At 52.7% G+C, this 57671-nt stretch carries 24 protein-coding genes (2 of these 24 cut by a window edge); all 24 read left to right on the top strand.

Annotated features, from left to right (window positions below; all coding sequences use genetic code 11):
* Positions 1-104: the 3' end of an inositol-3-phosphate synthase gene (locus ACOQPM_RS23565; RefSeq protein ID WP_420630840.1), read on the top strand. The gene continues 979 nt to the left of window position 1, outside the view; the window shows 104 of its 1083 coding nt (coding positions 980-1083); the start codon falls outside the window, past its left edge; it ends in the stop codon at positions 102-104.
* Between the two features lie 200 nt (positions 105-304).
* Positions 305-1978 carry a hypothetical protein gene (locus tag ACOQPM_RS23570; RefSeq protein WP_420630841.1) on the top strand — a complete coding sequence of 558 codons (1674 nt, stop codon included), beginning with the start codon at positions 305-307 and terminating at the stop codon, positions 1976-1978.
* Between the two features lie 556 nt (positions 1979-2534).
* Positions 2535-4388 (top strand): ABC transporter ATP-binding protein, encoded by a 1854-nt coding sequence (locus ACOQPM_RS23575; RefSeq protein ID WP_420630842.1) that lies wholly within the window; start codon positions 2535-2537, stop codon positions 4386-4388.
* Between the two features lie 62 nt (positions 4389-4450).
* Positions 4451-6268, top strand: coding sequence for an ABC transporter ATP-binding protein (locus ACOQPM_RS23580; RefSeq protein ID WP_420630843.1), 1818 nt, complete (start codon positions 4451-4453; stop codon positions 6266-6268).
* A gap of 76 nt (positions 6269-6344) precedes the next feature.
* Complete coding sequence (locus ACOQPM_RS23585) at positions 6345-6704, top strand: hypothetical protein (RefSeq protein ID WP_420630844.1); 360 nt, start codon at positions 6345-6347, stop codon at positions 6702-6704.
* A 2-nt stretch (positions 6705-6706) separates the two neighbouring features.
* The gene (pyrF, locus tag ACOQPM_RS23590) at positions 6707-7516 is read left to right on the top strand and encodes an orotidine-5'-phosphate decarboxylase (RefSeq protein WP_420630845.1); all 810 of its coding nucleotides are present in this window, start codon (positions 6707-6709) and stop codon (positions 7514-7516) included.
* A gap of 489 nt (positions 7517-8005) precedes the next feature.
* Positions 8006-9535, top strand: a complete 1530-nt coding sequence (gene hutH, locus ACOQPM_RS23595; RefSeq protein WP_420630846.1) for a histidine ammonia-lyase — start codon at positions 8006-8008, stop codon at positions 9533-9535.
* A 169-nt stretch (positions 9536-9704) separates the two neighbouring features.
* A complete protein-coding gene (locus ACOQPM_RS23600; RefSeq protein WP_420630847.1) occupies positions 9705-15416 on the top strand; it encodes an amino acid adenylation domain-containing protein in 5712 nt (1903 codons plus the stop codon).
* Positions 15417-15504: 88 nt separating this feature from the next.
* The gene (locus ACOQPM_RS23605) at positions 15505-18951 is read left to right on the top strand and encodes a non-ribosomal peptide synthetase (RefSeq protein ID WP_420630848.1); all 3447 of its coding nucleotides are present in this window, start codon (positions 15505-15507) and stop codon (positions 18949-18951) included.
* Positions 18951-23072 carry a non-ribosomal peptide synthetase gene (locus ACOQPM_RS23610; protein WP_420630849.1) on the top strand — a complete coding sequence of 1374 codons (4122 nt, stop codon included), beginning with the start codon at positions 18951-18953 and terminating at the stop codon, positions 23070-23072. Before ACOQPM_RS23605 ends, ACOQPM_RS23610 begins: the two co-directional genes overlap by 1 nt.
* A complete protein-coding gene (locus tag ACOQPM_RS23615) occupies positions 23065-23814 on the top strand; it encodes a thioesterase II family protein (protein WP_420630850.1) in 750 nt (249 codons plus the stop codon). The genes ACOQPM_RS23610 and ACOQPM_RS23615 overlap by 8 nt, the downstream gene beginning before the upstream one ends.
* Before the next feature lie 76 nt (positions 23815-23890).
* Positions 23891-24832: a sulfotransferase family protein gene (locus tag ACOQPM_RS23620; protein WP_420630851.1), complete on the top strand. Its 942-nt coding sequence runs from the start codon at positions 23891-23893 to the stop codon at positions 24830-24832.
* A 463-nt stretch (positions 24833-25295) separates the two neighbouring features.
* Positions 25296-26441, top strand: a complete 1146-nt coding sequence (locus tag ACOQPM_RS23625; protein ID WP_420630852.1) for an acyl-CoA dehydrogenase family protein — start codon at positions 25296-25298, stop codon at positions 26439-26441.
* Positions 26442-26443: 2 nt separating this feature from the next.
* Positions 26444-28036 (top strand): amino acid adenylation domain-containing protein, encoded by a 1593-nt coding sequence (locus tag ACOQPM_RS23630; protein ID WP_420630853.1) that lies wholly within the window; start codon positions 26444-26446, stop codon positions 28034-28036.
* Between the two features lie 91 nt (positions 28037-28127).
* The gene (locus ACOQPM_RS23635; protein ID WP_420630854.1) at positions 28128-29396 is read left to right on the top strand and encodes an NAD(P)/FAD-dependent oxidoreductase; all 1269 of its coding nucleotides are present in this window, start codon (positions 28128-28130) and stop codon (positions 29394-29396) included.
* Between the two features lie 122 nt (positions 29397-29518).
* On the top strand, positions 29519-30850 hold the full coding sequence (locus tag ACOQPM_RS23640) for an NAD(P)/FAD-dependent oxidoreductase (RefSeq protein WP_420630855.1): 1332 nt from the start codon (positions 29519-29521) through the stop codon (positions 30848-30850).
* A 223-nt stretch (positions 30851-31073) separates the two neighbouring features.
* Entirely contained in the window at positions 31074-31313 is a 240-nt protein-coding gene (locus ACOQPM_RS23645; protein WP_420630856.1) for an acyl carrier protein, read from the top strand.
* Positions 31314-31548: 235 nt separating this feature from the next.
* Positions 31549-32718: an acyltransferase gene (locus ACOQPM_RS23650; RefSeq protein WP_420630857.1), complete on the top strand. Its 1170-nt coding sequence runs from the start codon at positions 31549-31551 to the stop codon at positions 32716-32718.
* A gap of 15 nt (positions 32719-32733) precedes the next feature.
* Entirely contained in the window at positions 32734-35268 is a 2535-nt protein-coding gene (locus ACOQPM_RS23655) for a condensation domain-containing protein (RefSeq protein ID WP_420630858.1), read from the top strand.
* Between the two features lie 99 nt (positions 35269-35367).
* Positions 35368-37857 carry an alpha/beta fold hydrolase gene (locus tag ACOQPM_RS23660; RefSeq protein ID WP_420630859.1) on the top strand — a complete coding sequence of 830 codons (2490 nt, stop codon included), beginning with the start codon at positions 35368-35370 and terminating at the stop codon, positions 37855-37857.
* Positions 37858-38581: 724 nt separating this feature from the next.
* Positions 38582-43318, top strand: coding sequence for a MupA/Atu3671 family FMN-dependent luciferase-like monooxygenase (locus tag ACOQPM_RS23665; RefSeq protein ID WP_420630860.1), 4737 nt, complete (start codon positions 38582-38584; stop codon positions 43316-43318).
* A 73-nt stretch (positions 43319-43391) separates the two neighbouring features.
* The gene (locus ACOQPM_RS23670; RefSeq protein WP_420630861.1) at positions 43392-49808 is read left to right on the top strand and encodes an SDR family NAD(P)-dependent oxidoreductase; all 6417 of its coding nucleotides are present in this window, start codon (positions 43392-43394) and stop codon (positions 49806-49808) included.
* A gap of 27 nt (positions 49809-49835) precedes the next feature.
* Entirely contained in the window at positions 49836-50036 is a 201-nt protein-coding gene (locus ACOQPM_RS23675; protein WP_420630862.1) for an MbtH family protein, read from the top strand.
* 24 nt (positions 50037-50060) lie between these two features.
* A protein-coding gene (locus tag ACOQPM_RS23680; RefSeq protein ID WP_420630863.1) for an amino acid adenylation domain-containing protein crosses the window boundary here: on the top strand, positions 50061-57671 show its 5' portion. 1428 nt of this gene lie beyond the right edge of the window; 7611 of the gene's 9039 nt are visible here — the first part of the coding sequence; its start codon is at positions 50061-50063; its stop codon lies off the right edge, out of view.

Consider the following 57671-nt stretch of genomic DNA (forward strand, 5'->3'; position numbering starts at 1 on the left):
CGCTCATCGCACCATCATCATACTTCATGAAGACCCCACCCGAACAGTTCACCGATGATCAAGCCCGCAAATTGACTGAAGATTACATCGCAGGTGAGGTTTAATTTCGGATTCTGGCGATACGATCTCTATTTGGCAGATGGTGTCATTGGGGAAATTAGCACGAACAAATCACGAACAAATAATATAGAGCGAGCCTGATTGAACAGTACGGCAACTACCTTTGGGAACGTTTTGGCTACGGAAGCTTAATACACTGGCAGATATAACTTATCAGGTGTATTTAACAGCACAAGGAGACAAAATGTATCGTAAAAGTAGAACCAAAATTGTTCCAATTAGTTTGTTTTTTTTGATGATGGTGTCGCTTTTTATCACGGCCGCTTGGAATGGTGGCCCCGGCGGATTTGCTGATCCAAGTGCCCAAAACCCACACCCAGATTTTAATGGGGATGGCTTTGCCGACCTGGCAATAGGGGTACCAAGTGAGGACCTTGAATATACAAACGTTACATATAAAGAAGCAGGCGCTGTTCACGTCGTTTACGGTACAGCCAATGGGTTAGATGCCCTGTCTGCTACTGCCCCTGTTGATGACCAACTACTTCACCGAGGCATTGCCGGGTTGGATCAGCTTGGTATTCAGGATTGGGATAGTTTTGGAAAAGCGTTGACGACTGGAAATTTTAATGGTGATAAGTATGATGATTTGGCAATCGGTGTTCCAAATTCAACAGTTAGTGGTGTAGTGGGGGCTGGTGCTGTCCATGTTGTATATGGTTCAGATAGAGGTCTTGATTTACAAACAGGTGAAGTATGGGCACAGGATATTCCTTTTATGATTAGCGGTGTTGGCGAGACATGGGATGCCTTTGGCAAGGCCTTGACGGCAGGTGATTTTAATGATGATGGCTTTGATGACTTAGTAGTAGGGTCTCCAGATGAAGACGTTAATGGTGACGAAAATGCTGGGGCTATCAATATCATTTATGGCACGGCCAATGGATTGAATCATTTTATGGATGAAATAATCCACCAAGACTCACTCGGCTTTCTGATCACGTCGGCTGAGGAAGACGATTTTTTTGGCCAAGAATTGACCGTGGCAGATTTTGACAATGATGGGATTGAGGACCTTGCTGTGGGCACACCCCGTGAAGACTTTGGTAGGGATTATGAGGACGCCGGTATCGTTTTCATCCTCTTTGGCTCTGAAGGTCACGGTTTGGTTCAGCCTGACGATAGCGTTGATATGCAACCAATACGCGCAGATACTCCCGGTGTTGACAACATAATGGAGGCTGACGATCTATTTGGTCACGCTTTGGCGGCAGCTGATTTTAATGATGACGGGTTTGTTGATCTGGCAATTGGCTCACCCGGCGAAGATCATGGCTTTGGGGAAGATAAGCTAAATGATGCGGGCGCAATCAATATTGTTTTTGGCTCACCTGCGGGCTTAGACCCGTCCAGTGGGGCACCCATTTGGCATCAAGGAAGGGCTGGTATGGAAGGTAATCCCGGCGAAGATGAGGAATTTGGGTTTCATTTAGAGGCTGGGGAGTTTAATGGGGATGGTTATGCTGATTTGGTGATTGCAGTTCCTTATGATCTTCATGAAGATATTGGTCCTGGATATGACGACTACGGCCGTCTCCATATTATGTATGGTGATGCGAATGGCCCAAGCCCAGATAACGACCAGCTCATTGAAGACCCAGCAGGACCCTATTGGCCCAGTCCTTTTGGATGGAATAGAAGTTTTGGATTGGATGTCAATGGAGACGCTATTTTAGAGCTTGCTGTAGGCGTTTCAAGTAGAAACCCAGAAAACAATAATATTACCGGAGGCGTCGTCTATGTATTTAGTAGCGACTTCAACGGCATATCTACAACCAACTATCAGACATTGTATCAGGGGCGAGGTGGATTGCGCGGGAGTCTTGAGACCGGTGATGGTTTTGGCTGGTTGCCCTAATAATCAGTATCGAACCCACATTGTCTAAATCGAGAGAAGCACTTGAGGCGATTCCCTCATAGATAACAACGGGGGCAAGACTTGTCTTGCCCCCGTTGTTATCTATTTTTGGCGTAAGCAAAACAGACTCAAAATATTTGAAGAGTACCTGGACAAAAATACAGCTTGACGCACTAAAAAAGCTATGCTATAGTGCGCGGGCTGCAAAGACAGCAAAACCTTAAAGGAGATAGGCGCAAATGAACATTTTCTATGACAGCATGAAAATCTTGGCTTCTCACGATGCCTTCGGTGGCGTTGCCACCCACTGCGCCTGTGATCGGGTTCCTCCTTTGTGATAAACTTCACAAATAAGAGTTGATGCCAACGGTCACGGCGCTTTTAAGCCCGTGACCGTTTTTTGTTTGTCGCTTTGGACGCCACGGGTACGCCCTGTGGCGTTTTTTATTGCAGAAGAGCGGTGATACCGGACAGAAGGTGTCAACTTTCGTTGATATGCTTAAGTAATAAGGGTCTGATGTTGAAGACAAACCCAAACAAAAATACGGAAATTATCATGAGTATGGAAACGTTTAATCTAAAGGAAACTGTTGTTGGCAATAAATTTGTAGGGCTGTGGCGTTTGCTGAGTGGGTATCAGCTTCTTTACGTGATTGCCATATTGTGTGTGGGCATTGCGGCTTTGGCTCAGACCGGAATTTACTACTTCCTGGGGTATTTCATAGACACAATTTTGCCTGCTGAAAATATGGCACAGCTATTGCCCTGGGTCGCTTTGGGCTTCATTGGGCTGGCTGTGTTGCAGGGTTTGTTCACCTTTGCTGGCGGTCGGTTGGCGGCTAGAACGTCTGAAAAGGCAGTGTTGAGGATTCGTGACTTTTTGTATGACCACATCCAGCGGCTGACCTTTACTTACCACGACAATATGCAAACCGGTGAGTTGCTCCAGCGTTCTACATCTGATGTAGACACGGTACGGCGGTTGTTCTCTGAGCAGACGGTAGGGATTGGCCGGATTGTGCTGCTGTTTGTGGTGAATTTCATCGCGCTGCTGACGATTGACGTGGGACTGGCGTTTTGGTCCATTGTGGTGATTCCGGTGGTGCTGCTGATCTCGCTCTTCTTTTTTGTGAAGGTGGGGAAGGCGTATGAGCATTTTCAGGAGCAGGAAGCGTCGCTCTCTAACCGTTTACAAGAGAATCTTTCTGGCGTGCGGGTGGTGAAGGCGTTTGCCCGGCAGCAGTTTGAGACGGAGATGTTTGAGGGTGAAAACCACGAAAAGTATCAGCGAGGACGCCGTTTGACGATGATGCACGCGCTGTATTGGCCTTCGACAGACATTCTTTGTGGTATGCAGATGTTACTGGGTTATTACTTGGGCGCACAGTTGGCTATTGACGGCACGATTACGGCTGGTGCTTACATTGCCTACGTTGGCTTTGTAACGCAGATTATTTGGCCGATTCGCAACCTGGGTCGGTTGATTGCTGATGTTTCGACAGGTTTGGTGAGTTACGGCCGTATCCTCCAAATCGTTAACCAAAATCGTGAACCGATTACCGAAGGAACCCATCGTCCTGCACAGCCCGTGCGGGGTGCGGTGCGCTTTGAAAACGTGAACTTTACTTATGAAGGTGAGGAAGACCAGGTGCTGCACGACATCTCTTTTGCGGTGGAACCGGGGCAGGTGGTGGCGCTGTTGGGCGGCACTGGCTCTGGCAAGACATCGCTGGTGAATTTGCTGCCCCGTTTTTATGGGTATACAGACGGCCGTATTCTGCTGGACGACGTTGAGCTGAAAGCGTACCCGCGCGACTACCTGCGGCAGCAGATTGGTATTGTGATGCAGGAACCGTTTCTGTTTTCACTGTCTATTCGGGACAACATTACCTATGGCGTGACCCGTGAGGTAACGGATGCCGAGGTGGAAGCTGCGGCGCGGGCGGCGGCGGTGCATGAGGTTATCCTCTCTTTCCCGAATGGGTACGAGACGATGGTGGGCGAACGGGGCGTGACGCTCTCTGGTGGCCAGAAGCAACGGGTGACACTGGCGCGCACCTTCTTACGCAATCCACGCTTGCTCATTCTGGATGACGCGACCTCTTCTGTGGACACGGAGACGGAGGCGGAAATTCGGGAGGCGTTGGATCGGTTGATGGAATCACGGACAACGTTTTTGATTGCCCATCGGATTCAGAGCGTGATGGATGCGGATTTGGTACTGGTGTTGGAAAACGGCCGTATCGTCCAGCGTGGCACACATGCAACATTGGTTAACGTGCCTGGCACGTACCAGCGAATCTACGAATTGCAGTCTCGCATTGAAGATGAGCTGGAAGCTGATTTGGCAACTGTGGCAATAAATGGAAACCAGAATGGCTACCATAAGCTGCCGCAGGCTGGCGACTAAAAGCAGGTAATTAGTCATTGGTAATGACCCAATGACTAATTACCCAATTACGAGAAAATCTAATGTCTGAACATTATTTTGAAGAGGAAGAATTTGATAGTCAGGTAAATGGTGAAACGATTCGCCGCATTTTGCGGGTGGGTTTGAATTATTGGCCGTATATGGTGACGTTTTTGGTGTGCATTACGGCCGTTGCCCTCATCGAATCGTACTTTACCTTTTTAACCAAGCGGATGATTGACGAGGGCATCGTGGCCCGTGATTTGGACGCATTGCGCTCGTTGGCGATTCAGTATGGCGCCTGGTTTCTAATCTTTGCCCTGTTTGTCTTTGGCTTCATCATTACCGCTGGGTATCTGGGGCATCTGGTGCAGTACGATTTGCGTAAGCAGATGTTTGCCCATTTGCAAAAGCTGCCGCTTGCATACTATGACCGCACGGCCGATGGCTGGATCATGTCTCGTGTGACGTCCGACGCAGTGCGCGTGGGTGATTTGGTCTCTTGGGGCTTTTTGGATACAGCCTGGACTATTACTAGCATTTTGACTGCCTTGGGCTTTATGTTAGTAATCAACTGGAAGCTGACGCTGCTGGTTGTGTTGATGATTCCCGCGCTGTGGAAGGTGGCTATCACCTTCAAGCAACGCATCCTAACGGAGTACCGCAAGGTGCGGAAGCTGAACTCCAAAATCACCGGAGCCTATAGTGAGAGCATCAACGGTGTGCGCGTGGTCAAATCTTTGGGGCGTGAGCAGAAGAATCTGCAACAGTTCCAGGAGATAACTGGCGACATGTACCAGGCATCTTACCGGGCGGCGTGGCTATCGGCGCTGTTTTTGCCAGCGGTGCAGTTGGTGAGTGCCAGCGGAATTGCCGCCATTGTCTGGTTTAGCGGCTTGCAGTTTGAAGCTGGGGGCATGACGATTGGTGGTTTGCAGGCGTTCATCTCTTACGTCACCTTCATGCTCTGGCCGATTCAGCAGATGGCACAGGTGTATGCCAGTATGCAGCAAGCCGTTGCTTCTGGTGAGCGCATCTTCTCGCTGCTGGACACTGAGCCAGAGATTGTGGATGCGGCCAAGGCGATTGATCCGGACGGCATTCGCGGCGATATTGTGTTTGACAATGTCTTTTTCCAATATGAGGAAGGCAAGCCAGTGCTGGAAGATTTCTCGCTGCGGATTCCGCAAGGGGAGACGGTGGCGCTAGTGGGGCCGACGGGTGCTGGTAAATCTACGTTGGTTAATCTGATTTGTCGGTTCTATGAACCTACGGCAGGCCGGATTTTGATCAACGGGCAAGATTACACGCAGCTAACCCAACATGCGATTCAGTCGCGGATTGGGATGGTGCTGCAAACGCCGCATCTGTTTTCTGGCACGGTGCTGGATAATTTGCGCTACGGCCGTCTCGATGCCACGGACGCCGAGGTTGAAGAAGCTGCCAAACTGGCCGGCGCCCACGACTTCATTATGAAGCTGGAGAAAGGCTACAAGACCGAAGTTGGCGAGGGCGGGGTTTTGCTCTCCGTTGGTCAGAAGCAGCTCATCAGCTTGGCGCGGGCCATTTTGGCGCAGCCAGACATCTTCATCATGGACGAGGCGACGAGTTCGGTAGACACGCTGACAGAGGCGTTGATCCAGCAAGGGATGGAGGCTTTGATGAACGGCCGTACCAGCTTCATCATCGCCCACCGGCTGTCTACCATCAAAAATGCAGACCGGATCATGGTCATTGAAAACGGTGGCGTCTCTGAAATGGGCACCCACGCTGAACTGATCCGGGCGCGTGGCCATTACTACAATCTGTACACCAAGCAATTCCGCGACGAGCGTGAGCAGGTGTATGGGCTGGATGGCACTTTGATCGGTAATCCGTAAATGGTAAACGGTGATCGGTTAGGTTTGACCGATTACCGTTTACTGATAACCGATTACCCAAAAAGGACGGGATACAATGAATACGCAAAAGAATGAATTACGAGCAGTTTTACAAGCGCTGGCGCTGCCAGTGACAGGACAACTGCGCCTGTATCCCAATGAAGTATGCAAAGTTAGCCGATTGATACAGGCGTTTGAACAAAGTGAGACTGTCTTTTTAACGAAATGGGAAACTTGTTTGACGGAGGCCCAAACGGCCGTGCTAGCATCGCTACGGCGCGAGTTGCAGAATTTATGTCAAGAGGCAGACCATGTTTGCACAGATGTGGCATTGCGCCAAAATGCAAGATGGCAGCGGGTACGCTTATTAGCACGTGCTGCCCTGGTTACGTTTGGGTGGTCTCTTGTGGGTATACGTAAACTGAGTAAAATTTAGGCATGACTTACCTGGAAAAACTCAAATCTATTCAAGAAAAAAATAGCTCCTGGCTCTGTATTGGGCTAGATCCATCTTTGGAGCGGCTGCGCGTTGATTTTCGCAAGTGGGACGAGCCTATCTTGCCCTACAATCGCGCCATTATTGACGCCACGGCCGATTTGGTCTGTGCCTACAAACCCAACCTGGGTTTTTACCTGCAATGGGGAGCTGCAGGCGTCATTGCTCTGGAACGCACTATCGCTTACATTCCCCAGCACATCCCGGTAATTTTAGATTGCAAAACGGGCGATATTGGTCACACGCAAGCTGCCTGGGCAACTGGCCTCTTCGATGAATGGCAGGTAGATGCGGTGACGGTGAATCCATTTGTGGGTGCAGAAGCCGTTCTGCCCATGATTGAAGACCGCCCTGACAAAGCGGTTTACATTCTGGCTCGCACCTCAAACAAAAGCGCACTTCATTTTCAAGGAGAACTGCGCCAGGAAAGCGGCCTGTCGGCGGATGTGCTGCGTCAAAGCCAAAGCTGGTCAACTGCCGGGCACAAGGGGTATGTGGTTGGTGCCACATATCCAGAAGAATTAGCCATTGCTCGCCGTCTGGCTCCGCAAGCCAACTTTCTTGTTCCGGGCATTGGGGCGCAGGGGGGCAGTTTGGTAACGGCCGTACGGCATGGGCCAGATGCAGTGGCGGGTCCCGTTATTAGCGCCAGTCGTAGCATTATTTACGCTTCTGGCGGTGAAGATTTTGCCGAAGCTGCCCGCAACGCTGCCCTGCAATTGCGCGAAAAAATTAACCAGCTACGTTCGTAGAATCAAACGGCCGTTTTGACCATCATGTAGGAGGAAAGTACGGATGGAAACGGCCGTTTCCCAGTCCCAACTCGTAAGTAAGCTGGTAAGATATCTTCATTAAACTACCCAGGACTAAAAATAGTCTGCGTCAACATCAAAAGTAAGCAAAAGGCTGGCACTTGCCACATTTTGCCGTTACGAATATCTCCCACCTGAGCCCCACTAGAATTCATCACATCACCTGGGTTTACAATGTGAGGAGCCACTACAAAGGCAAATTGTGGCTTGCAGAATCAAACAGCCCACTTTTGATTTTGTGATGAAAAATTCCTAAGCAGTACTTTTTTTTGACCTAAATATTTGTTCAATCGGCATTGATGCAGACTGCCTAGTCAATTTAATACCGATTTGCCACAAATTTTGACGTTTTATCAAACTGCCTGCGTATTTATAACAACGCTCCCTCTAGGCACACCGTTTCTATTGGCAACAATTGAGGAAGGATTGATGACCGACCAAACCAATACCCACCAAGTAACGCTCAATTACTATACACTCCAAGATTTACGTACTATTGCCGACAGTACCCCTCGCCTTGAACTCCATCCAGACGTCATTGCCAAAATTGAAGCCGGGGCACAGTTTGTGTTGGAAAAAGCGGCCGAAGATCGCTACATCTACGGCACCAATACCGGCTTCGGCTCCCTCTGCGAAACCCGCGTGGAAGATGAAGAGATGGAGCTGCTCCAATATAATCATGTGATTTCCCACGCCGTTGGCGTTGGCGAGATTGTGCCAGAAAAACTGTCTCGGCTGATGCTGTTCATCAAGCTGCTCACCTTCCGCACCGGGCATACCGGCATCTCCATTGACCCTGTTCAACGCTTAATTGATATGTGGAACAACGATATTGTTCCGGCTATTCCCAAAAAAGGCACCGTGGGGGCTAGCGGCGATTTAGCACCCTTGGCACACATGGCGCTGCCGTTGCTCGGTTTGGGCAAAGTGCATTACAAAGGCGAAGTTGTTGACTCGGCAACTGTTTTGCAAGCGATGAGCTGGGAACCGCTTAAGCTCAAGCCAAAAGAAGGGCTGGCTCTGACCAACGGCGTGCAGTACATCAATGCCCGTGGCGCACTGGCACTGATGCGGATTGAAGAAATGGTGAAAACGGCCGATCTCTTTGCCGCTATGAGTTCCCAAGCATTTAGCACTTCAGAAACGTTTTACCAGGCACCCTACCACGAGACGACATACCATCCCGAACGCAAAACCGTCGCGGCTAACTTCCGCAATGTGCTAGAAGGCAGCAATCATTACGAACTGCCCACCTGCAACAACTCAAAGCAAGACCCGTACTCCTTCCGCTGCATTCCCCAGGTACATGGGGCCATTCGCCAGGCGGTCAACTTTGCCATAGACATCATCGAAAAAGAGTGCAATGGCGTTTCCGATAACCCGCTCTTCTTCCCGGAAAGCAACCAAATTTTGTTTGGCGGCAATCTGCATGGTGAATCTACCGCGTTAGCTTTAGATTTTGTAGCGATGGCAACCAGTGAGATGGCCTACATCTCGGAGCGACGCACCTATCAGTTACTTTCCGGGATGCGTGGTTTGCCCGACTTTTTGGTAAACCAGCCGGGCCTCAACTCTGGCTTTATGATTGTGCAATATACGGCCGCTGCCCTGATGAACGAGAACAAGGTGCTATGTACTCCCGCCAGCGTAGACACAATTCCCACTTGCCAACTACAGGAAGACCATGTGAGCATGGGCGGCACCTCCTCCTACAAGTTAGAGACGATTGTGGATAACGCCGAATATATTTTGGGCATTGAACTGCTAACGGCCGCACAAGCCATAGATTTCAACAAGCCACTCCAGCTCTCCCCAGCCACGCAAAAGCTGTATGATGAATTCCGGCAGCATTTCACCTTCATGGAGCGGGATCGGGTGATGAGCGACGACATGGAACGCGCCCGCACCTACTGCGCCGAAAATCGCGCCAAATGGATCGCGCAGTTTAGCTTGGCCTAAATCTTAATGGTGATTTAAAGGAACGCTCCCGAAGATGGATAAAAATCCTTCGGGAGAGCCTTCATTATCATTCGGGCTTTTGAAGCAGCCGCATTCGACGGTTTAACTTCAAAAGTCTCGGATCTGTTTTGCAATTTAGCGAGGAACGGCCGTATCCATGACACAAACAATGAACCAACGAACCTTGCCTTTGCTGCCAGAAAATTCACTGGCGCTGTTTGTGCTGTTGCTGTATCGTTACAGTGGGGAAGAGGAAGTAAATTTCTCTCTAAATGGTGAGCCAACGACCGTTGTTGTGGATAGCGGCTCGCCATTTCCTACGCTCGCACAAGCTGTTGATGATGGTACGGCCGTTCTCTCCCTCACCGATCCGCAAAATTTGCCCACATTGGCACGGAGCCTTCACCAAAAATTACCTGCCACAGGTGAGCAGCCCATTCTCACTTTCGATGTGAACAGCGGGGTTTTGTCATACGCCGCCGCTCTTTTTGATGAGGCGACAATTGACCGCTTGGCGGGACATTGGCAAACGTTGGGGCAGGCAGTTGAAGCGCAACCAGAAACGGCCGTTTCCCAACTCCCAATCCTGACCCAACAAGAACAAAACCAACTGCTCAACGAGTGGAACGACACCAAGCAATACGAATACCCCGGCCTGCACCAGATGTTTGAACACGTCGTGGCGGAAGCCTCCGACAGCTTGGCGATCACTTTTGAAGATCGGGAAATTAGCTACGGGGAACTGAACGGCCGTGCCAACCAAATTGCCCACGCCCTCATCAAAATGGGGGTGAAACCCCAAGATCGCACCGCCATCATGCTGGAAAATGGCCCGCAGCAAGTTGAGGCTCTTTTTGGCGTGCTGAAGGCTGGCGGCGTCTTCGTCTGCCTCGATCCCCATTACCCCACCCACCGACTGCAGGCCATCCTGGACGAAGCCCAGCCCGCCCGGTTCATTCTCGAAGCAAGCTGCCTGGAACGTCATGATGCCCTGCTGGCAAGCCTGCCCAGCGGTTGCGACCTGCTGGCGATTGATAATTTCAATCCGGCGGAAACATCTTTTAGCGGCACTGTTTTTGGGTCTGATTTTATTGAATCGTGCAGCGAAACCAATCCTCATTTGGACTTGCGGCCTACCGATCCGGCCTACATCGTTTACACTTCCGGCTCGACAGGTAAGCCGAAGGGCATCTTGCAGTCCCATCTCAGTTTTTGCCAATTTGTAGATTGGCAGAGCCGCTACTTTGGCATTGTGGCGCCGCAGCGGTTTGCTCAGTGGGCTTCCATTGCCTACGATGCCTCCTACTGCGAAATTTTTGGCACGCTTTGCTTTGGTGCCACGCTGTGCATGGCCCCAGCGATGACGCGCTTTAATCCGCAGGGGCTGATTGATTGGGTGCGGGAAGCCGAGATTACGATATTGCAGATCGTCCCCAGCTTCTGCCGCCAGATGCTACAAATTTTGGAAAATGAACCGAGCCACAATGGCACTCATCCGCTGCCCACCGTACAAATGCTGCTGCTGGCGGGCGAAATTTTGCCTGTTGATTTGGCTCACGCTTGGCTCAATCGTTTTCCCAACCCGGCGAAGCTGTTCAACTTGTATGGCCCATCCGAATCTGTCCTGGCAACGTACCACGCCATTCCTAAAGTGGAACCTGACCAGCGAGCCATTTCTGTGGGACAAGCCATTGACGGCCGTCAACTCCTCATCCTCGATAAAAACCTGCAGCTTTGCCCGATTGGGGTGCGCGGCGAACTGTACATTCGCAGCCCATACCTCACCGAGGGGTACATCGAACGCCCCGACGAGATGGCCGCCAAGTTCATCCAAAACCCGCTGCACAACGACTTTCCTGACCGCGTTTATCGCACAGGCGATATGGGTCGCTGGCTGGCCGATGGCACGATTGAGTTTTACTGCCGTCTCGACAACCTCGTTAAATTGCGGGGGATGCGGGTGGAATTGGGCGACATCGAAACCGCCCTGCGCGGGCATGAAGCCGTGCAAAACTGCGCCGTCGTGGTGCGAACCGTCACCCGTGACAAGAGCCGCCTCATCGTCAAAGACCGCGAAACGCGTAGCAAAAGCACCGCCAGCGAGCAGCAAATTCTCATGGCCTACTACACGGCGGAACGGCCGCTTTCCGGTTACGAACTCCGCACATTTTTAGAAGAGCTGCTGCCGCCGCACATGATTCCGCAGCAGTTTGTGCAGCTAAACGAGCTGCCCTACAACGCCAACCACAAGCTCGATCTCCGCGCCTTGCCGAAGCCGCAAAACCTGCGCCCCGACTTGCGCCAGCCCTACCTTGCCCCGCGCAACAAGCTGGAAGAAACGATTACCGACATCTGGCAAGATGTGTTGGGCATTGATCGCGTGGGCGTGGACGATGGCTTTTTTGAGCTGGGTGGCGACTCGCTGCTGGCGATGCAGGTGCTAAACCGCACCCGCGAGGCAACCCAGGCCAAACTCTCCTTCCGCCACCTGTTTGAAAAGCAGACGGTGGCAAAGTTGGCAGAATTGGTTGGGGAAGCGCGAGAGGAAACGGCCGTTCCACCATCAATTACCCCACAAGAAATCCGCGACCATTACCCCCTTTCTGTTGCCCAGCAAGGCATATGGTTTTTGTGGAAATTAGAGCCAGACAGCCCCTACTACACCGCCCAGGGCGTGATTCATCTACGCGGCGAGGTGGACGTGGCCATTTTGCAGCGTGCCTGGCAAACCCTCATTGATCGGCACGTTATTTTACGGGCGAAATTTGGTGTGGATGAAAACGGCCGTCCCGTCCAAGCCTTCCCCCAGCGACAAGATGAGCTGCAACTGATCGATCTCACCCACCTGTCAGCCGACGAACGAGAACACTATCTCAAAGCCTTCATGTACGAAAAAGGACAGCAGCCGCTCCACCTGGAGAAGCACAATCTGCTGCAAGCCAACCTGTTCAAGCTGGCCGAAGACAGCTACGACATGCCCATCACCTTCCACGAAATCACCCTCGATTTGTGGGGCTGGTCCAACATGATCCAGGATTTGGGCGCACTGTACGATGGCTTCCGGCGCGGCGAGGACAATCCGCTGCCACCGCTGCCCCTCACCTTTGCCGATTACGTTTTGTGGGAAAGCGAAGCCATCACCAAAACCACCTTGCAAACGCAAGAAGCATACTGGCAAGAACAGTTGGCTGGTGAACTGCCCGTCCTCAGTCTACCAACCGACCGACCGCACCCCGCCCATCCCACTTTCCGGGGAGAGGCTCAAGCGGTGATGCTGGATGCGGAGCTAACCGCCCAGCTAAAAGCGTTGAGCCAGCAGCAGGGCGCGACCCTGTTCATGACCATGCTCACCGCCTTCAACATCATGCTGCGACTCTATGCGGGGCAAGATGATTTGATTGTGGGCGCACCGCTGGCCAACCGCACCCGCGACCACGCCGAAGAGCTTGTTGGCTTCTTCCTCAATATGCTGCCCTTGCGAACCAAATTTAGCGCAGACCCTAGCTTTGCCGAACTTTTGGCGCAAGTGCGCGACACGGTGACGGGCGCAATTTCCAACGCCGAATATCCCTTTAGCTGGATGCTGGAGTGGGCAAAAACCGCCCGCGACGTGAGCGTCTCCCCGGTCTTCCAGGTGATGTTTAACATGCTCAATTTGCCGCAGTCCAGCGTGGCATTAGACGATCTCTCGTTGAGCTTTAGCGAGTTGGAAACGGGCTACATCAAGTACGATCTTGTCCTGTACGCCCACGAACATGGTGACGAAATTTTCTTGCAGTTGGCCTACCTGACGGATTTATTTGACGCGACAACGATTGAGAGAATGCTGAACAATCTGGTGGTGATTTTGCGGCAGGCGGTGGTTAATTTGGAACGGCCGTTATCCACCCTCACCCTCATCACCGAAGCTGAACGCCAAACCATCCTGCACGATTGGAACCAAACCGCCCAAGATTTTGGCAACGAGTTGACCATCGCTGAACTGTTTGAGCAGCGGGCGGCTCAAACGCCAGAAGCCACTGCCCTCGTCTGCCAAAACAAGACGATGAGTTACGCCGATCTGAACCAGCAGGCGAACCAGTTGGCGCATCATCTGCGCCAGAATGGGGTGGGGCAGGGCAGCTTCGTCGCCATTTGCACCGAACGTTCGTTTGAAATGATGGTTGGGCTGCTGGGCATCTTCAAGGCAGGTGGTGCCTACGTCGCCCTTGACCCAGATTACCCGATGGCGCGGCTGCAAGACATTTTGAACGACACCCGGCCGGAGATTTTGCTGGTTCAAGAATCGGTAGACCATTTTGCCAACTTTACCGGCACAAAAATCTGTTTGGAACGGGATTGGGCAGTAATTGACCAGCAACCAACCACTAACCTGACTAGCATAACCACGCCCAGCGACCTGATCAACATCGTCTACACTTCATCCACCACAGGCAAGCCAAAGGGCGCACGGATTCCGATGAGTGCGGTGCTGAACCGACTATTTTGGATGTGGGATGAGTACCCATTTGTGGCGGGGGATACGGTCGTCCTGCAAAAATCATACGCGCTTGTGGCTGCCACCTGGGAACTGTTCGGCGCCTTGCTCAAAGGCATTCCCACCCTTATTTTGCAGCCAGAAGACGTGCGCGACGCGGATTTGCTCTGGCAGGAACTAACAACCCATAAGGTGACGCATCTGCTTTCCTCCCCGGCGCTGATCGAAAATGTGCTGCAAGCGGCCGCACGCGAGGAAACCCGCTGGGACAGCCTGCGTTTTGCCACCACCAGTGCCGAACCTATCTCCCCGGCGATGGTGCAACGCTGGAAGCGTACCTTCCCCGGCGTGCCGCTACTCAATTTGTACGGTTCCACCGAATGTTCCTCCAACGCCACCCAATTTGATGCTGCCACTTTGCCAGAAACGGCCGTGCGCGTCCCCATCGGCAAACCCTTGCCCAACATCCAAGTCTACGTCCTTGATAGCAACCTCCAGCCCGTTCCCATCGGTGCCACTGGCGAACTGTGCGTCTCTGGTGCCTGTTTGGCCGATGGCTACTTGAATTTGCCGGAACTCAGCGCAGAGAAATTCATTCCGTTATCCGTAATCGGTAAACCTTTATCGGTAAACCATAAACCGGTCACCGGTCACCAATCACCGACTACTGTTTACCGGACTGGCGATCTCGCCCGTTGGCGCAGCGACGGTCAGCTAGAGCTGGTCGGGCGGCAAGATTATCAGGTGAAGATTCGCGGCTTCCGCGTGGAGCTGAATGATATTGAGTCGGTGCTGTTGGAACATGAAGCCGTGAAGAAATGTGCTGCTGCCCTGGCGGATGTGGACAATGCCCGCAAGCGACTGGTTGCTTACGTGGAACCTGCTGCAGATGTGCAGCCAGAAGCGTTGCGTGATTACTTACGTAATCGTCTTCCTGGCTATATGGTTCCCAGCGACTTTTTCCTGCTAGATAAGCTGCCGCTGGGGCCAACGGGCAAAATTAATCGCAAAGCGTTGCCGTCGCCGGATGAATTTGAGGTGGATATTGTGGAAACGGCCGTGCGGGCCACCACACCTCTACAAATCACTCTGGCCAACATCTGGCAGCCGCTGCTGGGGCGGGAGTGGATTGACATTCACGCCAATTTCTTTGATATAGGCGGCCACTCCCTACTGGCAACGCAGGTTGTCTCCCGCATTCGGGATCAGCTAAACGTGGAGCTATCGCAGCGTCGCTTTTTTGAAATACCCACCATCGCTGAATTAGCGATTGAAATTGAGCAAATGCAGGCGGAAACGGCCGCTTCAGCCGCCGATGAAATGGCAGATTTAATGGCCGAATTGGACAACCTATCTGATGAAGAGGCCGAAGCGCTGTTGGCACAATTGATGGCCGAAGAATAAAAACAGTAGGACGTACCCTCGTGTGCGCCCTGGAGTGGGCAGACACGGAGGTCTGCCCTTACCAAGCCGATAAATTTTAGGTAGTTGCATGACAAACCAACCAACCGAGCAGAATAAGGCAAATGACCGCCTGGCGGGACTTTCCCCGGCCAAGCGGGCTTTGCTGGAAATGAAACTGAAGCAAAAACAAGCGCAGGCTGCGCCACAGGGCATCACCCGCCGCGAGGACGAGGTGGCTGCGCCACTTTCCTTTGCCCAGCAGCGGCTCTGGTTTTTGGAGCAGCTTGAGCCTGGCAGCCCTGCTTACCATATCCCGGCCATTTTTCAGCTAACGGGTGAGTTGGACGTAGCCGCACTCACCGCCAGCCTGAACGAAATTGTGCAGCGGCATGAGGCCTTGCGGACGACGTTTACGGCCGTTAACGGCCAACCCGCCCAGCAAGTCACTGAAAACGTCACCATCACCGTCCCCGTTGAAGATTTGCAGAGCTTGCCCACCGAGCAGCGCGAAGCTGAAATTGCTCGCCTGACTGCTGATGAGACGAGACGGCCGTTTGACCTCACCACCGATTCTCTGCTACGCGCCTGTTTACTTAAGCTGGCTCCCAACGAGCATCGGCTCATCCTCACCATGCACCACATCGCCTCCGATGGTTGGTCACGAGGGGTATTGCTGAACGAGCTATCGGTGCTGTATAAGGATTTTTTGGCTGGGGAACGATCATCCCTCACCCCGCTGCCCATCCAATACGCCGATTTTGCCGTTTGGCAGCGAGATTATTTGCAAGGCGAACGGCTGCAAAAGCAGCTAACCTACTGGAAAAACCTGTTAGCCGATGCGCCGCCACGTCTGGAATTGCCCACCGATTTTCCTCGTCCGGCTGTGCAAGAATATCGTGGCAATCACCTGCCATTGCAAATTAACCAGACGTTGTATGAAGAACTCAAGCGCGTTAGCCAAGAAGCAGGCGCGACACTCTTCATGACCCTGCTCACCGCCTTCAACGTTCTGCTTTACCGCTACAGTCGCCAGGAAGATATTGTCGTCGGCTCGCCCATTGCCAACCGCACCCGCGCCGAAATCGAAGGGCTGATTGGCTTTTTTGTCAACACGCTCGTCCTACGTACCGATTTGTCTGGCAATCCCACCTTTTTAGAGCTGCTGGCGCAGGTCAAAAACACGACACTGGACGCTTACGACCATCAGGATTTGCCTTTTGAGAAGCTGGTGGAAGAGCTTCAGCCAGAACGTGCCCTCAGCTACAATCCCATTTTCCAGGTGATGTTTGTCCTGCACAACGCCACAGGCGCATCCGCGCAGATGCCCGGCCTCACCGTCACGCCGCTGGAGGCCGACACGGGCACGTCCAAGTTTGATTTGGCACTGTCATTAGTGGACGAAGCGGACGGGATGACGGGTTATTTGGAATACAACGTTGATCTCTTTGCCGAGGCGACGATGCGCCGCTTTTGGCAACATTTCCAGATACTGCTCACCAGTATTGCCCAAAACCCATCCCAGCCAATTGGTAATTTGTCGCTGATGGATGCCGTTGAGCAAAAGCAGGTGGTGGTGGATTGGAATGAGACAACGGCCGTTTACCCTCAAATCCCCGTCCACGAACAGTTTGAACAACAGGCTGCCCAAATGCCAGAGGCCGTGGCGGCAGAATTTCCTAACCGACGCGTCACTTATGCCGAGCTAAACCGCCGCGCTAATCAATTAGCCCACGCCCTGCAAAAGCAAGGCGTAGCTCCCGACGTGAAGGTGGCTTTGTCGGTAGAGCGGTCGCTGGAAATGCTGGTGGGTCTGCTGGGTATCCTCAAGGCGGGCGGAACCTACGTGCCGCTCGACCCGACCTATCCGCAAGAGCGGCTGGCCTACATGCTGGCCGATTCCGAGGCAAAAGTGCTCCTGACCCAGCGTAATTTGCTGCCCAACATGCCCGATCATCAAGCCAAAATACTTTGTTTGGACGCTGATTGGGACAACATCGCCCAGGAAAGTGAAGAAAATCCAACGAGTGGCGTGACGCTCGATGACCTCATTTACATTATTTACACCTCTGGCTCAACGGGCAAGCCGAAGGGCGTAGCGTTACCCCAGCAAGCCATTGCCAATCTGCTGGCCTGGCAGCTACAAAACACAAGCTGCGGTGTGGGTGACAAAACGCTTCAATTCACCACCCTCAGCTTCGATGTAAGTTGCCAGGAGATTTTTGCCACGCTGTGCAGCGGTGGCACGCTAGTGATGATTGATGAAGAAATCCGGCGTGATCCGGAGCAGTTGGCACAATTAGTGGCTGACAGGCAAGTGAACCGCATCTTTTTGCCTTTTGTGGCCTTGCAGCAGTTGGCTGAAGCCTTTGCCACCCAGCCAAATTTGGATTTGCATCTGCGCGAACTCATCACGGCGGGCGAACAGCTGCAAACCACACCGCCCATCGTGGCTCTGTTTGAGCGGCTGCCCAACTGCACGTTGGCAAACCATTACGGCCCCTCGGAAACGCACGTCGCCACTGCCTACGACTTGCCTGCCGACCCCAGCATCTGGGATGCGCTGCCGCCCATCGGCAAACCGATTGCCAACACGCAAATTTATTTGGTTGATCCCTTTATGCAGCCCGTGCCCATCGGCGTTCCCGGCGAACTGCTCATCGGCGGCGACAATGTGGCGCGAGGGTATTTGAATCGGTCAGAGTTGACGGCGGAGCGGTTTATAAATTATGAATTAGGAATTATGAATGATGAAGAAGATGACCCATTCATAATTCATAATTCATCCCTCTTAATTTACAAAACTGGCGATTTAGCCAGGTTCCGAGCCGACGGCAACATCGAATACCTGGGTCGGATTGATCAGCAGGTGAAGATTCGTGGGTTCCGCATTGAGCCGGGGGAAATTGAGGCGGTGTTGAGTGAACATGAGGCGGTGCGGGAAACGGCCGTTCTGGCCAAATCAGACCCATCAGGCAACAAGCGGCTAATCGCCTACGTTGTCGCCCAGCCGGAGCAAACGGCCGATGCGCTGACGCTGCGATCCTTTTTGAAAGATCGTCTGCCGGAGTACATGGTTCCCTCGCTGGTGATGCTGCTAGACGAGATGCCGTTGACGCCGAGCGGTAAAATCAACCGCCGCGGCTTGCCAGAACCGGATGAGTCGGCCAGAGCCGTGGTGCAGGAATTTGTGGCTCCGCGAACGGCCGTCGAAAGCATCGTCGCCAAAGTGTGGGTGGAAATCCTCGGCGTGGAAAAAGTGGGCGTGAAGGACAACTTTTTCGACTTGGGCGGACACTCTTTGTTGGCAACCCAAGTGATTTCGCGCCTGAAATCATCTTTCAAAACCAATTTGCCACTGCGGAGCTTGTTTGAATCGCCAACCATAGGGGAGTTGGCCGCGGCGATTGTGGCATTGGAAAAACAGCCGGGGCAGGCTGAGAAAATTGCGGGCGTGCTGCAAAAATTAGGTGGCATGACCCCAGAGCAGATGAAGCAACTATTGGAAGCTAAGCGACAAGCGGGAGCAACAACTTAATGGATTTTGATGCAGTACCTGACCCGGCGGAGCTGTCTGCCGAGGAGCTGGCGCTGCTGGAGATGATGTTGGCCGAAGAAGGGGTGGACACGTCCACTGAGCCAACTATTCCGCAGCGCGGCAATTTAGAAAAATCACTTTTGTCTTTTGCCCAGCAGCGGCTCTGGTTTTTAGAGCAGCTAGAGCCGGGCAGTCCAGTGTACCATATTCCGGCGGCGTTTCGGCTGCGTGGGGTGGTGGATACGGCCGTACTCCAATCAACTCTCAATCAACTCGCCCAGCGGCACGAATCGCTGCGGACTGTTTTTGTAGCTGAAGATGGCACGCCATTCCAAAAGGTGCTGCCGGAGATTGAGCTGCCGCTCAATGTGCTAGATTTGCGAAAGATCGCCGACAACGAGCAGGTGGCTGAAAAGCAGCTATTTGCGGAAACGCAACGGCCGTTTAACCTGAAACTTGGCCCGCTCTTCCGCACCACTGTCTTTCAGCTAGCAGATGATGATGTCATCATTTTGTTCATGATGCACCACATCATCTCCGATGGCTGGTCTATGGGTGTGCTGTTTGGGGAGTTATCGGCCGTTTACAATGCCACTCTCCGCCAGAGAACTGCTAACCTGCCCGACCTGCCCATCCAATATGCCGATTTTGCTGAATGGCAACGAAATTGGCTGCAAGGCGATGTGCTAGACGAGCAAATTGAATATTGGAAAAGCCACCTGCACGGTGCACCAACCCTGTTGGAATTGCCGCTAGATAAACCCCGCCCGAACAGTAAAACATTTGTTGGGCAGCGGCAGGCGGTGACGCTGGACAAAACAGTCGCCGATGGGTTGCAAAAGCTGGCGCGGCAGGAAGGTGCTACATATTTTATGGCGGTGTTGGCAGCATTTAAGGTGCTGTTGGCACGATACAGTGGGCAGGAGAGCGTGGTGGTTGGTTCACCCGTAGCCAACCGCAACCGTGCCGAGATTGAAGGGCTGGTTGGCTTTTTTGTCAATACGCTTGCGCTGCACACGGATGTGAGCGATGCGCCCACGTTCCGCCAGCTTTTGGCGCGGGTGAAAGAAGGTGCGCTGGGTGCCTATGATCATCAGGATGTGCCGTTTGAGAAGTTGGTGGAAGAGCTTCAGCCAGAGCGTTCCCTCAATTACAACCCTGTTTTTCAGACGCTGTTTACGCTGGAAACGGCCGTACGCGCCCCCTTGCAGCTAGATGGGGTGGTGAACGGCCGTTCCCTCGAAGTAGATTTTGGGGCAGCTAAATTCGATCTTAGCCTCTCGCTGACGGCTGCGGAGGAAGGGCTGACCGGCTCATTTGTGTACAACGTGGATCTGTTTGAGCCACAAACATTGGCGCGGATGGCGGGGCATTTCCAAACGTTGGCTGCGGCAATTGTGGCTGATCCAGACATGCCGATTACCCAGCTTGAAATGCTCACGGAGGCCGAGTGGCAGCAGTTAGTGGCCTGGAACGATACGGCCGTTTCCTACAACCATCCCGTCCCTACCGTACACCAACTGTTTGAGCTGCAAGTTGAAAAAACGCCAGACAAACTGGCACTCATCTACGAATATGATGAATTTACGTATCGGCAGCTAAATGAGAGGGCGAATCAGTTAGCCCATTACCTGCAAAAGCAGGGTGTTGGCCCGGAAACATTGGTTGGCATTTCTGTCGAGCGGTCGCCGGACATGGTGATTGCTTTGCTTGCCATTTTGAAGGCGGGTGGGGCCTATTTGCCGCTCGACCCAACCTACCCGCAAGAGCGGCTGGCCTACATGTTGGCTGATTCTGGCGTGAAGACGCTGCTCACTCAAAAGCCGCTTTTGCCAGATTTGCCTGAGAGCGATGCGGCCGTATTTTTGTTAGACAATGATTGGCACAAAGTAGAAAACGAACCCATCACCAACCCAGACAGCAGCGTAAGCCCGGAAAATCTAGCCTATGTCATCTACACTTCCGGCTCGACGGGACGGCCAAAGGGGGTGCTCGTCACGCATCGCGGCATTCCCAACCTGGCCGAAGCTCAAATCGAGGCATTTGGCCTAACCCCAGAGAGCCGTTGCCTGCAATTTGCCAGCTTTAGCTTTGATGCCTCCGTCTCAGAAGTGACCACCACGCTGCTGGCCGGAGCCACGCTGGTGCTGGCACCGCAGCGCAGTATGATGCCCGGCCCCGCGCTCATCCACCTGCTGCGCGACAAGGAAATCACGGTTGTCACTCTGCCGCCCTCTGCCCTAGCCGTCATGTCGCCCGATGAGTTGAGCGGCGTAAAATCAATCATCTCGGCAGGGGAAGCCTGTTCGGCAGAGATTGCGGCCAAATGGGCACCAGGCCGCCGCTTTGTCAATGCGTATGGCCCCACCGAGGCCACTGTTTGCACCACAATGATCATTGTGGAAGATGGCGAACGCACCCCGCCGATTGGCAAGCCCATCAACAACTTCCAAACGCTGGTGCTGGATGCCAACCAGCAGCCGCTGCCGCAGGGCATTCCTGGTGAACTGTACATTGGCAGCGAACTGGCGTTGGCGCGGGGCTACCATAATCGGCCGGAACTTACCGCTGAACGGTTTGTGGAATTAAGAATTAGGAATTATGAATTAGGAAATAGTCGTAAATGGTACAAGAGTGGTGATTTGGTGAAGTGGTTGCCGGATGGGTCGCTGGAGTTCTTGGGTCGGATTGATCATCAGGTGAAAGTGCGGGGGTTCCGTATTGAGCTAGGTGAAATTGAGACGGCGTTACGGGAGCATACGGCCGTAAAAGAGGCCCTCGTTCTCGCCCGCGAAGATAATCCGGGGGACAAGCGTTTGGTCGCCTATTTGCTTTCAGCCAATGGCTCAACCCCTTCGCCCACCAACTTGCGTAGCTTTTTGCAAGAAACCTTGCCAGATTACATGGTGCCGAATTCATACGTATCGCTGAAATCGTTCCCCATTTCGCCCAATGGCAAGGTAGACCGCAAAGCGTTGCCTGCACCGTCGCAGGATGTGGCCAGCCGCGAAAGTAGCTATGTTGCGCCGAGTAGTCGCGTAGAGCAGCAGTTGGCGGCTATTTGGGAAGAGATTTTAGGCATTCCGCAAGTGGGAATCCACGACAACTTCTTCTCGCTAGGTGGCCACTCACTGTTGGCAACGCAGGTATTTGCCCAAATTGACCGAAAAATTGTGAAGGGATTGCCCATCACTTTATTGTTCCAATATCCAACGGTGGCACAGTTGGCCGAGGTGATTGAAAAGCAACGGCCGTCTGACGCCTGGTCTGCCCTTGTTCCTATCAAAGAAGGTGGTAATCGCCCGCCGTTTTACATGGTTCATGGCGGCGCGGGGCATGTGTTCAACTACCAAAAATTGGCGGATGGTTTGGCAGAGGACCAACCTTTCTATGGCGTGCAGCCGCCAGATTGGACTGGGAACCGGGTTGCACCACCCAAAGTTGAAGCGTTAGCCCAAAAATACGTTGCCGAAATTCGCCAATTCCAGCCAGAAGGGCCTTACTATTTGGGCGGCTTCTGCTTTGGCGGCATGGTTGTCTACGAGATGGCGCGATTGTTGCAGGAAGCTGGGCAAAAAGTCGCCGTGTTGGCTCTGGTCGAGCCATCAGCTCTGGGTACGCGGAAGGAGTTGTATGTACCTAACCAGGAAGGCGTGGGGCCCAATGTTGGGGAGATGCCTCTGTTTGGCTACGATAAAAATGTGCCACAATCATTCCTGGGCAAGGTGCGACGTGCCGGATTTGGCATTGTCATGCGTTCCCGTCGCCGCCTGATGCGCTCAATGAAAAAGGTGAAACGACTGGTTTTTGCCATTTACGTGGCCAGCGGTGCGCCCATTTTGCGGCGACATCGAGATTACTATTTGATGGAATTTGTTACGGGTAAGTCGCGGAAGCTGTATCGCCCAGATGGCTCCTTCCGTGGGCAGCTTGATATGTTCACGGTGCGGCGCGGCCGGTTTATGAACCAATCGCTTGGCTGGGACAAGGTGGCTTCTGGCGGCGTAGAAATGTGCCAATATGAGACGGATCACATCGGCGTGATTCAAGAGCCAGTGGTGCAGGAAGTAGCCAGCGCGTTGCAAGCGCGGCTTGATGAGGCGCAGAAAGCAAATGGCTGACTCACCCTGGTTTGCGTACCATCGGCCAAATGACCAGGCTGCACTGCGGCTGTTTTGTCTGCCTCACGCTGGTGGCGGTGCCGGAGCTTACCGCACTTGGGTAGATGGGCTAGCTCCAGAAATTGAGGTGCTGCCAGTGCAGCCACCAGGCCGCGAAACGCGCTTTTTGGAACGGCCGTACCAATCCATCGAACCATTGCTGGATGAATTGATGGCGGCGATACGGCCGTTGCTCAATAAACCATTCGCCTTTTTTGGGCATTCACTCGGCGCACTGATTGGTTTTGAATTGGCACGGCGGCTGCGGCAGGAAGATATTGTGCCACAACAGCTGTTCGTGTCTGGCTATGGCGCACCCCACCTGCCCGTAAAGCTGCCCTCCATGCACCATCTGGATGATGCTGATTTTGCCGCCGCTTTGCAGGATTTGGACACGGTGCCAACGGCCGTTTTGCAAAATGAGGAGCTATTTGCTCTGCTGCTCCCCATGCTCCGTGCCGATTTTGCCGTGTACGAGCAATATCAATTTGATGAAGCCGAGCCGCTCAATTGCCCGATCACAATGCTAGGTGGCGAGGCCGATCCGCTGGTGCCGCCGGAAAACCTGGCGGAATGGGCGGTTCACTCAAGCTCCCCGGGCAAAATGCACCTGTTTTCAGGCGATCATTTTTATTTGCAAGGGCAAGAAACGGCCGTGTGGCAGGTTATTCGGCAAAGTTGCTTGGCGCAGCAACCCTCATAAACAAGATTGCCGTATTGCGTAGGTGACCTTTTTTACGCGATACGAAATATGCAATATTTTAGGAGATTCTTCAGCAATGGCTGTCAATGGTTTTAGCAAATTTCAAGACAAACTGATGTTTTACGGCCTTAATGTGGTGGAGAAATTCCAGCGCGGGGCGGATAAATTACAATACAGTCCAACTTTCATCGTTGCCCCCCCACGCGCGGGCACCACCGTAACGCGCCAGGTGGTTAGCTGGGCTATTCCAACCTCCTATTTTTCTAACCTGACGGCGATTTCCAGCTTCCATTTGGGCAAGCCCCTACCTATCACTACGGCCAAAATGGCCAAGAGGATAGGCGGTGACCAAAATGCGGGATCGTTCGAGAGCAATTTTGGCCGCACGGCCGGGCGGGGTGCGCCTGCCGAGGGTGAAACGATTTGGGCGTACTGGTTTGGCAATCGGTATGGGCCAGTGGAGCCGGAAAATGTGTCGCTACAGCAGGCCCAGTGCATGTACCAGGCGGTTGCAGCAACTGAGCAGGTATTTGGGCTGCCGTTTTTCAATAAAACAACGGTGCTAAGTTTGCGGATTTGCGCCATCCGCAAAGTGTTTCCCAATGCGCTCTTCATTCAAGTCATGCGCGATCCGCTGGATACGGCCCAATCCATTTACAAGGCGCGGACGACGCGCTACCCAACCTGGTTGGGTGCTCGTCCCAAAGAGTGCGAAAACATCAGCGGCAAGAGCGTGCTGCAACAGGTTTGTGAGCAGGTGTATTACGTCGAGAAAAATATTGCCCGCGAGCGAGCCCTTGTGGGCGAAAAAGCATTCCTGACGGTGCATTACAAGGATGTGTGTGCTAATCCCCAGCGTGAGGCAGAGCGGATTGCGGCGTTTATGGATGCCAATGGTGCGCCAGCCAAGTTAACCCGTTCGCTGCCGGACTCTTTTGAGCTGTCACACGGCCGTAAAGTGGAAGAAGCTGAATATCACGAAATGCGCCGTTTGTTGGACAAGCTATATCGACAATAGACCCCCCACTATCTTCTTATTTCGATTTCACACAAAACCCATTATCCTGCGTGGGTAGGGTTCGTTCACCCATCGAGCAGAAGAAACGACGCTTCTAAATTTATGGAACTTTTCCGCTTTTACACGAAAACGGCCGTAAGATTAAACGAAACTTTTTGATGATAATTTAGCCTCAAAATCAGTCTGGTAATGTGATCTGATTCCACCAGTAAACAGCACATCTTCGACTGAGATTTGGAACAAGTTTTTACAAAATAGCTGCTGCTTTTGGCATTCACCACTATGTTCACATTTTCCCCGCCGAAGCCACAAAATGTTATTCATGCCAACCACAGAAAATATCTTGAAAACCAACATTTGATTTATTTGTGGTCTGCTCAAGTAAAAGCTGGGTTTTCGCTTAATCTACTTCATTCTTGTTGGCGTTTACACAACAATAAATAAAAGAAGCGAGTAAAAAAATATGGATTTTTCTTGGAGTGATGAGCAATTAGAATTTAAACGATCTGTTGCCGAATTTGCCCAAAGAGGGCTTAACCAGGGTTTGGTTGAGCGAGACAAAGAAGGCGAATTTTCCCGCGAAAATTGGCAAAAATGTGCTGATTTTGGCATCCTCGGTCTCTCTTTTCCAGAAGAGTATGGTGGTTCCGACCTCGATATTCTCACCACCATGCTCACTATGGAAGGCTTGGGGTATGGAAGCCGGGATAATGGCCTCAGCTTTGCCCTCAATGCCCAAATGTGGAGCGTGCAGCACCCCATCCTGACTGTTGGTACAGAAGAACAGAAGCAAAAATATTTACCCCGCCTTATCAGTGGCGAGATCATTGGCGCACATGGTATGACAGAACCAGACTCTGGCTCCGATGCCTACAGCTTACGCACCCGCTACGAGAAAGTGGATGGGGGATACTGCCTGAATGGCACCAAAATGTTTGTGACTAGCGCCCCAATTTGCGACTTGGCAGTTGTATTTGCGACCAACAATCCAAAAATGGGCATGTGGGGCATCACCGCTTTCATCGTAGAAATTGGAACCCCTGGCTTTAGCGTCAGCCGCGACATTGAAAAGATGGGTCTACGTACCTCGCCAATGGGTGAGCTGGTCATGGAAGATTGCTTCATTCCCGAAGAAAATTTACTGGGTAGTGCAGGCGGCGGCGCCAAAATTTTTGCCCACTCCATGGAATGGGAACGTAGCTGTATTTTGGGCAGCCATCTAGGAGCAATGGAGTTCCAGCTTGAGAAATGTATTCAGTATGCGCGTGACCGCAAGCAGGGTGGGCAGTCCATTGGCAAGTACCAATCCATTTCTAACCGCATTGCCGACATGAAGGTGCGTCTGGAAACGGCGCGGAACCTGCTGTACAAGGTGGCGTGGCTCAAGAGCCAGAAGAAAACAGCCACAATGGAAGCTGCCATGGCGAAATTGTATATCAGTGAATCCTATGTTGCCTCTAGCATGGATGCCATTCGCATTTTAGGCGGCTATGGTTACATGACCGAGTTTGAGATTGAACGAGATTTGCGCGATGCGATGGGCGGTACCATCTATTCTGGCACGTCTGATATTCAGCGAAACATTATTTCAAGATTACTGGGGTTGTAGAGATGATTTATTCTTTGGCACAAGCACTCGATAAAACGGCCGTTACCCACCCAGACCGTGATGCGCTTCGTTGTAACGGTAAAGGCATCACCTATGTTACATTGCAACAGCAGACCGATAACCTAGCTTACTTGCTCCAGCAGCAAGGTGTAAAGCGAGGCGACCGGGTTGGTATTTATATTAACAAGGATATTGAATCGGCCGTTTCCATTTATGGCATCATGAAAGCGGGCGCAGCCTATGTACCGCTGGACCCATTTGCACCTGTCGAGCGGTTAAGCTACGTGATTACTGACTGTCAGATTGATGTGGTGATTACCAAGCCAAACAAAATGGCCCAGGTACGCAGCATGGTGGCAGATACCGATTTAAGTTGCCTCATTGGTGTAGAGCCACAAGAGGATTTGGACGTTACCTGCGTCCCCTGGAGCCAGGTGGCTGATCCAGACCTGCAAAACAAGCCGGATATCCATGTGATTGAGCAGGATTTGGCCTACATTTTGTATACTTCTGGCTCCACCGGCACGCCCAAAGGCATTATGCACACGCACCGCAGCGCCCTTAGCTTTGCCGAGTGGGCCTGTGAAGAGTATGGATTGACATATGAGGATCGCGTCACGAATCATGCGCCTTATCACTTTGACCTTTCCACATTTGATCTGTTTGCCACGATGCTGGCAGGCGGTACCGTGGTGATCATCCCGGAATACATCACCAAGTTTCCTGCCAGCCATTCCCAGCTTTTGCAAGATGAAAAAATCACTGTTTCCTACACGGTTCCCTTTGCCTTAATTCAGCTTATGGAGCGTGGGGCGTTGGAATCACGCGATTTGAGCAGGTTGCGCTGGGTGTTGTTTGCAGGCGAGGTGTTCCCCACCAAGCATTTGCGTGAGCTAATGAAGATTTGGTCTGACAAGCGTTTTAGTAACTTGTACGGACCCACGGAAACAAATGTATGTACTTATTACCATGTGCCGGACCTGCCAGACGATTTTGAGGACACGATTCCGATCGGTTTGGCATGTGCCAATGAAGAAATGTTGGTGGTAGATGCCGATAACCTGCCAGTGGCGCAAGGTGAAGTGGGTGAGCTTTTGGTGCGGGGCGGCACGGTAATGCGTGGCTACTGGGGACGGCCAGACCTCAACGAGAAAGGATTTTACCGTCGTTCGGTGTTTGGTCATTATGAAGATGTCTTTTACCGAACTGGCGATCTGGTTTTGCAGCGAGAGGACGGCAATTTCCTCTACTTTGGCCGGAAAGACCGCCAAGTGAAAACGCGCGGCTACCGTGTGGAGCTGGATGAGGTGGAAGTGGCCTTGCTCTCTCATGAGGATGTGAAGGAAGCGGCCGTTTACATCGTGTCTGATGGCAATAGCAGCAATTTGATAGAAGCGGCCGTTATTCCCAATGAAGATACTGAATTGACCCAAACTATTTTGTCAAAACATGTAGGTGATAAGCTGCCGCCTTATGCAGTGCCAACCAAAATTCATATCATGCCTGAATTTCCGCGTACCTCAACCGGAAAGATCAACCGACGTGATCTTCAGGCAATGGCTGAAAGTGAATTAGAAGAAGTTGTCGCAGGTTAATTTTAGAACACGAACATAGCAATTAGATTAAGGGGAAACGGATTTACAGATTATCTATTCGTTTCTTTATTATGGCATTGGAGCTAGTTTTATGAAGAAAACAGACGTTGTAATTATTGGTGGTGGGCCTGGCGGTGCAGCAAGTGCTATCAATTTGGCTAAACATGGTATTCGTTCAATCATCATCGAAAAAGAAACGTTTCCCCGGTTTCATGTTGGAGAATCCATGACAGGTGAATGTGGTCAGGCTGTTCGTGACCTGGGTTTAGAGGCAGAAATGGCAGGGGTTCCAAAAACTATCAAACATGGTGTTACAGTGTATGGAAAAGGTGGTAAGGGTAGTTTTTGGTTACCAGTTATGAAACGCAATGAAAATGGTGAGCTTGTCAAAAATTTCACTTGGCAAGTTAGGCGCAGTGATTTTGACAATATTGTGTTGGAAAAGGCTATCCATAATGGAGCTGAACTCGTGCGCGGCAAAGTTATTAAAGCACTGCAAAAAGAGGATGGCACTGTTTATGGAGTTGAAGTTAAGCTAAATGATGGTTCCATAGAAACTATTGAGGCTGAAATTGTGCTGGATGCTTCTGGTATTGCTACATTTTTATCCACAACTGGTATAGCCAGTAAGAAGGAGCGTGGTAAATACGATAGGCAAATTGCTATTTACTCACATGTAAAAGGTGCCAAGCGTGACGAAGAAGATAATACGCTAATTTTTTATGAAAAGAAAAATCATTGGGCGTGGTTTATTCCAATTGATGAAGAGACTGTGAGTATCGGCGTGGTTACACCATCTGATTATTACCGCGAATCAAACGAAGAAATGCGAGATTTTTATTTGCGTGAGATGCACAAGATTAATCCTTCACTTTCGGCGCGGGTGCCTGATGTGACGTTAGTCGAAGAGGTCCGGGCAACAACAAATTATTCTTACCATGTGCACAATTTTACCGGTAAAGGATTCCTATGTGTTGGAGATGCTCATCGCTTTATTGATCCAATTTTTTCTTTTGGATTACATTTTGCATTAAAAGAGGCGAGTTTTGCTGCTGATGCCATTGCTGCGTATTTGAATGATGGCGTTGGACGTGATTTAGAGAATCCTTTTGAAGCTTATCAAGAGCATTGTGAACTTGGTATGGATACTATTCAAGAAGTATTGGATTGCTTCTGGGCAAGCCCACTATCTTTCGCGTTTTTTGCCCATGAGCGATACAACGAGGATTTCATTGACATCTTTGCTGGCCGTATTTACCAAGAGGAACCGTCTCGTGGATTACAGGCCGTGCGAAAAGTTAATGCAAAAATGGCTCAGTTAGCTGAAGAACAACCAGAATTGTTAAACCATGTTTCTTGAATAAGATCAGGACTTCACAGACGTTGTGATTGCCTTTAAGCTCCGAAGATTGTTAGTTAGTGGGTAGAAGCCCAATAAAAATTTCAAGTTAACCTAAACCTATTAAAGAAAAGGTGAAAAAAATGGTAAATAATGGAAATATCCCAAAAAGCTGTGATGTAGTCGTCATGGGCGGTGGCCCGGCTGGCAGCCATGCAGCTACCTTGCTGGCTCAACGTGGTTACGAGGTTGTGTTGTTTGAAAAGGCTCGCTTTCCCCGCCCGATGGTTGGCGAGAGCTTGATTCCGCATTTTTGGAAGTTCATGGATCATTCTGGCGTGACGTCCAAAATTGAAGCGGCAGATTTTTTGGCCAAGGCCGGTGGGATTACAGTTTGGAACGGCCGTATTCATCAATTTTCGTTCTCGGCTTTTGGTTACGATCGGCCAGCCTTGCATGTAGAGCGGGATGTATTTGATGACGTCCTGCTGAGACATGCAGAATCTGAGGGCGCAACGGTATTTGAAGAAGTAAGCGTTAAGGGTGTTGATTTTTCTGATCCAAAACCAATTGTTAGCTACCACAGTATGCAAGATGGTACACGCGGGGCTGGCAAAATCCAGTGCCGTTATGTGATTGATGCTTCTGGCAACAGCTCTATTCTGGCAAAACAGTTTAAATCACGTCGGCTCGTTGAAGGCCACCGTACCTTCCTAGGTATGTGGGGCTATTTCACCGGCGGTAAATATATTGGTGTAGATGGCAGTAGCTACGGTACAGAAAGCATTGGCAAGGTTGCACCAGTTACCTTTATCTCCTCACACGATGATGGTTGGGCTTGGCATATTCAGCTAAAAGACAAAATTAGCATTGGGTTGATCATTAATACTAGCAATGTAAAGCGCATGGGCAAAAAGGAAATGGAGCCTTATTTCTTGTCCACAGTTCGTAATATTCCTTACTTTAAGGAGCTGCTGGAAGATGCCACCTATCAAGAAGGTTCAATGGCATTCCGACCAGATTACTCCTTCTACTCCACCAAGCCAGCAGGCCCGAACTTTGGCTGTATTGGGGATGCAGGTGCCTTTGTAGACCCGATCTTCTCGCACGGCTGTCAAGCGGCTTTCTACTCCGCATCAGTTTGTGCCTGGGCTGCTGAATCTGCCTTCAGACGTCCTGACCGCGCAGAAAATTACGGCCGTTTACTCCAAAGACGTCTACAGCAACACTATGGCTTCTCCCGTTCGCTGGCCCTGGGCGATTATGGTGGCGATGGTGTTGATCCAGACCTCGTCATTGATTTGATGAAGTCAATGCCGCTTGTTGAGTTAGAAATGATGTTGGTAGCCTCCGATATTTCCAACCGCTCCACAAACTTCCACGAAATGGCTAAGCAGGCTGGCATTCTGGAAGAGGATTTTGCTGACGGCATCATGTCCGGTAAGGCACGGGTGCTGGACACGTTAAACGTATAAATATAAATATATGCACTTTATTGCTTTTCGGTGACTTTGCCCCTGGATTTTTCAACAATGGTTTAGTCACCGAAAAGTAAAAACTCAATTTTCCTCAATCAATAATTTTCCTTAACGTTGTAAGACTTTTCTAAAGAATTCGTTGCTAAATTATTGGCACATTACCAGAGTAGTAATCGTTAAATTCTCTGGGCCTTATTAAATCCAAATGGGAGACAAAAATATGAACGCATCTGTAGTTTTGAAAGAATACATCCGCGAAGAATTGATGAATGGTGCTAGCAATGAGCTAGATGAGAGCGAAAATCTGTTGGCTGCTGGCATCATTGATTCTCTTGGTATTTTGCGCCTGGTTTCATTTGTAGAAGAAAAATTCGGTATCGAAGTACCGGACGAAGACGTGACGATTGATAACTTTCAAAGTGTGAAATCCATGTCTGATTACGTGGCTTCCCAAAGCTAAAGTTTGATTGAAGGGAATGAGTTACTGTCTTTGAAACGGCCGTCTAGCCACAAGGTACTCATTCCCAACAAAACGGACGACAGCGAAATCTATCCGCGATTCCAGCAATCCCCCACAACCACAGCCATCGCAGCCGAATCGCATAGTCTGAACCTGAGGTATTTTAGATGAAACAAATCTACTGCCTCAGGTTCTTAGTTCCACAAGGATCTATTCCTAAAGGATGTAATCCTAAATGACCAGAAGATTTTTACTGCTCATGGGACTGGGTATTTTGGGTTTAATCCTGAACCATTCAGCCACCTTTGGGTATCAAGCAACATTTGATTTGGCCTGGCGGTATCGCCCAGAGGTAGCAACTACTTGTGAAGACCTAACCCCACCTGTGCGCTGCCCCAACTATGATCAGGTTCATTCTCCAACTTATTGGGGTCTTACAGTCGTTCGCCGATTTATTGCCTTTGGGGTGCCGGTATTCTTAATGGTATCTGGCTATTTCATTGCCTTTGCCGCCGGGCGCAAAGATGCCCGCATAAAATGGCCAATCCTTAAAACTAGAGTTGTGGGATTGGCCATACCATACCTGGTTTGGTCAATTATCATATTTGTGGGTCAAGCGATCTTCTATAATCGTGTTTATTTTTCTGACAATATTTACCTTACTGCATGGGAATACATACGGCGACTGTTAGTAGGTGGCGCGACTGGCTCCTATTATTACATTCCGTTACTTATCCAACTTTATTTACTTTCTCCAATTTTGGTGCCGCTGGCTAAAAATCGTTGGAAAGGTTTGTTGATAGGTACGGCCGTACTCATGATCTTTGTAGAGACATTGCGTTATCTCCAGCTTTTTGGTTTGGGCGAACCCGTCGTACCCACCTTGATCAAGCTCACACCGCTGTGGTTCTTCCCTCGTCGTCTCTTTTGGTTTGCCCTGGGCATTGTCTTTGGCTTCCACATCGGCGACTTTAAGCCATTTTTTGTGCGCCATAAAAATAAACTTGTTTTCGGCACTGTTCTATTTTACCTGTTGTCGCTGGTGGAATTTGAAGTTCTGCTGGCAGCCTCTGGCCAGCCGTGGATTGACTTCTTCTCCACCTACACAACCAATATTTATGCTGGCCTGTTCATGATGGCGATGCTGTCGGTGAAAAAGCTCAAGCTGCCCTACACCCCGCAAATTATGGATATTGGTGCCAAAGCCTTTGGCATTTATCTGATTCATGAGCAGGTGCTAGAGCTGGTGGGAACCCTTATGTTCCGCTTTACCCCCTGGATTCTTGGATACCAGATTTTGTACCAGCCCATCATGATTGTGAGCGCGCTGGGCGTACCGCTTTTGTTAATGTGGGCAGTCAGCCGCTCGCCTGCCAAAAAGCTATACAAATATTCGTTTGGTTAGAGGAGAAATCGCTGAATGCAGGCTTCAACGACTGTAGAAAACAGGCCATCGGCACTGCCGGAGGACATTTATACCAACTCTAATCTGACCAAATTGCAGATGATTTATTGGGTGGGGCAAAGCCTGCGACCCAACACTGCTCTCTTTAATGTGGTTGTTACCTTCCGCTGGCAAGCACCTGTGGACGAAGCCATTTTTGCCGAGGCATTTGCCAAAATTGTTGAGCAGAGTGATGCACTCCGCACCGTCATTCGAGAGGAAGCGGGTGTACCAAAGCGCATTGTGTTAGATGCTCCACCTCAGCCATTGCAATTGCTAGACTTTTCTAACGAAGCCAATCCAGAAGAACACTGGCATCAGTGGGTTGAGAAGCGGCGGCGTCAGAGGCTTGATTTGGGGAAGTGCGCTTATGATGTGGTTTTGGTGAAGCTGGCCGAGGCTGATTACTGCTGGTTTGTCAATCAACATCACCTTGTATCAGACGCAGCGTCTTTTTACCTGGTGTATGATCATGTCATGGCGCACTATTTTGGGGCGTTGGAAAGCGATCAGATGGGCGCGTTGCCACAATTGCCGACGTTTGAATCCTTTTATGAATTTGAACAAGGGTATCGTACCTCTCCGCGCTATCAAAAATCTGCGGCATATTGGCAAAAAGCGTTGGCTGACGGTGTTGAGCCTTTGAAGTTTTACGGCCGTTCCCCCAAGAAGAAAAGCCACAACGTGCAGCGTATTCGGGTTCCGTTAGACGTTGAGCGGTCACAGCAAATAAAGGATACTGTCCAGCGGCCCGGCGTTATCAAAATGACGCATGATTTGGGCATGCTGAATGTGCTGCTGACGCTCTACTTTGCCCAACTACACATTATGACGGGCAATGACCGGTTGGCCACCATGATGCCGTTCCACAACCGACCCACCGAAGCGATGAAGCAAACCATTGGCCTGCTAATGGAAATTGCCCCGCTGCTTGTCACCTTTGAGGAAGGCGAAACGTTTGCCAGCCTAACCAAGAAAATCAGCAAATCACTCCAGCGTACGCTGGTGCATTATCAGTATGGTTCGGCCGTTGCTTTGCAAAACAACCTGCTGGATCTGATGTTCAACTTTCATCACCGTCCGGAACTGCATTTTGGAGATGCACCTGTCACGCAGGAGTTGGTGCATCCGGGGGTTGGCAGCGATAGCTTTGCCCTGCACATTCATGAATTTGAGGCAGACGGTGCGCTGACCTTTTTCTTCGATTTTCATGAAGATGTCTTTACCTTGGCTGAACGTGAACTGACGCTGGATATTTTTGAGAAGTTGCTGGGCGCTTATTTGGCAAATTCTGAGCTGCCTTTGAAGGAGCTGAATTTGCCAACGGCCGTTTTCCAAACAGCCGTGACCAATGACGAATTCCAAAATGGAACAACCGCTCCCGCCAAAGCAGCGTTTGTTGCCCCGCGTGATGCGCTAGAACAGCAATTGGCTGATGCTTGGCAAGCTGTACTCGGCGTAGAAAAGATCGGCATCCTCGATGACTTTTTTGATCTAGGTGGCAATTCCTGGACGGCAGTTCGCCTGTTTACCGAGTTGCAATCAGTCACTGGACGCAACCTGCCGCTGGCAACGTTGTTCCAGGCACCCACAATTGCGGCTCTGGCCAACCTGATGCGGCAAGGGGGAGATCGTGAGACCTGGACTTCCTTAGTACCAATCCGCAGCAAAGGCAGCAAGCCGCCGTTTTTCTGCATTCACGGAGTCACAGGGGATATTTTGTGGCTAAAAGATTTAGCTGATTTGATGGACGATGACCAGCCGTTTTACGGCATCCAGGCGCGTGGGCTGGATGGGGAAGCAGAGCCATTTGATCGCCTGGACGAGATGGCAGCCTACTACTTGCAGCAAATTCGGCAAGTGCAGCCAACAGGCCCGTACTACCTGGGCGGCTACTGCATGGGCGGCGACATTGCCTACGAGGTGGCACGCCAGTTGCAAGCAGCCGGAGAGGAAGTGCCGATTTTAACAGTCATTGATCCCCCACCGGCAGATTTGAGTGAACGTGCGCCGCTGAACGGCCGTTTCCTCATTGATTTTGTGCGAAACAGCCCGTACTGGCTGCGTGAATTTATGCGTTTGGGGGGTGGTGAAATAGCCTCTCGCATTCGGCGCAAAGGGCGTGTGGCTTTGCGTTCGCTCTGGCAAAAAGCCCGTTCTCAATCTGTAGATGAGGGCGTGACCGCGACCGATGTGATTGATCAGGCAGATGATTTGCCTGAATATCGGCAAAAATTGATTGAATCTCATATTGATGCGCTGCAGCATTACACGCACGCCGGGTACGATGGCGAGGTTATTGTATACGAAGCGCAGAGTCGCCCCCTGCTAAACCCTGGCAATCATGCCAATGAATGGATTGATTATGTCAACAGGCCAATTACGGTGCGAACCGTTTCTGGCTCACATAGCAGCATGCTGCACAAGCCGCATGTCATTCAGTTGGCCCAAGATTTACAAGACAGCTTAGACCAGGTGCGAAACGCGCAGAAAATGGAGCTAGAACGCTAGGATTTAGCAGGCTTGGCCATCATTGCTTGTTGTTCAGACGAGAGATATAGGGTTTTTGACATCGTATGTCAGACGATGGAGCGAGAATTAGCAACCTGAATGCAGACAGATATTGTTCAACCAACGGCCGTTTCTCAAACGGAAGCATCGAGTGATATGTACACCCGTACTAATTTAACTCGAATGCAAATGCTGTACTGGACTGGGCATCAACTGCGGCCAGATATTCCCCTGTACGCTGCCCCAATTATGTTTGCAATTCCCGGAGCCTTCAACACGGCGTTGTTCTGCAATGCGCTTCAGGCTGTTTTTGAGCAGAGCGATGCTTTGCGAACGGTCATTCAAAATGTAGATGGCGTTCCCCAGCAGATTGTTCGACCAAAGGTTGAGGTGCCGCTGCAAATTCAAGATTTTACAACGACGCCTGATCCACGAACGGCCGCACGCCAGTGGTTCCAGGAGCTTGCCTGCCAGCCGTTTGACTTACAAAAAAGCTTGGTACAGTTTGCCCTAGCAAAGGTTGAAAATGACCAACATCTATGGTTGATGAACCAGCATCACATCATTGCTGATGCCGCTTCTTCATTTTTTATCTACCAGGTTGTCGCACGCACCTATGAAAATTTGTTGGACCCTATTGAAAATAGCCAGCCTCCGGCCATTACGCCTTACCAAATTTATCGGGAGTACGAGCAAGAATTTCGGGAATCTGCACTGTGTCAACGCGCTGACAAATATTGGAAGCAAAGGTTGCAAGAAGATGCGGTGCCGCTTCACTTTTTTGGGCAACGCACTCGTAAGAAGGGCACGCACACGATCCGAAAAACCGTTGAGCTGGAACCGGCAGTTACTGAAAAACTGGCTGAATTGGCCGCTGTTGAAGAGTTCCGCGATCTCACCGAGGAGCTGACCCTGTTCAACATATTGGCAGCGCTTTATTTTGCCCTGGTTTATCATCTTACCGGGAACAAGCACCTCACCTTTTTAACCCCCATGCACAATCGGCCCACGCAAGCGTTTCGGCAAACCATCGGTTTGCTCATGGAGCTTTGCCCCTTTGTGGTAGATATTGATCCAGGGGAAACGCCAACCTCGCTGATACAAAAGCTGAAGAAGCAGACACGCGGGGTCATGCGCTTTGCCCAATATGGTTCTAGCATTCCGCTCAACAGCAAAGCTCACGATATCATGTTCAATTACCATAGACGGCCGTTGCTCACCTACAACGGCCAACGAGTAAGGCAAGAACATTTGCATGTAGGCCAGGGCACCGAAAGTTTTTCCATACACGTCCATGAATTTGAAGGCAGCGGCACCTTTAAGGTCAAGTTTGATTTTCATCAAGATATTTTTACCGAGCAGCAACAACAAACAACCATCGCCATGTTCAATGCCTTGCTCGAAAGCTTCCTCACAGACCGGGAAGCCCAGCTGACCAAGGTTGAATTACCCTATTCCGCATTACAAACGGCCACATCTCAACCAGAAGCCACCCAATCAAACACCACCGCCTACGTGCCGCCCCGTGACCGTCTGGAGCTTGACCTAAAAAATATTTGGGAAGCCACCCTCGGCGCTCCCCGTATCGGCATTTACGACAACTACTTTGATCTGGGCGGCACCTCCTGGCAAGCAATGAACCTCTTTGCCGAGATAGAAAAGCTAACCGGACAATATTTGCCACTGGCAACCTTGGTTGAAGCAGGCACAATTGCCGCTTTAGCCGAAAAGCTGCGTCAGCAAACTGGTGCCGAAGCGTGGCCAACCCTTGTGACCATCCAGGAAGGAGCGGCCGACCAGAAGCCACTCTATCTCGTTCATGGCGGTGGCGGCCACGTACTCATTTTCACCAAATTGGCGCGGTATCTGCCAGATACGCAACCTGTATTTGCTTTTCAGGCTCAGGGGCTAGATGGTAAAACCCAGCCACTCGGTTCCACTGAAGAGATGGCGGCCCGTTATGTTGAAGCATTGCTAACCCACCAGCCAGAAGGCCCGTACCAATTAGGCGGTTACTCAATGGGTGGGGCCGTTGCTTTTGAGATGGCTCAACAGCTCGTTGCCCGAGGTCACAAAATCAGCTTTGTGGGCATTATAGACACGCCCGCACAACACCCTGCCTTAAAGTGGGTACGCCTGTGTACCAAACTAGCCGCTCGCCTTTTACGGTTTTCCCCACAAAAAGAGCAGCAGCTGTTTGTCCAAAATCGCCATCGCTTTTGGGTTGGTATTCGGCAGGTATTAAGAAACCAAAAATACCGTTTGACAAAACAGGTAAACAAGCAAAACCCACAAGCGCGTGCAGGAACTAAGCAAAAAGAAGATGCACGCGTTCAAAAAATTACCCACATCAATAACCGCGCTTTCTTTTGTTACGTGCCAAAGCGGTATCCGGGGCCAGTAACGCTCTTCAAATCAACCGAGGGGTATCAGGACATGTACCGTGACACCAAAGACCCGCTCATGGGTTGGCAGCGAGTTTCAACAAGTGTCAATGTGTGCATTTTGCCCGGCAATCACAACCAAATTATGGACGAACCATTCGTGCAAAACCTGGCCGACGCATTTGTCTTAGAACTCAAAAAATAACGAAACTATACAAACATGCGATTTCTTCTAGCCAGTAAACAGCCCCAGTATAAGGTGAGAAATCGCATGTCTCATTAAGAAGCTACACCGCGACAAAATAACTTTTCATAAATTTTTTATGCAATTTGATACTCCTGTAATTCGCTGTTTTTTTGAGGATACAAACGGCCGTTCATCACGGCAAGCGTGAAAGGCTAATCGTAAGAATTCTGGGCTAAAAAATGGTTGTGTTTTAAGGGTATAAACCCAATCTCATTGTGGAAAAATTGGAGACAAGAAAAGACTATTTTCCTGGTTAAGACAAGAAGCCTATTGTAAACGGCCGTTGCCAAACCCCATAATGAATCTGGATACAAAATGCGTTTCGTCGAGAAGACTATGAACATCAGGAAAACGCAGTTAAAAAACCATCGTTGCCAACTGGCCAGTGTACCTACTGTTCCGGCAAACAATTTTTGACGGAGATCACATCAAGTCGGAACAGTTGAACTGAAGCAAAGTTCCGTAAGTGCTACTCGTCAAAAGAAGTTTGCTTCAGTACTAGCTCCCAAATAGCGCAGGTGCCCTCAAAAAGAAGCCAGAATTTCATCCCACCCAGTCCCCTGATGATTGTGAGCCTCGCCAATTAAGATTTAAAAAGTTTGGCTTTGATCTGTCCATTTTAAGAAGCGGGCAGATTTTGTTTATTGATTTTGAATCATCTATCTAGGTAGGTATTTGTATTATGAGTGGAAATGTATTTAGCTGTTTTGTGATGGGAGAAGAATCATTATTGATTCAGTGCACAGAGATTCTACTTGAGCGTGGACATGATGTGCGCGGTGTGATCACCAAATCTGCAGCTATTACCAATTGGGCTAGCGAAAAAACGTTGCCAATTTTTGTCCCGGGCAAGGCATTGGCAGGTACATTAGCGCAGCAGCCAGCCTTTGATTATTTTCTGAGCATTACCAACTTGCGAATCGTCCCGGATGAGATTTTGACGTTGCCCCAAAAAGGAGCCATCAACTTCCACGATGGGCCTTTGCCTAAGTTTGCAGGGCTTTACGCTACCTCTTGGGCTTTGTTGCACCAGGCAGCGCAACACGGGGTTACCTGGCACGAAATGCGGAGCGGCATTGACAAGGGGGATATTCTCGTTCAGCAACTGTTCAACATTGCTGAAGGTGAAACTGCCTTCACCCTCAATGTAAAAGCCTATGAAGCTGGCATCGCCTCTTTTGCTGAATTGGTAGAAGGGATTGAAAACAGCAGCTTGCAGCCGCGTGCCCAAAATCTAGCCGAGCAAACTTACTTTGGCAAATATGATCGCCCGGCTGCGGCTGCCACATTGAATTGGGCTCAGCCTGCTGAAAAGCTGGTCGCTTTAATCAATGCGCTACAATTTGGCAGCTATGCCAATCCTCTGGCACTGCCCAAGCTGAACGCAAACGGCCGTCTCCTCATCGTCAATTCCGCAAAACCAAGCGAAGCCACATCTGCCGCTCCCGGCACCATCATTTCTGTAGATGACGAATCAGTCACCGTTGCCACCAGCAGCGGTTCCATTGTGCTTTCTGGCCTGCAAAATTTGGACGGCACGGCCGTTTCCCCAACCGAATTCAGCGTCAATCAGCAGCTCGCCAACCTGGATGCCGCCACCATTGCCGACCTCACCGCGCTAAACGACACCATTGTGCGGCAAGAAGGGTATTGGCTGCGCCGTTTGGCTCAAATGAGCGCTGTGGAACTGCCCTACGCTGACCGCAGCAATACGGCCGTTGGCCAAACCTATGAGACAGCCACGATGCCGCTACCCGCTGGTGTTTCTGGCGATGCCCAATCGCTCATTGCTGCTTTTGCCGCCTACCTGGCTCGCCTCAGCGGCAGCAATAATTTTGACATCGCTGTGAGCCTGCCCACCCTGGCCGCTGAAATTGGCGATTTTGCTAATTACTTTGCCACGCAGGTACCCTTCCAGGTAAAAACCGATGGCAACGCCAGCGTTGCCGACACAGTCGCAGCATTGCAAGCTGACCTGGACATGCTGCCAAGCAAGCGCAAAACGTTCAACCGTGACATTTTCCTGCGCCAGCCTGATTTAGAAGCGTTGCGAACCAAGCTAGACAGCGCATTGCTGCCGGTCCTCGTTCAATCCGCGAAATCTGCGGCTGAATTCACGCCGTTGCCCGGCATCGAATTGGCACTGTTGCTAACGCCAGATCAAAGCAGCGTGACCTGGGTGTACGACACGGCCGTTTACAGCCAGGAAATTATCGAAGCCATGCAAACCCAGTTTGCTTCTTTCCTGCAAAACGCCACCCAAAATGGTAGCCGCACATTGTCCGAGACAGCCATTCTTTCTGAGACAGAAATCCAGAGGCTGCTGGTGGATTGGAACAGTACCGAGGTGGCTTACGATGCCACCGCCTGTATTCACCAACTTATTGAAGCGCAAGCAGACGAACGGCCGAATGCCATTGCCCTCGTTTACGAAGACCAGCAGATTACTTACCGTCAGCTTAACCATCGTGCCAACCAGATGGCTCGTCATCTGCGTCATTTAGGCATCGTGCCAGACACCATCGTCGGCGTCTTTATGGAACGCTCCATCGAGATGATGGTGGCTTTGGTGGGGATCCACAAGGCGGGGGGAGCTTATCTTCCGCTTGACCCTACTTATCCCAAAGACCGGCTGGCCTTTATGGTGGAAGACACCGCCACGCCCGTCCTGCTCACTCAAAAGCATCTTGTCGCCAGCCTGCCGCACCACCAGGCGCAGGTCGTACGCGTAGATGCCGATTGGGCACAGATTGCCGAGCAAAGCGGCGAAAATGTGTTCAGCGGCGTCGAAGCGCACAATTTAGCCTACGTCATCTACACATCCGGCTCCACCGGCAAGCCCAAAGGCGTGATGGTGGAGCACGGCAACGCTGTCAACTTCTTCGTGGGCATGGATGAGCGCATTGGCGATGGGGGCATCGCTCACGATCCGCCGGGAACCTGGCTGGCCGTCACCAGCCTGTCCTTCGACATCTCCGTTTTGGAGCTGTTCTGGACGCTGGCACGGGGCTTCAAAGTCGTCATTTTTGATGACAAGACGCGCGAAGATGTAACGGCCGTTCCTGAACCACCTAAAAACGACAAACATATTGACTTTAGCCTCTTCTACTTCTCCAGCGACGAGAGCGAAGAAGGCGTGACCAACAAATACCATCTGCTGCTGGAAGGGGCTAAATTTGGCGATAAACACGGCTTTTCGGCCGTCTGGACTCCCGAACGCCACTTCCACGCATTTGGTGGCCTCTACCCCAATCCGTCCGTAACAGGCGCGGCCATTGCCGCCATTACCGAGAACGTGCAGATTCGCTCTGGTAGCTGTGTGCTGCCCCTACACAGCCCCATCCGTGTGGCTGAAGAGTGGTCGGTGGTAGATAACATTTCAAACGGCCGTGTCGGCCTCTCCATCGCCGCTGGTTGGCAGCCTAATGACTTTGTCCTGCGCCCCGGCAACTACGCTGAGCGCAAAGCGATCATGTTCCGCGACATTGAAGTGGTCAAAGAGCTGTGGCGCGGTGGCAGCATTACGATGCAAAACGATTTGGGCAAGGATGTGGAAGTAAAAACCCTTCCCCATCCCGTGCAAAAAGAGCTGCCCATTTGGGTAACGGCCGCAGGCAACCCCGAAACGTTCCGTGAAGCTGGCGCCAACGGCTACAACATCCTCACCCACTTGCTGGGGCAAAGCGTTGAGGAACTGGCTGAAAAAGTGAAGGTGTACCGCGAAGCATACGAAGCAGCCGGACATCCCGGCAAAGGCACCGTCTCCCTTATGCTGCACACCTTCATTGGCGATGACGTAGACGAAGTGCGCGAAACTGTGCGCGAACCGATGAAGCAATATCTCAGCAGCGCCATGAATCTAGTGCGTGCTGCTGCCTGGCACTTCCCCACCTTCAAGGAAAAAGCAGCTGCCACTGGCAAAAGCCCCTTCGAGGTGTTCGACGAAGAAGAACTGACTCCCGAAGATGTGGACGCGCTGCTCAACTTTGCCTTCGAGCGTTACTTTGAGACCAGCGGACTCTTCGGCACACCGCGCTCTGCGCTGCACATGGTCAATCGCCTCAAAGAAATTGATGTAGACGACATTGCCTGCCTGATTGATTTTGGCGTACCGTCATCCCAAGTGCTGGGGAATTTGGATCGGCTAAACGAACTCAAGAGTTTAGCTGAACCGAAACTGGCTACTGAAGATTTCTCTATTCCCGCCCAGATTGAGCGGCACAACGTAACCTACTTCCAATGTACGCCATCCATGGCTAGCATGTTGCTGCTGGACGAGCGCAACGTAACGGCTCTAGGCAAGGTGCAAACGATGATGGTCGGTGGCGAGGCATTGCCGACCGCATTGGCACAGCAGCTTAAGCAAATTGTGCCGGGGCGGGTCATCAACATGTATGGTCCTACCGAAACAACGATTTGGTCTTCTACTTATGAGGTGGGGGGTGAGGAAACGGCCGTTCCCATCGGCAAACCCATCGCCAACACCCAAATTTACATTTTGGATGCCAATATGCAGCCCGTCCCTATTGGTGTAGCTGGCGATCTCTACATTGGCGGCGACGGCGTCGTGCGCGGCTACCACAACCGACCTGAACTCACCGCCGAGCGGTTTGTTCAGTTGCCAGTAATCAGTAATCAGTATTCGGTGAAAAGCGAACTAATTACTGATAATCGATCGCTGAAAACTGTCTACAAGACTGGTGACTTGGCTCGCTACCGTGCCGATGGCAACATTGACTTCCTCGGACGTGCCGACTTCCAGGTGAAGCTGCGCGGCTACCGCATTGAGCTAGGCGAGATAGAAGCATTGCTAAATGCCCAAGATTCCGTGCGTGAGGCCGTCGTTGTCGCCCGCGAAGATACCCCCGGCGACAAGCGGCTGGTCGCTTACGTGATTACGCAGGTGGGGCAGAAGCTGGATAGCGCGGCCCTTAAAGAAGCACTCCGTGCAGACCTGCCAGAATTCATGGTGCCAGCTACCTACGTACCGATGAGCAGCTTCCCGCTGACGCCCAACAAGAAAACCGACCGCAAAGCATTGCCCGCGCCAGACCAGGTGCTGGTCGAGCCGCAAACCGCTTACGTCGCACCCACCAATGACCTGGAGCAGAAGATTGCCGAAATTTGGCAGCAGTTGCTGAACGTGCCACAGGTTGGTCTCAACGACAACTTCTTCGATCTGGGTGGCCACTCACTACTCACCGTGCAGGCGCATCGCCAGCTAAAAGAAGTGGTGGACAAGGAAATTTCGATCACCGATATGTTCCGCTTCCCCACCATTCGTTCATTGGCAGATTACCTGAATGAAGATAACGGCAGCAACGGCACCCAAAAAGCGGTTGAGCAAAGCGTAGACCGCGCCGCCAGCCGCCGCGAAAAAATGATGCAGCGTCGCCAAAGACGGCAGCGCGTACGGTAAAAACCACCCTCACCCTAACCCTCCCCCCAGCTACGGTGAGGGTTAGGGTGAGGGTCAAAACGTTAGGATCAATATGAGTAATCAGGACATCTTGGACGCTTTGGAAGGCACAGAAATTGCCGTCGTTGGTATGGCTGGCCGTTTTCCTGGCGCGCAAGACATAGAAACTTTTTGGCGCAATTTACGTGACGGCGTGGAATCTGTCACGTTTTACACTGATGAAGAACTACGGGAAGCTGACGTGCCAGAGGCATTGCTGCGAAATCCCAACTATGTGAAGTCTGGCGCACCGCTAGACGATATGGACAAATTTGACGCCAGCTTTTTTGGTTTTGGCCCGCGCGATGCGGCCATTATGGATCCGCAACATCGCAACTTCCTTGAAGTGGCTTGGAGTGCACTGGAACACGCTGGCTATGATCCGGAGCGGTTCGACGGCGCAATTGGCGTTTTTGGCGGCTCTGGTCACAATGCCTACATGCCCTACAATCTGCTCACCAACCCAGATTTGGTGGCGTCTGTTGGTTTTTTCCTGCTGCGCCACACGGGCAACGACAAAGACTTCCTGACGACGCGCGTTTCTTACCTGATGAACCTGCGCGGCCCCAGCGTGAATGTGCAAACCGCCTGTTCGACTTCGCTGGTGGCCATCCACATGGCCTCTCAGAGTTTGCTAAGTGGCGAATGTGACATGGCGTTAGCTGGTGGGGTCACGCTCGAGATGCCACATCGGCAGGGCTACCTCTTCCAGGATGGCGAAATTCTCTCATCCGACGGTCACTGCCGTTCTTTTGATGCGGATTCTGACGGGACGATTTTTGGCAGTGGCGTGGGTGTGGTGACACTGCGCCGCCTGGCGGATGCCATTGAGGATGGCGACACGATTCATGCGGTTATCAAGGGTTCGGCCGTAAACAACGACGGCTCTGGCAAGGTGAATTACCTGGCTCCCAGCGTGGATGGGCAGGCAGGAGCGATTGCCGAGGCGATTGCCCTGGCAAATATTGATGCCAGCACGATTGATTATGTGGAGGCTCATGGCACTGGCACCCGCATCGGCGACCCGATTGAGGTGACGGCTTTAACCCAGGCGTTCCGCCAAACGACGGATGAAAAGCAGTTCTGCGGTCTGGGTTCAGTAAAGACAAATATTGGGCATTTGGATACGGCCGCAGGCGTGGCAGCCTTCATCAAAGTAGCTCAGTCGCTGCGGCACAAGCAAATTCCAGCCAGCCTCAACTTCACCAACCCCAACCCCATGCTCAATTTGGAAGACAGCCCGTTCTTTGTCAATCACGAGCTGCGTGATTGGGAGGGTAACGGTTCGCCGCGGCGGGCAGGCATTAGCTCGCTGGGGGTGGGCGGTACGAATGCTCATGTGGTGGTAGAGGAAGCACCGCTGCTTGAGCCATCGAGCGATTCCCGAAGCTGGCAGCTTTTACAGCTTTCTGCCAAGAGCAAAAACGCTTTGGATGCGGCCAGCCAAAAATTGGCGCGCTTTTTGCAAGAAAACCCGGATGTGCCGCTGGCAGACGTGGCTTACACGCTGCAAGTGGGTCGTCAGCCGATGCCCCATCGTCGCGTTGTCGCTGTGCAAGATGCTGCCGATGCGGCCGCAGTTTTGGCCGATGGCGACCGCAAGCGGATTATGACCCAACAGGCTGGCGATGCAGAACCGTCGGTGGTCTTTATGTTCCCCGGCGGCGGGGCGCAGTACCCGAACATGGGGCGCGATTTGTACGAGACGGAGTCGGTTTACCGCAAGGCGATTGATGAATGTTTGGCGTTGGTACGGCCGCATCTGAACACAGACCTCCGCCAACTGATCTTCCCCACCGACGAGAATTTGGAACAAGCGACTGAGGAGTTGAAACGGCCGTCCCGCAACCTGCCTGCCATCTTCATGACCGAGTACGCCCTGGCGCAATTGTGGCGTTCCTGGGGCATTGAACCCGCCGCTATGACCGGGCACAGCATGGGTGAATACACGGCCGCTTGCCTAGCGGGTGTGCTGTCATTGAAAGATGCGCTCTTCATCGTGACGCTGCGCGGCAAACTGTTTGAAACGCTGCCCGAAGGCGGCATGATCAGCGTGCCGATGACTGAGGAAGCGTTGCAGCCCTATCTGGCCGACGGGCTGTCTATTGCCGTGATTAACAACCCGGAACTGTGCGTGGTTTCTGGTGAAGTCGCTGCCTTGGAAAAACTGGAAGCAGTGCTAGCCGAGCAAGAAGTGGAGTACCGTCGGGTACGTATTAACGTGGCGGCTCATTCACCTATGCTCGATCCCATTTTAGACGAATTTGGCCGCGAACTGGCAAAAATCCAGTTTAACCAGCCAACGATGCCCTTCATTTCCAACGTAACTGGCAACTGGATTACGCCAGAAGAAGCGACCAATCCGCAATATTGGGTGCGCCATTTGCGCCACACGGTGCGCTTTGCCGATGGTCTGACGACGCTGCTGGACGAACCAAATCGCGTATTTCTGGAAGTTGGCCCTGGCCAGACGCTCAGTTCGCTGCTGCGAATGCACCCGGAAAAGGATAAAACGCATACGGCCGTTGCCTCTCTACGCCACCGCAAAGAAGAACTGTCTGACCTGCAATTTGCCCTTACCAGCCTGGGTCGCCTTTGGCTGACGGGTGTCATGCCCGATTGGGCTGCTTTTTACGCCGACGAGGTGCGCTACCGCGTGCCGCTGCCAACCTATCCATTTGAGCGTCAACGCTACTGGATTGAGCCGGGCAACACCTTGTTTAGCGGGGCAGAAGTGACCAAAAGCGTCTTGGCCAAGATGCCGGAACTGGAAGACTGGTTTTACAAGCGCAGTTGGCAGCTTACTGACAAACCGTCTGCGGGCGTGGTGGAACCCATCACCTGGCTGCTGTTTAAGGATGAATTGGGCATTGGTGAGCAGGTGCAGCAGCAGCTACAAGCTGCTGGGCATACGGTTCTCGCCGTGACGGTGGGTGAGCAGTTCCGCCAGCTTGGTGAATTTACTTATGAAGTGAATCCCCGCGCGCGTATTGATTACGATACGTTGGTGGAGGAGTTGGCCGGTCGGTCGCTGCTACCTCAGCGCGTGGCTCATTTGTGGACGCTCAACCAGTTACAAGACTCAGACCGGACGCAGGTTTATTATCAAAATCAGGATTTGGGTTTTTTCAGTCTCTTCTTTTTGGCGCAGGCGTTAGGTGAAGAGGGGTTGCCGGGGACGTTGGACGTAACGGCCGTTACCAACGGCAGCCAGCGCATAGACGACGAACAGGTTCCCTACCCAGACAAAGCCACCCTGCTGGGGCCAATCAAGGTGATGCCCCGCGAATTTCCTGGCGTTACGGCGCGACTGGTGGATTTGGCACTCCCAGCCAATTTGCTGCCAGATCAAATTGAGGGATTGGCCACGCTCATCAAGGCGGATTTGTTGGCGGAACCCCAGGATGGTTTGTTTGCATACCGGAACGGCCGTCGCTGGCAGCAGCAGTTTGAAGCTGCACCCCAGCCAGAAGCCAATCTGGACGATTCGCGCATCAAGCAAGGCGGCGTCTACCTCATCACCGGTGGTATGGGCGGCATTGGTTTGGTCATGGCCGAGCATTTGGCAGAGACGGCGCAGGCAAAGCTGGTGCTGTTGAGCCGCTCTGGGTTGCCCAAGCGGGAGATGTGGGCTGACTGGATTAAAAATCACACCGTGACGGACAAAACCAGCCGCCGCATTCAGAAAATTCAGGCACTAGAAGCCGCTGGTGCTGAGGTTTTGGTGGTGGATGCTGATGTGACCAACCGAGAGCAGGTGAAGCAAGCCATTGCCCAGGCCAAGCACCGTTTTGGCACAATCGACGGCGTTGTTCATGCGGCTGGCGTACTGGATGACAATTTGATCCAGCTCAAAACCGCGCAAGAGGCGGGGCGCGTACTGGCTCCCAAAGCACGCGGTGCGTTGCTGCTGGATGAATATTTAGCTGATGATTCGCTTGATTTCTTTGTGCTATTTTCCTCCACCAGTACAGAAATTGGCGCGGCCGGGCAGGTGGATTACGTGGCGGCCAATGCTTTCCTGAACGCTTTTGCCGAGAGCAAAACGGCCGCTTCCCAAACGTTTGCCGTCGCCGTGAATTGGGGTGTTTGGCAAGAAGTGGGTATGGCGGTGGATGCGGCCGTGCGCCTGGGCATGGCAGATGAAGTGCAATCCATTGGCACCGATGTCCCTCATCCTTTGCTGGATAAAATCATCGTGGAATCTGAGGATGAGATTGTTTACGCCACCAACTACCGTACCGACACGCACTGGATTTTGGATCAGCACCGCATTAAGGATGGCGAGGCACTCATTCCCGGCACGGGCTATCTGGAAATTGCCAAAGCTGCGCTGGAGAAGGGAACCCCCAACGGCCCGGTAGAGATTGAGGATTTGTTTTTCTTGTCGCCGCTGGAAGTTTATGAGGATGAAACCCGTGAAGTGCGCGTCTCGCTAGAGAAAAACGGCGCGGGCTATGGCTTCACTGTTACCAGCCGCACGCCAGAATACACTTGGCAAGAGCATGTGCGTGGTAAGGTGAAAAACGGCCGTTCGCCACAGCACCCCACCCACAGCATCCAGGAAATTGCGACCCGCTGCAACCTGCGTGAAGTACGCTACGCACCAATGGAGCAGGAAACCAAGCAAGAAGCCTATCTCAATTTTGGCCCACGCTGGAAGAATCTGCGGCAGGTTTGCTACGGCGAAAATGAGGTGTTGGCCATGCTGGAGTTGCCGGAGCAGTTCAGCGGCGACCTGGACAGCTTTTCTCTGCACCCGGCGTTGATGGATTTAGCGACCAGTGCGGGCTTGCCGTTGGTGGATGGCTACGAAAGTAGCGACGATTTTTACGTGCCACTGTCGTACAAAAAGGTGCAGGTGCATGGGCCGCTGCCGCGACGCATTTACAGCCATGTGCGCCACAACAAAGACGGCCGTAACCACCAAGAAGTCCCCGCCTTTGACGTAACGATTATGGATGAAGACGGCCGTTCGCTCGTCGAGATTAACGAATTCATGCTCAAGCGAGTGAGCTACGAAACGATGGTGAATGGCAAGAAGCAGAATAGAGGTGGTGGCGAAACGGCCGCTGCTGCCGACGCTGAACCCAGCCTGCTGCAATTAGCCCTGACGGATGGTATCGCCCCCGCCGAAGGCATGGAAGCCCTCGGCCGCATCCTCAGCCACAAAGTGCCGCCGCAAATGATTGTTACCTCGCTGGATTTGCAAGGCTTGGTAGACCAGGCCAACAGCGAGCAGGACGATGGCGACGATGGTGGCCTCAAACTTTCCCGGCCAGAACTGCAAAGCAGCTACGAAGCGCCGCGCAACGAACTAGAGCAAAACCTGGTCAAAATTTGGGAAGAACTGCTGGGCATCACCGATATTGGCATCCACGATGATTTCTTTGAGCTAGGCGGTCACTCACTCATCGCCGTGCGGCTTTTTGCCAAAATCAAAAAAACCTACGCAGTGGATCTCTCCCTGGCGACACTGTTTGAGGCACCAACTATCGCTGAATGCGCCGATTTGTTGCATACGGAGTACGACGTACCCGTGGAAGCTGCTCGAGAATCAGCCCAACCCAAAGAGCGCAAGCGTCGCCGTGCTTCTGGCGAATGGACGCCGCTGGTTGCCATTCAGTCTAAGGGAAACAGGATTCCGTTCTTCTGTGTACATGGTGGCTTTGGCAATGTGCTGAACTTTTATGATCTCACCCGCTACCTGGGGCCAGACCAACCATTTTATGGTCTGCAAGCGCGGGGCGTAGATGGCAAGCAGCCCCCATTTGCCACGTTGCCAGAGATGGCGGCCGAATATGTGAAGCAGATGCGCGCTGTGCAGCCAGAAGGCCCCTACATGATGGGCGGCTTTTCGATGGGCGGCGAAGTGGCCTATGAGATGGCCCAGCAGCTTCACGCCCAGGGGCAAGAGGTGGCGCTGGTGGCTTTGCTAGACACGCACAACCCAGAATTCGCCCGTCGGCGCCAAAACGTGCTGCGTATGGCAGAAGGGCCAGACAGCATTGCCGGAACCACCAACAAAGATATGACAGAGTATGGAGAAGGGCTCATTTTTAAGCTGCGCTTGTTCAGACGCTGGGCGGGCATCAAAATGCAGTTAGCACGTAAGGATTTGCAAAAATACCGCTTGTTCTGGCGCGTGCGCCGGATGCTGCGGGCTGGGCAAACATTGCCGCAATCACTCATTTCGCCCTACTTGTGGAAGGCTCACGTAGATTTGGTGAACAACCACAAGCCAAAGCCATATCCTGGCCGCGTAACGCTATTCCGCGCCAGCGAAACGGAAGTGAGCAATCCCAATGGTGAAGGAATTGGTTGGTCGCGGCTGGCACAGGGCGGTTTGGACGTTCACATCATTCACGGTACACACAATATTGTCAAGGAGCCATACGTGGCTGAACTAGCCCGGATGTTGAAGCTGAGTATTGACAGGGCTGTCGTGTAAAAGCGGGAGAGTATAGGTAGATCAATCATGGAAAAACAACCAGAATATCTGTTTACAGTCGTTATTAACCATGAGGAACAATACTCAATCTGGCCTGCAGGGCAAACCATCCCCAATGGGTGGCGTGCCGTCGGGCAGGTGGGGTCTAAGGAGGCTTGTCTGGCGTACATCAACCAAGTATGGACAGACATGAGACCCCTCAGCGTGCGTCAACACGCCTCGTCATAGTTTTTAGAGCTACCCCAACCAAATATGAATCGCGTCATCGTAGAAAATCCCTCGTTGCCGGAGCGTTTTGTAAGGCAAGCACATCAATCACCTGAGGCTCCGGCTGTTTGCACCCAAACTGAGCAATTGACTTTTGCGGCGCTAAACGGCCGTACCAATCAACTCGCCCGCCTGCTACAAAAACAGGGGGTAGGGGCAGAGACGGCCGTGGCTGTTTATTTGGATCGGTCTGTGGAGATGGTGGTGGCGCTGCTGGCGGTGCTAAAAGCTGGGGCAGCCTATGTGCCCGTTGATCCTGGCTATCCCCCTGAGCGAATTGAGTACATGCTGGCAGATGCGGAAACGGCCGTTTGCCTCACCAACTCCCAGCTAGCCCACAAGCTGCCCGCTGCTGCCCAAAATAAAGTCATCTTGCTCGATCAATCTGAATACATCTTATCCCTCTTGCCCGACGACGATGTGATGGTAACAGTTCAGCCGGAAAATCTAGCCTACGTTATTTACACTTCGGGTTCCACCGGCAAGCCCAAAGGAGCGATGATCACCCATCGCGGCTTGGCCAACTACCTGGATTGGGCAGTGGCGGCGTATCCAGCCCAGGCTGGCGGTGCGCCCGTCCACTCTTCCGTTGGCTTTGACCTGACCGTGACCAGCCTGTTTGTGCCGCTGCTGGCCGGGCAGCCGGTGCACCTGCTGCTGGAGGGGGATGTGGGCAATTTGCTGGGGCAAGCCCTTACCCAGCCAGGTGGGTTTGGCCTGGTTAAAATCACGCCTGCCCATTTGCTGCTGCTCAACCAGATTGTGCCAGCCGAACAGGCAGCCACGGCCACGCAATCATTCGTGATTGGGGGCGAGCAGCTAACGGCCGAACAGCTTGCCTTTTGGCGTAAACACGCTCCCCACACCCGCCTCTTTAACGAATATGGCCCCACAGAGACGGTGGTTGGCTGCTGTGTCTATGAGATTGTGCTGGAGGACGCCCTGACTGGCACAGTGCCCATTGGCCAGCCCATCGCCAACACGCAGCTTTACGTGCTGGATGAGCAAATGCAGCTTGTGCCGGAAGGCGAGGTTGGCGAACTGTACGTTGGTGGCGAAGGTGTGGCGCGTGGTTATTTGAAACGGCCGTCTCTCACCGCCGAGAAATTTGTACCAGACCCGTTCAGCGGCGTTCCCAGCAGCCGCCTGTACCGCACCGGAGATTTAGCCCGCTGCCGGCCAGATGGCCAATTTGAATTTTTGGGACGCATTGATCACCAGGTGAAAATTCGCGGCTACCGCATTGAGCTGGGCGAAATTGAGGCGGTGCTGGGACAACATGAGAACGTCCGGGAAACGGCCGTACTCGTCCATGAAACCGCAGGCAGCAAGCAGCTTATTGCCTACCTCACCGCCGAACAAGCCCCCGCACCGCAAACAGAGGGTTTGCGCGACTTTTTGGCCCTGCAGTTGCCAGACTACATGATTCCGGCGCGATTTGTGTGGCTGGAGAGGATGCCGCTGACCATCAACGGCAAGATTGATCGCCAAGCGTTGCCCGCGCCAGCCAGCGTGCGGCCAGACCTGCCCCAGCCCTACGCCCCGCCGCGCACTACTCAGGAAGAAACGCTGGCAGAGATTTGGGCAGAGGTGCTGGGCGTGAATCCGGTTGGTATCCACGATAGCTTTTTTGGCCTGGGCGGTGACTCGATCAACGCCATCCAGATTTTGGTGCAGGCCAAACAGGCGGGGCTGCACTTTTCGCTGGCAGATTTGTTCAATTTGCAAACGATTGCTCGCTTGTTGCCACAGTTGGCTCAACAATTAGAAATTGCCGAGGCAGATGTGACGGCCGTTCCGCCAAAACCGTTTAGCCTGATCAACGCCGCAGACCGTGCCAAGCTGCCGCCTGCTGTCGAAGATGCCTATCCACTGAGCAAGCTGCAGGCTGGGATGCTGTTTCATTCTGAGCTAGAAGCGGAGACAACGGTTTTCCATAACGTAACTAATTGGCAGATTGAGGGGAAATTTGAGGGGGAGCTGCTGGCAACGGCCGTACAGCAACTCGCCCAGCGACACCCCGTTTTACGCACCAGCTTCGATCTCACTAGCTTCAGCGAGCCACTGCAACTTGTTTGGTCGCAAGTGCAAATCCCCGTAACCTTGCACGATTTGCGCGGGCTGGATGACGCTGCCCAAACGTCCGAAATTGAGCACTCGGTGGCGCAAACCATCAGCGAAAAGTTCGACTGGACGCAGCCACCGCTGCTGCGCTTTCACTTTTTCCAGCGCAGTACCAGCAGCTTCCAGATGATCATGGCGGAGCATCACGCCATTTTGGATGGCTGGAGCATTGCCTCGCTAGCGACAGAACTGTTCCAGACATACCAGAGGCTGCTGGCAGGCGAAGCCGTTCAGCAGGAGCCTGGCCTGGCTTTCTGGCAATTTGTGGCGGCAGAGCAGGCAATTCTCGGTTCAGATGCGGCGCAGGTGTTTTGGCAAGCGGCATTGGCCGAGAGCAGCGTGAGCACCGTGCCACGCCTGCCGCTGCCCACCGCAGCAGATGATTTGCCGGAATCGGCCACTTATCAAACCGTCCTCCCCGCCAACGAGGTGACCCAGCTAAAAGCGGTGGCGCAGCAGGCGGGCGTGCCGCTAAAAACCGTGCTGCTGGCGGCGCACCTGAAGGTACTGGGCTTTATCTGTGGGCAAAATGATGTACTGAGCGGGTTGGTGATGAACGGCCGTCCTGAACAAAGCGGCAGCAAACGGGCGTTAGGCTTGTTCCTCAACACGGTTCCCTTCCGCCAAAAGCTCGCGCCCGGCAGTTGGCTAGACCTCATCCAGCACACCTTTGCCACCGAAAACGAGATTCTGCCCCATCGCCGCTTTCCCCTGGCTGAAATTCAACAAATGCACGGCGGACAGCCCCTGTTTGAAGTGCCATTCAACTATTTGCACTATCATCTATTTGGGGAATTAGCTGCTGACAGCCAGATCAGCATCGTGGACAAGCAATTTATTGGCTATACCAACTTTGATTTGGCGGTGGAGGCGGAACTGCATCCTACGGATGGCACGCTGGTGCTGCGGCTGGCCTACAAACGGTCCGAATTTGGTGCGGCTCGGATCGAGCAGATGGCGGGCTATTTGGTGCGGACGCTGGCGGTAGTTGCGGCGGAGCCAGAGGCAGCACACCATCAATTTTCACTGTTGAGCGTTGCCGAGCAGCAGATGCTGCTGGTAGATTGGAACGCCACCGGAGCGGCCGTTCCCCATCAACTCATCCACCGCTGGGTAGAAACTGTGGCTGACGCGATGCCGGAGAAAACGGCCGTTGCCTACCAAAACCAGCAAATACCCTACGCACAGTTAAATGCCAAAGCCAACCAGCTTGCCCACTATCTACAGGCCAACGGCATCGGCCCGGAAAGCGTTGTGGCCGTTTACCTCAACCGTTCGCCAGAGATGGTCATTGCGGCGTTGGCCGTCCTCAAGGCAGGAGGTGCCTACCTGCCGTTAGACCCCACCTATCCCACCGAGCGCATCCGTTACATGCTAGAAGACGCCCAACCCGCCGCCCTGCTCACCCAAGAAGAAATAGTTGCAAGTGCTCATTCACAATTCACAATTAAACTGGATGCCGACTGGCCCCAAATTGCCAAACACAGCCAAGAAAACCCTACCAGCCCGGTAACGGCCGATAATGCAGCCTACATCATTTACACGTCTGGCTCGACGGGGCGGCCGAAGGGTGTCGTGGTGACGCATCGGGGCGTGCCAAACATGGCGCAGGCGCATCACAAAGAGTTTGCCATCGGGTCAGAGAGCCGGGTGCTTCAATTTGCCGCCTTTGGCTTCGATGCCTCCGTCTCTGAAATTTTTGTGACGCTGACGGCAGGCGCAACGTTAGTGCTGGCAGATGCTGAGGCGATGCTGCCCGGCTCGGATTTGGCAGAATTGGTGGAGAGGCAGGGGGTTACGGCCGTTACCCTCCCCCCATCTGCCCTTGCCATTCTCAACCCGGCCGATTTCCCCGATTTGCAAACGGTGGTGGCTGCCGGGGAAGCCTGTTCAGCCGAGGTGGTGGCCCGCTGGTCGCCCGGACGCCGTTTCATCAATGGGTATGGTCCCACAGAGGGAACGGTTTGTGCCACAACGGCCGTTCTTACCCCAGCCGATACCCACGTTCACATTGGCCGCCCCATTGACAACGTGCAGCTATTTGTACTAAACGAAGAGCAGCAGCCCGTGCCTGTTGGCACGCCCGGCGAGCTTTACGTCGGCGGTATTGGCTTGGCGCGTGGCTACCTGAACCGGCCAGCACTGACGGCGGAACGGTTTGTTCCGTTATCCGTGAGCGGTAATCGGTTGTCGGTAAACGGTGATCAGTTACCGATTACCGATCACCGTTTACTGAATACTGTTTACCGCACGGGAGATCTTGTTCGTTACTTGCCAGACGGCAACCTCGAATTTTTGGGGCGGCTGGATCATCAGGTGAAAATTCGCGGCTACCGCATTGAGTTGGGCGAGGTTGAGGCGGCATTGCGGCGGGAAACGGCCGTGCAAGACGCGCTTGTCCTCGCCAGGGATGATGCAGGCACGGGGCCGCAGCTGGTTGCTTACGTGGTGGGGACAACGATGGCAGTGGCTGATTTGCGTGATGCGCTTGCCCAGCAGCTTCCCGCGTACATGATTCCCACCGCTTTTGTAATACTAGATGTGTTTCCACTGACGCCCAACGGTAAAATTGACCGCCACGCGCTGCCCGAACCAACGGCCGTTGCCACCACCGCTTATGTTGCCCCCCGCACCGAAGTAGAAACCGTTATCGTCAATGTATGGGCAGAAATCCTAAACCTGCCCAAAGTGGGCATCCACGATAACTTTTTTGAGCTAGGGGGCCACTCCTTGCTGGCTACCCAACTGGTGACGCAGCTGCGCCAAACATTGCAGATCACCCTGCCGTTGCGGACGCTGTTTGATGCCCCAACCGCTGCCCAACTAACCGAGGCTGTTCTGCAATTGCCCAACGAATGTGAGCGCGTTATGCAGGTGGCGCGGGCTTTGTTAGCTGGGGTCGGCACGGTGTCATTCGCCACGATTTTGCCCCGTCCCGCTGCGGCTGATCCGCTGCCGCTCTCATTGGCGCAGCAGCGATTATGGTTTTTGGAGGCGCTGTCGCCCGGCACGGCGTTGTTCAATACGCCGCTGGCACTGCGCCTGAGTTGTGTGCTGGATGAGACTGCTCTGGCGCAGGCGTGCCAGGCATTGGTTGATCGGCATGAGGGGTTACGCACCACGTTTACGGCCGTTTCTGGCACGCCCCAGCAAATCATCCACAATCGCTGGCCCATTACGCTAGAAACCATGCAGGTGACAACTGATAGCTTGGATGAATTGATGCAAACGGCCGTGCAACGGCCGTTCGATTTGGAAAAAGGGCCGCTGCTGCGCTGCCATCTGCTACAGAGCAGCTCCACTGACCACATTTTGCTGCTCGTTTTCCACCACATGGTTTTCGATGGCTGGTCGGCCAAAGTGGTGGTGGATGAGCTGGTGGCTTTATACGAAACCTTTGCCCAGCAGCGCCAGCCGACATTGCCAGACCTGCCCATCCAATATGCCGATTACGCCATTTGGCAGCGCGAGTGGCTTGCAGGTGCGCGGCTGCAAACGCAGCTGCATTATTGGCAAGCGCAGTTGGCTGGTGACCTGCCGCTGCTGCAGCTACCCACCGACAAACCGCGCCCTGCGGTAAAGACGCATCGCGGCGGGGTGGAAACCGTCTTGCTACCGCCTGAACTGCTGGGGCAGGTGCTGGCCTTGAGCCAGCAAACGGAGACCACGCCGTTTATGCTGCTGTTGGCGGCGTTTCAGGTCTTGCTACATCGGTACACCGCTCAGGAAGATATTTTGGTGGGTACGCCCATCGCCAATCGGCAGCAGCCGGACTTGGCAGGGTTGATCGGCTTCTTTGTGAACACGCTGGTGCTGCGCGGCCAGGTGAATGGCGAGCAAACGTTCCGGCAGCTGTTGGCGCAGGTGCGCCAGACGGCGTTAGCTGCCTATGATCATGCCGATGTGCCGTTCGAGAAGCTGGTGGAGCTGCTCCAGCCGGAGCGCAATCTGAGCTATGATCCTATTTTTCAGGTGCTGTTTGCTTATCAGGAGGACGGGATGGCGGAATTATCGGTGCCCAACCTCACTTTTGCCACAATGGAGGTAGACAACGGCATCGCGCAGTTTGACCTGACGCTGGCCGTGCGCCGTGAGGGGGAACAGCTAAGCTGCAGCCTAAATTACAACACCGATCTGTTTGTACCAGAGACAATCCGGCGCATGTTGGGGCATTGGCAAAGGTTGCTGGCTGGCTTGCTGGCGCAGCCTGAGCAGCCCGTGGGCCAGATTGGGATGCTCACTTCGCCAGAGTGGCAGCAGATGGTGGTGGATTGGAACGATACGGCCGTCCCGCTGCCAAAATTGCGCTTTTTCCATGAGCATGTGGCTCACTGGGCGCAGCAATCGCCAGAGACTCCCGCCCTATGTTATGGTTCGCAGCAGATGGATTATGCTACGTTGAACAGCAAAGCCAACCAGCTTGCCCACGCCTTGCAAAGCTGGGGCGTTGGCCCAGAAAGCCGAGTGGGCATCTTCCTCAATCGCTCCTTTGAGATGATTATTGTGCTGTTGGCAGTGCAAAAGGCGGGCGGAGCCTATGTGCCGCTAGACACAGCCTATCCGGCAGACCGCCTGAGTTACATGGTGGCCGACGCCGAGCTTGCTCTGGTTCTCACAACATCTGCGTTGGGTGACAAGCTGCCAGTTGGAGAGGATACGGCCGTTGCCCTAGACAAAGCGTGGCCAGAGCAAATTGCCAATCAGCCAGCTAGCAACCCGCCCAGCAGCCTCACCCCAGACAATCTGGCTTACGTTATTTACACGTCTGGCTCAACGGGTCGCCCAAAGGGGGTAGGGGTAACGCACCGGGGCGTGGTGAATTTGGGGCAAGCCTTGCGGCAGCGATTGGTCATCTCGCCACAAAGCCGAGTGCTGCAATTTGCCTCGTTTAGCTTTGATGCGTCGGTGGCAGAAATTGTAGGAGCCTTGCAAAACGGGGCAACGCTGGTGCTGGCCAACAAGGAAGCACTGCTGATGGGGACGTCGTTTGTGAGCCTCATGCAGCAGCAGACGGTTAGCGTGGCGACGCTGCCACCTTCGGCTCTTGCCTTGCTCAATCCGGCCGATTTCCCTGCCTTGCAAACGATTGTTTCGGCTGGGGAGGCGTGTTCAGCAGATGTTGTGGCCAACTGGTCGGCAGGGCGGCGTTTTGTGAATGGGTATGGCCCAACGGAGGGGACGGTGGGGGCGATTACGGCCGTTCTCACCCCAGATGAGCCGCAGCCCGTTTTGGGACGGCCGTTGCCCAATTATCAGATTTTCCTGCTCAATCCGCAGCTGCAGCCCGTGCCGGTGGGCGTGGCCGGTGAGATTCATATTGCCGGGCTGGGGCTGGCGCGTGGCTACCTGAACCGGCCAGACTTGACGGCCGAAAAATTCATCGCCAATCCCTTTAGCGCCAACAGCAACCAGAGAATGTACAAAACGGGGGATTTGGGGCGATATTTGCCAGACGGCCGTATTGAATATCTG

It is taken from the genome of Candidatus Leptofilum sp., assembly GCF_965223525.1.
Taxonomy (GTDB): Bacteria; Chloroflexota; Anaerolineae; order Promineifilales; family Promineifilaceae; genus Leptofilum.

Coding starts and splice junctions, on each gene's coding strand:
- ACOQPM_RS23670 (WP_420630861.1), top strand. CDS start 43,392: ATGAGTAATCAGGACATCTTGGACGCTTTGGAAGGCACAGAAATTGCC.
- ACOQPM_RS23620 (WP_420630851.1), top strand. CDS start 23,891: ATGGCTGTCAATGGTTTTAGCAAATTTCAAGACAAACTGATGTTTTAC.
- ACOQPM_RS23600 (WP_420630847.1), top strand. CDS start 9,705: ATGAACCAACGAACCTTGCCTTTGCTGCCAGAAAATTCACTGGCGCTG.
- hutH (WP_420630846.1), top strand. CDS start 8,006: ATGACCGACCAAACCAATACCCACCAAGTAACGCTCAATTACTATACA.
- ACOQPM_RS23640 (WP_420630855.1), top strand. CDS start 29,519: ATGGTAAATAATGGAAATATCCCAAAAAGCTGTGATGTAGTCGTCATG.
- ACOQPM_RS23580 (WP_420630843.1), top strand. CDS start 4,451: ATGTCTGAACATTATTTTGAAGAGGAAGAATTTGATAGTCAGGTAAAT.
- ACOQPM_RS23635 (WP_420630854.1), top strand. CDS start 28,128: ATGAAGAAAACAGACGTTGTAATTATTGGTGGTGGGCCTGGCGGTGCA.
- ACOQPM_RS23630 (WP_420630853.1), top strand. CDS start 26,444: ATGATTTATTCTTTGGCACAAGCACTCGATAAAACGGCCGTTACCCAC.
- ACOQPM_RS23570 (WP_420630841.1), top strand. CDS start 305: ATGTATCGTAAAAGTAGAACCAAAATTGTTCCAATTAGTTTGTTTTTT.
- ACOQPM_RS23610 (WP_420630849.1), top strand. CDS start 18,951: ATGGATTTTGATGCAGTACCTGACCCGGCGGAGCTGTCTGCCGAGGAG.
- ACOQPM_RS23575 (WP_420630842.1), top strand. CDS start 2,535: ATGAGTATGGAAACGTTTAATCTAAAGGAAACTGTTGTTGGCAATAAA.
- ACOQPM_RS23650 (WP_420630857.1), top strand. CDS start 31,549: ATGACCAGAAGATTTTTACTGCTCATGGGACTGGGTATTTTGGGTTTA.
- pyrF (WP_420630845.1), top strand. CDS start 6,707: ATGACTTACCTGGAAAAACTCAAATCTATTCAAGAAAAAAATAGCTCC.
- ACOQPM_RS23675 (WP_420630862.1), top strand. CDS start 49,836: ATGGAAAAACAACCAGAATATCTGTTTACAGTCGTTATTAACCATGAG.
- ACOQPM_RS23585 (WP_420630844.1), top strand. CDS start 6,345: ATGAATACGCAAAAGAATGAATTACGAGCAGTTTTACAAGCGCTGGCG.
- ACOQPM_RS23660 (WP_420630859.1), top strand. CDS start 35,368: ATGCAGACAGATATTGTTCAACCAACGGCCGTTTCTCAAACGGAAGCA.
- ACOQPM_RS23655 (WP_420630858.1), top strand. CDS start 32,734: ATGCAGGCTTCAACGACTGTAGAAAACAGGCCATCGGCACTGCCGGAG.
- ACOQPM_RS23665 (WP_420630860.1), top strand. CDS start 38,582: ATGAGTGGAAATGTATTTAGCTGTTTTGTGATGGGAGAAGAATCATTA.
- ACOQPM_RS23645 (WP_420630856.1), top strand. CDS start 31,074: ATGAACGCATCTGTAGTTTTGAAAGAATACATCCGCGAAGAATTGATG.
- ACOQPM_RS23625 (WP_420630852.1), top strand. CDS start 25,296: ATGGATTTTTCTTGGAGTGATGAGCAATTAGAATTTAAACGATCTGTT.
- ACOQPM_RS23605 (WP_420630848.1), top strand. CDS start 15,505: ATGACAAACCAACCAACCGAGCAGAATAAGGCAAATGACCGCCTGGCG.
- ACOQPM_RS23615 (WP_420630850.1), top strand. CDS start 23,065: ATGGCTGACTCACCCTGGTTTGCGTACCATCGGCCAAATGACCAGGCT.